This is a genomic window from Micromonospora sp. NPDC049044, from assembly GCF_040649215.1.
Classification (GTDB): Bacteria; Actinomycetota; Actinomycetes; order Mycobacteriales; family Micromonosporaceae; genus Micromonospora.
Map to the genome: position 1 here is coordinate 172,845 of NZ_JBEZFA010000002.1, position 56,694 is coordinate 229,538.

General features: G+C 71.8%; 52 protein-coding genes and 1 riboswitch (1 of these 53 cut by a window edge). Of the genes, 21 read left to right on the plus strand and 31 right to left on the minus strand.

Going from position 1 to position 56,694, the window contains the following annotated elements:
* The 3 genes in view from AB0B85_RS02345 to AB0B85_RS02355 are tightly spaced (at most 13 nt apart) and all read right to left on the minus strand, a layout consistent with a single transcriptional unit that may run on beyond the window.
* Positions 1-1,576 carry the 5' portion of a heavy metal translocating P-type ATPase gene (locus AB0B85_RS02345; protein WP_357402678.1) on the minus strand. The gene continues 668 nt to the left of window position 1, outside the view, so 1,576 of the gene's 2,244 nt are visible here — the first part of the coding sequence; its start codon is at positions 1,574-1,576; its stop codon lies off the left edge, out of view.
* A 12-nt stretch (positions 1,577-1,588) separates the two neighbouring features.
* Positions 1,589-2,530: a hypothetical protein gene (locus AB0B85_RS02350; RefSeq protein WP_357402680.1), complete on the minus strand. Its 942-nt coding sequence runs from the start codon at positions 2,528-2,530 to the stop codon at positions 1,589-1,591.
* Positions 2,531-2,543: 13 nt separating this feature from the next.
* The gene (locus AB0B85_RS02355; RefSeq protein WP_357402682.1) at positions 2,544-2,753 is read right to left on the minus strand and encodes a copper ion binding protein; all 210 of its coding nucleotides are present in this window, start codon (positions 2,751-2,753) and stop codon (positions 2,544-2,546) included.
* A gap of 95 nt (positions 2,754-2,848) precedes the next feature.
* Here AB0B85_RS02355 and AB0B85_RS02360 point away from each other — a divergent pair, with 95 nt between their 5' ends.
* Complete coding sequence (locus AB0B85_RS02360) at positions 2,849-3,145, plus strand: metal-sensitive transcriptional regulator (protein WP_354971810.1); 297 nt, start codon at positions 2,849-2,851, stop codon at positions 3,143-3,145.
* Positions 3,146-3,151: 6 nt separating this feature from the next.
* Here the strand turns inward: AB0B85_RS02360 and AB0B85_RS02365 are convergent, their stop codons facing one another.
* On the minus strand, positions 3,152-5,107 hold the full coding sequence (locus tag AB0B85_RS02365) for a copper-translocating P-type ATPase (RefSeq protein WP_357402684.1): 1,956 nt from the start codon (positions 5,105-5,107) through the stop codon (positions 3,152-3,154).
* 399 nt (positions 5,108-5,506) lie between these two features.
* Here AB0B85_RS02365 and AB0B85_RS02370 point away from each other — a divergent pair, with 399 nt between their 5' ends.
* Positions 5,507-6,877 (plus strand): YibE/F family protein, encoded by a 1,371-nt coding sequence (locus AB0B85_RS02370; RefSeq protein ID WP_357402686.1) that lies wholly within the window; start codon positions 5,507-5,509, stop codon positions 6,875-6,877.
* Positions 6,878-7,043: 166 nt separating this feature from the next.
* Positions 7,044-7,174: riboswitch (cyclic di-AMP (ydaO/yuaA leader) on the plus strand.
* Between the two features lie 4 nt (positions 7,175-7,178).
* On the plus strand, positions 7,179-8,198 hold the full coding sequence (locus AB0B85_RS02375) for a hypothetical protein (protein ID WP_357402688.1): 1,020 nt from the start codon (positions 7,179-7,181) through the stop codon (positions 8,196-8,198).
* Between the two features lie 57 nt (positions 8,199-8,255).
* Here AB0B85_RS02375 and AB0B85_RS02380 read toward each other — a convergent pair whose 3' ends face one another.
* A complete protein-coding gene (locus tag AB0B85_RS02380; RefSeq protein WP_357402690.1) occupies positions 8,256-8,978 on the minus strand; it encodes a carbonic anhydrase in 723 nt (240 codons plus the stop codon).
* Between the two features lie 226 nt (positions 8,979-9,204).
* Here AB0B85_RS02380 and AB0B85_RS02385 point away from each other — a divergent pair, with 226 nt between their 5' ends.
* Together AB0B85_RS02385 and mycP are read left to right on the plus strand one after the other, a co-directional pair.
* The gene (locus AB0B85_RS02385; protein WP_357402692.1) at positions 9,205-9,540 is read left to right on the plus strand and encodes a MarR family winged helix-turn-helix transcriptional regulator; all 336 of its coding nucleotides are present in this window, start codon (positions 9,205-9,207) and stop codon (positions 9,538-9,540) included.
* A gap of 50 nt (positions 9,541-9,590) precedes the next feature.
* The gene (mycP, locus tag AB0B85_RS02390; RefSeq protein WP_357402694.1) at positions 9,591-10,832 is read left to right on the plus strand and encodes a type VII secretion-associated serine protease mycosin; all 1,242 of its coding nucleotides are present in this window, start codon (positions 9,591-9,593) and stop codon (positions 10,830-10,832) included.
* 117 nt (positions 10,833-10,949) lie between these two features.
* On the opposite strand, the gene AB0B85_RS02395 is transcribed toward mycP, so the two are convergent.
* The 4 genes from AB0B85_RS02395 to eccCa form a co-directional block, all read right to left on the minus strand.
* Positions 10,950-12,419 (minus strand): S8 family serine peptidase, encoded by a 1,470-nt coding sequence (locus tag AB0B85_RS02395; protein ID WP_357402696.1) that lies wholly within the window; start codon positions 12,417-12,419, stop codon positions 10,950-10,952.
* An 81-nt stretch (positions 12,420-12,500) separates the two neighbouring features.
* Complete coding sequence (locus AB0B85_RS02400; RefSeq protein ID WP_357402698.1) at positions 12,501-12,779, minus strand: WXG100 family type VII secretion target; 279 nt, start codon at positions 12,777-12,779, stop codon at positions 12,501-12,503.
* A gap of 25 nt (positions 12,780-12,804) precedes the next feature.
* A complete protein-coding gene (locus AB0B85_RS02405) occupies positions 12,805-13,113 on the minus strand; it encodes a WXG100 family type VII secretion target (RefSeq protein WP_357402700.1) in 309 nt (102 codons plus the stop codon).
* Between the two features lie 181 nt (positions 13,114-13,294).
* The gene (eccCa, locus tag AB0B85_RS02410) at positions 13,295-17,260 is read right to left on the minus strand and encodes a type VII secretion protein EccCa (protein ID WP_357402701.1); all 3,966 of its coding nucleotides are present in this window, start codon (positions 17,258-17,260) and stop codon (positions 13,295-13,297) included.
* Positions 17,261-17,425: 165 nt separating this feature from the next.
* On the opposite strand from eccCa, the gene eccD reads away from it, so the two are divergent.
* The gene (gene eccD / locus AB0B85_RS02415) at positions 17,426-18,823 is read left to right on the plus strand and encodes a type VII secretion integral membrane protein EccD (protein ID WP_357402703.1); all 1,398 of its coding nucleotides are present in this window, start codon (positions 17,426-17,428) and stop codon (positions 18,821-18,823) included.
* A gap of 13 nt (positions 18,824-18,836) precedes the next feature.
* On the opposite strand, the gene AB0B85_RS02420 is transcribed toward eccD, so the two are convergent.
* Positions 18,837-20,021, minus strand: a complete 1,185-nt coding sequence (locus AB0B85_RS02420) for a type VII secretion protein EccE (protein ID WP_357402705.1) — start codon at positions 20,019-20,021, stop codon at positions 18,837-18,839.
* Between the two features lie 162 nt (positions 20,022-20,183).
* On the opposite strand from AB0B85_RS02420, the gene eccB reads away from it, so the two are divergent.
* From eccB to AB0B85_RS02460, 8 genes are all read left to right on the plus strand, one after another.
* Positions 20,184-21,683, plus strand: a complete 1,500-nt coding sequence (gene eccB / locus AB0B85_RS02425) for a type VII secretion protein EccB (protein WP_357402707.1) — start codon at positions 20,184-20,186, stop codon at positions 21,681-21,683.
* A 46-nt stretch (positions 21,684-21,729) separates the two neighbouring features.
* Positions 21,730-22,140 carry a hypothetical protein gene (locus AB0B85_RS02430; RefSeq protein WP_357402709.1) on the plus strand — a complete coding sequence of 137 codons (411 nt, stop codon included), beginning with the start codon at positions 21,730-21,732 and terminating at the stop codon, positions 22,138-22,140.
* A complete protein-coding gene (locus tag AB0B85_RS02435; protein WP_357402711.1) occupies positions 22,133-23,428 on the plus strand; it encodes a WXG100 family type VII secretion target in 1,296 nt (431 codons plus the stop codon). Before AB0B85_RS02430 ends, AB0B85_RS02435 begins: the two co-directional genes overlap by 8 nt.
* A gap of 173 nt (positions 23,429-23,601) precedes the next feature.
* Positions 23,602-23,961, plus strand: a complete 360-nt coding sequence (locus tag AB0B85_RS02440; protein ID WP_357402713.1) for a hypothetical protein — start codon at positions 23,602-23,604, stop codon at positions 23,959-23,961.
* Positions 23,962-24,115: 154 nt separating this feature from the next.
* Positions 24,116-24,913 carry a hypothetical protein gene (locus tag AB0B85_RS02445; protein WP_357402715.1) on the plus strand — a complete coding sequence of 266 codons (798 nt, stop codon included), beginning with the start codon at positions 24,116-24,118 and terminating at the stop codon, positions 24,911-24,913.
* A 33-nt stretch (positions 24,914-24,946) separates the two neighbouring features.
* Positions 24,947-25,288 (plus strand): YkvA family protein, encoded by a 342-nt coding sequence (locus AB0B85_RS02450; protein WP_357402717.1) that lies wholly within the window; start codon positions 24,947-24,949, stop codon positions 25,286-25,288.
* A gap of 31 nt (positions 25,289-25,319) precedes the next feature.
* Positions 25,320-25,727, plus strand: coding sequence for a TIGR03618 family F420-dependent PPOX class oxidoreductase (locus AB0B85_RS02455; RefSeq protein ID WP_357402719.1), 408 nt, complete (start codon positions 25,320-25,322; stop codon positions 25,725-25,727).
* A 322-nt stretch (positions 25,728-26,049) separates the two neighbouring features.
* Complete coding sequence (locus tag AB0B85_RS02460; RefSeq protein ID WP_357402721.1) at positions 26,050-26,694, plus strand: C39 family peptidase; 645 nt, start codon at positions 26,050-26,052, stop codon at positions 26,692-26,694.
* 13 nt (positions 26,695-26,707) lie between these two features.
* Here AB0B85_RS02460 and AB0B85_RS02465 read toward each other — a convergent pair whose 3' ends face one another.
* Positions 26,708-28,033: an FUSC family protein gene (locus tag AB0B85_RS02465; RefSeq protein WP_357402723.1), complete on the minus strand. Its 1,326-nt coding sequence runs from the start codon at positions 28,031-28,033 to the stop codon at positions 26,708-26,710.
* Positions 28,034-28,167: 134 nt separating this feature from the next.
* Between AB0B85_RS02465 and AB0B85_RS02470 the strand changes: the two genes are divergently transcribed.
* Positions 28,168-28,773, plus strand: a complete 606-nt coding sequence (locus AB0B85_RS02470; RefSeq protein WP_357402725.1) for a hemerythrin domain-containing protein — start codon at positions 28,168-28,170, stop codon at positions 28,771-28,773.
* A gap of 70 nt (positions 28,774-28,843) precedes the next feature.
* On the opposite strand, the gene AB0B85_RS02475 is transcribed toward AB0B85_RS02470, so the two are convergent.
* Complete coding sequence (locus AB0B85_RS02475) at positions 28,844-29,026, minus strand: antitoxin (RefSeq protein WP_357402727.1); 183 nt, start codon at positions 29,024-29,026, stop codon at positions 28,844-28,846.
* A gap of 187 nt (positions 29,027-29,213) precedes the next feature.
* On the opposite strand from AB0B85_RS02475, the gene AB0B85_RS02480 reads away from it, so the two are divergent.
* The gene (locus AB0B85_RS02480; protein WP_357402729.1) at positions 29,214-30,359 is read left to right on the plus strand and encodes an AI-2E family transporter; all 1,146 of its coding nucleotides are present in this window, start codon (positions 29,214-29,216) and stop codon (positions 30,357-30,359) included.
* A 9-nt stretch (positions 30,360-30,368) separates the two neighbouring features.
* Here AB0B85_RS02480 and AB0B85_RS02485 read toward each other — a convergent pair whose 3' ends face one another.
* Positions 30,369-30,956 carry a dienelactone hydrolase family protein gene (locus tag AB0B85_RS02485; protein WP_357402854.1) on the minus strand — a complete coding sequence of 196 codons (588 nt, stop codon included), beginning with the start codon at positions 30,954-30,956 and terminating at the stop codon, positions 30,369-30,371.
* A gap of 234 nt (positions 30,957-31,190) precedes the next feature.
* On the opposite strand from AB0B85_RS02485, the gene AB0B85_RS02490 reads away from it, so the two are divergent.
* Positions 31,191-31,370 (plus strand): hypothetical protein, encoded by a 180-nt coding sequence (locus AB0B85_RS02490; protein WP_357402731.1) that lies wholly within the window; start codon positions 31,191-31,193, stop codon positions 31,368-31,370.
* A 48-nt stretch (positions 31,371-31,418) separates the two neighbouring features.
* Here the strand turns inward: AB0B85_RS02490 and AB0B85_RS02495 are convergent, their stop codons facing one another.
* The 10 genes from AB0B85_RS02495 to AB0B85_RS02540 form a co-directional block, all read right to left on the minus strand.
* On the minus strand, positions 31,419-33,800 hold the full coding sequence (locus AB0B85_RS02495; RefSeq protein ID WP_357402733.1) for a glycosyl hydrolase family 65 protein: 2,382 nt from the start codon (positions 33,798-33,800) through the stop codon (positions 31,419-31,421).
* A complete protein-coding gene (locus AB0B85_RS02500; RefSeq protein ID WP_357402735.1) occupies positions 33,797-34,603 on the minus strand; it encodes a beta-phosphoglucomutase family hydrolase in 807 nt (268 codons plus the stop codon). Before AB0B85_RS02500 ends, AB0B85_RS02495 begins: the two co-directional genes overlap by 4 nt.
* 60 nt (positions 34,604-34,663) lie before the next feature.
* The gene (locus AB0B85_RS02505; protein WP_357402737.1) at positions 34,664-35,128 is read right to left on the minus strand and encodes a DUF4442 domain-containing protein; all 465 of its coding nucleotides are present in this window, start codon (positions 35,126-35,128) and stop codon (positions 34,664-34,666) included.
* Between the two features lie 62 nt (positions 35,129-35,190).
* Positions 35,191-36,303, minus strand: coding sequence for a hypothetical protein (locus AB0B85_RS02510; RefSeq protein WP_357402739.1), 1,113 nt, complete (start codon positions 36,301-36,303; stop codon positions 35,191-35,193).
* A gap of 94 nt (positions 36,304-36,397) precedes the next feature.
* Positions 36,398-37,696, minus strand: coding sequence for an ABC transporter ATP-binding protein (locus tag AB0B85_RS02515; RefSeq protein WP_357402741.1), 1,299 nt, complete (start codon positions 37,694-37,696; stop codon positions 36,398-36,400).
* 123 nt (positions 37,697-37,819) lie between these two features.
* Positions 37,820-40,030, minus strand: a complete 2,211-nt coding sequence (locus AB0B85_RS02520; RefSeq protein ID WP_357402743.1) for a bifunctional glycosyltransferase family 2 protein/CDP-glycerol:glycerophosphate glycerophosphotransferase — start codon at positions 40,028-40,030, stop codon at positions 37,820-37,822.
* 15 nt (positions 40,031-40,045) lie between these two features.
* Positions 40,046-42,106 carry a DUF5941 domain-containing protein gene (locus AB0B85_RS02525; RefSeq protein WP_357402745.1) on the minus strand — a complete coding sequence of 687 codons (2,061 nt, stop codon included), beginning with the start codon at positions 42,104-42,106 and terminating at the stop codon, positions 40,046-40,048.
* Entirely contained in the window at positions 42,103-42,849 is a 747-nt protein-coding gene (locus AB0B85_RS02530) for an ABC transporter ATP-binding protein (protein ID WP_357402747.1), read from the minus strand. Before AB0B85_RS02530 ends, AB0B85_RS02525 begins: the two co-directional genes overlap by 4 nt.
* Position 42,850: 1 nt before the next feature.
* Positions 42,851-43,678: an ABC transporter permease gene (locus tag AB0B85_RS02535; RefSeq protein WP_357402749.1), complete on the minus strand. Its 828-nt coding sequence runs from the start codon at positions 43,676-43,678 to the stop codon at positions 42,851-42,853.
* A 72-nt stretch (positions 43,679-43,750) separates the two neighbouring features.
* On the minus strand, positions 43,751-45,121 hold the full coding sequence (locus AB0B85_RS02540) for an L-serine ammonia-lyase (RefSeq protein ID WP_357402751.1): 1,371 nt from the start codon (positions 45,119-45,121) through the stop codon (positions 43,751-43,753).
* 355 nt (positions 45,122-45,476) lie between these two features.
* Here AB0B85_RS02540 and AB0B85_RS02545 point away from each other — a divergent pair, with 355 nt between their 5' ends.
* Positions 45,477-45,686, plus strand: coding sequence for a PspC domain-containing protein (locus AB0B85_RS02545; RefSeq protein WP_357072623.1), 210 nt, complete (start codon positions 45,477-45,479; stop codon positions 45,684-45,686).
* Positions 45,687-45,956: 270 nt separating this feature from the next.
* Here the strand turns inward: AB0B85_RS02545 and AB0B85_RS02550 are convergent, their stop codons facing one another.
* The 7 genes from AB0B85_RS02550 to pdxH form a co-directional block, all read right to left on the minus strand.
* Entirely contained in the window at positions 45,957-46,778 is an 822-nt protein-coding gene (locus tag AB0B85_RS02550) for a DUF4230 domain-containing protein (RefSeq protein WP_357402754.1), read from the minus strand.
* Positions 46,779-46,877: 99 nt separating this feature from the next.
* The gene (locus AB0B85_RS02555; protein WP_357402756.1) at positions 46,878-48,041 is read right to left on the minus strand and encodes an acyl-CoA dehydrogenase family protein; all 1,164 of its coding nucleotides are present in this window, start codon (positions 48,039-48,041) and stop codon (positions 46,878-46,880) included.
* A 44-nt stretch (positions 48,042-48,085) separates the two neighbouring features.
* Positions 48,086-48,391, minus strand: coding sequence for a type II toxin-antitoxin system VapB family antitoxin (locus tag AB0B85_RS02560; protein ID WP_030329612.1), 306 nt, complete (start codon positions 48,389-48,391; stop codon positions 48,086-48,088).
* A 187-nt stretch (positions 48,392-48,578) separates the two neighbouring features.
* Positions 48,579-49,181, minus strand: coding sequence for a nitroreductase family protein (locus tag AB0B85_RS02565; RefSeq protein ID WP_357402758.1), 603 nt, complete (start codon positions 49,179-49,181; stop codon positions 48,579-48,581).
* Complete coding sequence (locus tag AB0B85_RS02570) at positions 49,181-50,110, minus strand: aldose 1-epimerase family protein (protein WP_357402760.1); 930 nt, start codon at positions 50,108-50,110, stop codon at positions 49,181-49,183. The genes AB0B85_RS02565 and AB0B85_RS02570 overlap by 1 nt, the downstream gene beginning before the upstream one ends.
* 18 nt (positions 50,111-50,128) lie before the next feature.
* Positions 50,129-51,427 carry an MFS transporter gene (locus AB0B85_RS02575; RefSeq protein WP_357402762.1) on the minus strand — a complete coding sequence of 433 codons (1,299 nt, stop codon included), beginning with the start codon at positions 51,425-51,427 and terminating at the stop codon, positions 50,129-50,131.
* Positions 51,424-52,050 carry a pyridoxamine 5'-phosphate oxidase gene (pdxH, locus tag AB0B85_RS02580; protein WP_357402856.1) on the minus strand — a complete coding sequence of 209 codons (627 nt, stop codon included), beginning with the start codon at positions 52,048-52,050 and terminating at the stop codon, positions 51,424-51,426. The genes AB0B85_RS02575 and pdxH overlap by 4 nt, the downstream gene beginning before the upstream one ends.
* 280 nt (positions 52,051-52,330) lie before the next feature.
* Here pdxH and AB0B85_RS02585 point away from each other — a divergent pair, with 280 nt between their 5' ends.
* From AB0B85_RS02585 to sepH, 3 genes are all read left to right on the plus strand, one after another.
* Complete coding sequence (locus AB0B85_RS02585; protein WP_357402764.1) at positions 52,331-53,437, plus strand: citrate synthase 2; 1,107 nt, start codon at positions 52,331-52,333, stop codon at positions 53,435-53,437.
* A gap of 191 nt (positions 53,438-53,628) precedes the next feature.
* Complete coding sequence (serC, locus tag AB0B85_RS02590) at positions 53,629-54,756, plus strand: phosphoserine transaminase (RefSeq protein WP_357402766.1); 1,128 nt, start codon at positions 53,629-53,631, stop codon at positions 54,754-54,756.
* 185 nt (positions 54,757-54,941) lie between these two features.
* Complete coding sequence (gene sepH, locus AB0B85_RS02595; protein ID WP_357402768.1) at positions 54,942-56,021, plus strand: septation protein SepH; 1,080 nt, start codon at positions 54,942-54,944, stop codon at positions 56,019-56,021.
* Positions 56,022-56,100: 79 nt separating this feature from the next.
* On the opposite strand, the gene AB0B85_RS02600 is transcribed toward sepH, so the two are convergent.
* A complete protein-coding gene (locus tag AB0B85_RS02600) occupies positions 56,101-56,610 on the minus strand; it encodes a hypothetical protein (RefSeq protein ID WP_357402770.1) in 510 nt (169 codons plus the stop codon).
* Positions 56,611-56,694 lie beyond the last annotated feature (84 nt).

Below are 56,694 nucleotides of genomic sequence, written 5' to 3' on the forward strand. Positions count from 1 at the left end.
GCAGCCGGACCCGACCGACAAGCACTACCCTTCCGTCGACAGTGCCGGTCACGCCCAGCCCTTCGAGGTTGCCGAAACCGGTCACCGGGGGCAGCGACCCCGCCTCGGCGGCACCCGCCGCGACCGCCCGGGCGATCGGATGCTCGGAGGCGGCCTCCACCGCACCGGCGAGCCGCAGCAGCTCGCCACGATCGGTGCCGCTTGTTGGCAGCACATCCACCAGGGTCATCCGTCCGGTCGTCACGGTGCCGGTCTTGTCCAACACGACGGTGTCCACCCGGCGGGTCGACTCCAGCACCTCCGGCCCCTTGATCAGCACACCGAGTTGCGCGCCCCGGCCGGTGCCGACCAGCAGCGCGGTCGGGGTGGCCAGGCCGAGCGCGCAGGGGCAGGCGATGATCAGCACGGCGACGGCGGCGGTGAACGCGGCGGTCGGGCCGGCCCCGGTGCCGAGCCACCAGCCGAGCGTGCCGACGGCGAGCGTGATCACGATCGGCACGAAGACCCCGGAGATCCGGTCCGCGAGCCGCTGCACTGCGGCCTTACCGCTCTGCGCCTGCTCGACCAGGTCCGCCATCCGGGCGAGTTGGGTATCTGCGCCGACCCGGGTGGCGCTGACGATCAGGCGGCCACCCGCGTTGATGGTGGCGCCGACCACACCGTCGCCGGGACCGACCTCGACCGGCACCGACTCACCGGTGAGCATGCTGGCGTCCACGGCGGAGGTGCCCTCGTCGACCACCCCGTCGGTGGCGATCTTCTCCCCGGGACGCACCACGAACCGGTCACCGACGGCGAGCTGCTCCACCGGGATCAGGGTCTCCACCCCGCCGCGCAGCACCGCCACCTCCTTGGCGCCGAGCTCGAGCAGGGCACGCAGGGCCGCACCCGCGGTTTGCTTGGAGCGGGCCTCGAAGTAGCGGCCGGCCAGGATGAACACCGTCACCCCGGCGGCGGCCTCCAGGTAGATGTTGCCGGCACCGTCGGTGCGGGTGATGTCGAAGCGGAACGGGTGCGTCATGCCGGGCATGCCGGCGTCACCGAGGAAGAGCGCCCAGAGCGACCAGCCGAACGCGGCGAGGGTGCCGAGCGAGACAAGAGTGTCCATCGTCGCCGCGCCGTGCCGCAGGTTGGTCCAGGCGGCCCGGTGGAACGGCAGCCCACCCCAGACCACCACCGGGGCGGCCAGGGTCAGCGACAGCCACTGCCAGTAGTCGAACTGCCAGGCCGGCACCATGGCCAGCAGGACCACCGGCACGCTGAGCAGCACCGAGACCCAGAGCCGGGTACGCGGACCCTTCAGCGAGTCCACCGGCTCCTCGGTGGCGGTGGGCGGCGACGGCAGCGCCGCCGAGTACCCGGTCTTGCGCACGGTCTCGATCAGGTCGTCGGGTGTGACCCCGTCGTCGTACCGGACGGTGGCCTTCTCGGTCGCGTAGTTGACCGCGGCACTCACCCCGTCCATCCGGTTGAGCTTCTTCTCGATCCGGGCGGCGCAGGCGGCGCAGGTCATCCCGCCGATCGCCAACTCGATCCGGTTGGGTGCCTCGGGCAGCGGTCTACTGGTGGTGGTCATGGTCTGGTCCCGTCAGTTGTGCCCGTGCCCGGGGGTGCCGTGGTCGGCGCCGCCGCTCGGCGCGGGTCCGCTCGGGTCGTTCCCGGCCGGCGGGGTGCCGGCGACGACTGTGAACTCGGCGGTGTGCACGGTTCCGCCGTGCTGGAAGTCGAGGTAGAGCCGGTAGCTGCCGGCCGAGGGCACCTCGGCGAGGAAGCCGACCGTCGGACCGGGCCGGGTCCGGCCGTCGCCCGGCGTCCCGTCCGGATGCACGTGCAGGTACGCGAGGTCGCCCCGACGCAGTGCCACCAGGTGCCCGTACGCGCCCAGGTAGGGCTCCAGGTCGGTGACCGGCTGCCCGTCCCGGCTGACGGTGAAGGTGAGCGGGGCGGTGCGACCGGGCTGCGGCGAACCGGTGAGGGTGACCGTGTAGCCGTCGACGGTGGTGCTTGTCGCCGGTGCGGGCAGCGGTCGTTCGGTCAGCTCGCCGGGGACTGTCACGTCCACGCCGAGCGTCAGCGGCTCACCCCCGGTCGGGGTGAAGTCGGCGAACGCCCGCCACTGCCCGGGGCCGGTCAGCGGGGTGTCGACCCGCCAGGTGCCGTCCGGGGCCAGGTCGGGGTGCACGTGGCGGAAACCGGAGAGGTCCCGGCGGGCGACGATCAGGTGCATCGTCTTGTCGTGTGCCACCTCGTACCCGGTGACCGGGCGGCCGTCCGGGCCGGCGATCCGGAAGGCGAACTCGCCGACCGGGGCGTCGACCGGTTCGAGGGTGTAGCCGCTCTGGGAGACGAGCAGGCCGCCGGGGAACCGGTCGGCCGTTTCGGCGTGCTCGTCCGCCGCCGGGCTGGCCTCGCCGTCGTGCCGGCCCTCGACCACAGTGCTGCGATCGGCCACCCGGCCGACCCCGTACGTCGCGCCGAAGACCGCCGCCAGGCCGACGGCGAACCCGGCCAGTTTCGTCACGGTGCGCATGCCGGCCCGCCGATCACGCGTCGACGAGGTCGTAACCGGCCTCGTCGACGGCGGCCCGGACAACCGCGGTGTCCAGGGGCTCATCGCTGCTGACGGTGACCCGGCCGGCGGCGAGGTCGACCTGGACGTCACGTACGCCGGCGATGGCGCCGACCTCGGCGCTCACCGCGCTGACGCAGTGCCCACAGGTCATGCCCTGCACCTGGTACGTCGTGTTGACCATCGGATCGTCTCCTTCGCGGTACCGGTACCCGGTGGGGGTATCTCTACGAGATAGGACCGTACCATACCCCCTGGGGGTACGCTATCCTTGCCGACATGACCGCACCCACCCCGATCCGCGGATACACCGCCAGCAAGGACCAGCTGCTCGCGCGGCTCCGCCGCGTCGAGGGGCAGGTCCGGGGCATCGAGAAGATGGTCGACGACGACCGCTACTGCATCGACGTGCTCACCCAGATCTCCGCCATCCAGGCCGCCCTCGACAAGGTGGCCCTCGGGCTGCTCGACGGGCACGCCCGGCACTGCATGCACGAGGGCGCCGCCGAAGGCCGGGCCGACGAGATGGCCAACGAGATGATGGCGGCGGTCGGCCGGCTGATGAAGCGCGGCTGACCGCCCTCAGTCCGGGGCGGGCCCGAGCCGGACCCGGCGCAGCAACTGCGCGTTGAGCGCCACCACGATCGTGGACGCGGACATCAGCACCGCGGCCGCCGCCGGGCTCAACGCCACACCGGCCCCGGACAGCACCCCGGCGGCCAGCGGCAACGCCACCACGTTGTAGCCGGCCGCCCAGGCCAGGTTCTGCCGCATCTTCCGGTACGACGCCCGGGACAGCCGGACCACCGCGCCCACCCCGCGCGGGTCCGAGGACGCCAGCACCACCCCGGCGGACTCGATCGCCACATCGGTGCCCGCCCCGATCGCGATGCCCACGTCCGCCCGGGCCAGCGCCGGCGCGTCGTTCACCCCGTCGCCGACCATCGCCACCACCAGCCCCCGCCGCTGAAGCTCGGCCACCCGATCGTCCTTCTCGGCCGGCAACACCTCGGCGAAGACCTCGTCGACGCCGGGCCGGAAGCCGAGGTCGGCGGCGACCGCCTCGGCCACCGGCCGGGCGTCACCAGTGATCATGGCGATGGTCCGGATCCCCTCGGCACGCAGCTCGTCGACCGCGCGCCGGGCCTCCGGACGTACCTCGTCGGTAAGCGCGAACGCACCGAGCACCGCCGCCGGCAGCCGCACCAGGTGCAGCACCGCGGCACCCCGCGCCGACCACCGCCCGGTCGCCGCCGCCACGTCGGCGGGGAGCACGAGACCCAGCTCCCGCAGCAGAGCCGGCCCGCCCACCGCGTACTCCGTGCCGTCGACTGTCGCCTGCACACCGCGGCCCGGCAGGGACCGGAACCCGACGGCCCGGGCCGCGCCACCGGGCTCGGCCGCCGCCACGATCGCCCGGGCCAACGGATGTTCGCTGTCCGACTCGACGGCCGCCGCGATCCGCAGCACCTCGTCCCGTCCGACGCCCGCCGCCGTCACCAGGTCGGTCACCCCGTGCTCACCCCGGGTCAGCGTGCCGGTCTTGTCGAAGAGCACCGCGCCGACGGTGCGCATCCGTTCCAACGCCAACCGGTCCTTCACCAGGATCCCGGACCGCGCGGCGAGGCCGGTGGAGAGCGCGACGACAAGCGGGATGGCGAGACCAAGCGCGTGCGGACAGGCGATCACCAGGACGGTGACCGCACGGACCACCGCCTGGTCCGGCTGACCGAGCGCGGTCCAGACCAGCACGGTCAGCACGGCGGTGCCGGTTGCCAGGTAGAACAGCGCGGCGGCGAACCGGTCGGCAAGCAGTTGGGCCCGCCCGCCGGAGCCCTGGGCCTGCGCGACCATCCGCTGGATGCCGGCGAGGGCGGTCTGCTCACCCACCGCCTCCACCCGGACCCGGATCGCCGAGTCGGTGGCGACGGTGCCGGCCACCACCCGGTCACCTGTCGACCGCGCGACCGGTCGCGACTCGCCAGTGATCATCGACTCGTCCAGTTCGGCGCCACCGCCGACGACCCGGCCGTCCGCCGGCACCCGACCCCCCGGCCGGACCAGCACCACGTCGTCGAGCCGCAGCACGGTCACCGGCACCACCTCGATCCGGCCGTCCGCCGCCACCCGTTCCGCCTCGTCCGGCAGCAGCGCGGCCAGCGCCGCCAGCGCCCCCCGGGCCTGCCCGATGGCCTTCATCTCCTGCCAGTGCCCGAGCAGCATGATGGTGACCAGCGCTGCCAACTCCCACCAGAAGTCCAGGTCGAAGGCACCCAGGCTGGTGGCCAGGGACGCGGTGTAGGCGACGGTGATCGCCATCGCGACGAGCAGCATCATCCCGGGCGCCCGGTCGCGCACCTCCCGGATCGCACCGACCAGGAACGGCCAACCGCCCCACCAGAACACCACCGAGCCGAGCACCGGCCCCACCCAGGAGCCAGCGCCTCCGGCCAGGCCCAGCCGATCCGACACGAGGTGACTCGTCAGCACCACCGGGACGGTGAGCACCAGGCAGACCCAGAACCGGCGGCGGAACATGGCAGGATCGTGCCCGGCGTGCTTGTCGTGTCCGGCGTGCTTTTCGTGCGGCACGGGTGCAGCGCGCTGTGGGTGCTCGGGTGGGGTCGGAGCGGACATGCTTCCAACATGCCGGCCCGACGGCCACCACGCGGGCGGTTCGGCCGCTCGACGCTCCGGCGCGCCCGGCAACCTCCCGGTGGGCTGACTAGCATCTCCCATGATCGCCCTGCGCATGCCGCCGCACATCCGGACGCCGCGACGGCGTGGTGACGCGGCCGACCGGCCGCGCACTGACCGTCAGTGATCAGGCGGTCGGCAGGCAGCGAACCGCACCGCCGTCCGGCGCGTTCGCGTCGAAACGGTGAACCGCGCGGCCCGCTGACACGTATCCCGCACCGGATCGTTGGGAGTCTCGACTTGGGTTCCGACCACGCCCGTCCCGCGCCGTCCGCCCCGCCCCGGGTGCGACGGATCCTCGTCGTGACGGTGGTGCCCCTCTTCGTCGCCACAGTGCTCGCCGCGGCACTGCTCTGGCCGCGCGGAGGAGCGACGCAGACCGACGGAGGAGCGGACGTGCCGCGCTACGCCGGCACGGTGACCCGCGTGGTGACCGAGCCGTGCCCGCCGCTGCCGTCGAGCCCCGAGGACACACCCAGGACCGGCGCCGGGCCGTGCGGCACTGTCGACGTCCGGGTGGACGACGGCCCCGCCGCCGGCCAGCAGGTGCGGACACCGGTGCCCGACGGTCCGGGCGCACCACGGGTGGACGTCGGCGACGAGGTCATCCTGGTCCAGTTGACCGACCCTACCGATCCCGCCACCAGCAACTGGAACATCGCCGAGCACCAGCGCGGCACTCCCCTCGTGTGGCTGGCGGTGGTCTTCGCTGCCGCGATCGTCGCGTTCGGCCGGTGGCGGGGGCTGGCCGCGCTCGGCGGGTTGGCGGCCAGCTTCGCCATCCTGCTCACCTTCGTACTGCCGGGCATCGGTGCCGGCAGATCACCGCTGCTGGTGGCGGTGGTCGGCGCCGCCCTGATCATGTTCGTGGTGCTCTATCTGACCCACGGCGTCACCGCGCAGACCTCGGTCGCGGTGCTCGGCACCCTGGGCAGCCTGGTACTGACCGGCGCGCTCGCCACCATCGCCACCGCGGCGACCCACCTCACCGGCTTCGGCAGTGAGGAGGCGACGACACTGTCGATGTTCCAGGGTGACGTGGACCTGCACGGCCTGCTGCTCGCCGGGATCATCATCGGTTCGCTCGGGGTGCTCGACGACGTGACGGTCACCCAGGCCGCCACCGTCACCGAGTTGGCGAACGCCAATCCCGGGCTGACCCGGATACAGCTGTACCGGGCGGCGACCCGCGTCGGCCGCGCGCACATCGCCTCCACCGTCAACACCATCGTGTTGGCGTACGCGGGCGCGTCGCTGCCCCTCCTGCTCCTGCTCACCGCCGACTCGCGGCCGATCGGGCAGATTCTCACGAGCGAGTTCCTCGCGCAGGAAATCGTCCGCAGCGCGGTCGCCACACTCGGGCTGATCGCCGCCGTGCCACTGACCACCGGGCTGGCCGCGATCGTGACCACGGCCGGACGTGTCGACGCCACGCCGCCGGGCGACGCCCCCGGGCCGCGCCCCCAACCGGACCCGGCGGAGGCACTTGCCGCCCTCAACGCGCCGCGGACGGCGCGATCCGACGAGCCGGACGAGACGCGGACCCGGCCCGCATCCACCGCCACCGACGGGTGGCCGGAGTCGAACAGGAGCACGGATACGGCATGGTGACACTCCTCAGCGTGACCAGATCGGGTCTCCCCCCTGAGAACCGCGTCACTGGTTACCAAACGCTATGGCGAAATGACACTTTTGGTCGGCATCCAGGCGTAGCTCACCGAGTCGACTCTCGGGTAACCTCGCTGCCGGTTACCGATGAAGGCGCGAAGCGGCGCCTGCGGTGCCACCGCCCAATCGCCAACCGGCGAGCCGGGGACCCAGGTGTGTGGGGTGAATCCGCGTCAGCGGTAGGGGCCACTTCCGCCCCGAACCCGTCAGCTAACCCGGTCGGCGGTCGAGGGAAGGGAACATTGTGACGGCACCCCTACGCCGCTGGTTGACACCCGTGGTGGCCGTGATCGCCGCACTGACCGTGCTCGCCGGGCCTCTCCCGGCCCACGCCGCTCCGACGACCCCCACACCATCCGGGCACGAGGAGGACGACGAGCCCAAGCTCATCACCGACCTCATCGAGCAGGTCAACCGCGACTACTCCGCCGCCAAGTCCAAGCTGGACAAATCCAAGAAGCGGCAGTTGGAGTTGGCGCTGGAGGTGGACCGGGCCAAGGCCGACCTGGACGCACTGACACCACAGGTCGGGCAGATCGCCGCCCAGTCGTACCGGACCGGTCGGATCGGCGCGCTCGCGATGCTGCTGGAGAGCGACGCCCCGGACACGTTCGTCCAGCGCGCCGCGATGCTCGACGAGATCAACATGGTGAACGAGAACAAGCTCGCCGAGGTCAACGCGGCGAAGTCCCGCGCCGAGCAGGCCAAACTGCTCCTCGACACCGAGGTCCGGGAGCAGCAGAAGCAGACCGCCGTGATGGCCAAGCGCAAGAGCGAGGCCGACAAGGCGCTCGCCCTGGTCGGCGGCAAGGGCTTCACCGGCGGCCTGGTCGACGCCACCTCGAAGGTCGCCAAGATCGGCCCGGGTCGCACCGCCGACGGTGACTGGAAGCCGCAGTCCTGCAGCGAGAAGGACCCGACCACGTCCGGTTGCGTCACGCCGCGGACGCTGCACGCGTACAAGGAAGTCAAGGCCGCCGGATTCAACCGGTTCGTCGGCTGTCACCGCAACGGTGGACCGTACGAGCACCCGAAGGGCCGCGCCTGCGACTGGTCGTTGCAGAAGAGCGGCTTCAGCCCGTGGCACAACAACGACACCCGGATGTACGGCAACAACGTGGCCGCGTTCCTCATCCGCAACGCCGACCGGCTCGGCATCTACTACGTGATCTGGAACCGGCAGATCTGGTTCCCGGCGACCGGCTGGAAGTCCTACAGCGGACCGTCGAACCACACCGACCACGTACACATGTCGATGCTCTGACCCGCGCCACCTGTTGCCGAGGGCCGCTCCGCGTACTGCGGGGCGGCCCTCGGCAGGTCAGGCGGCAGCAGCCGGGTCAGCCGACCCGGCCGGCACGCCGAGCGTCGCGAAGCCGGCCGGCACGGCGGCCACCGGGCGCACCACTCCGGCGGCGAGCCGGTACGACACGCCCACCACAGCGCAGCGCCCCCGCTCCACCTCGGCGGCCAGCACCGGCGACTGCCGGAGCAACGTCTCGACGGTCTGCGCGATGTGGATGTCGACGATGCCGTCGATGTCGTCCACGCCCTCGGCCTCGGCCCGACGCAGACTGGGCAGCACTGCATCTACCACCGCCGGCAGGTGCCCGGCCGGTTGGGTGCCGGTCGCGACGGATTCCCGCGCCGCCTGCACCGCCCCGCACGAGTCGTGGCCGAGCACGACCACCAGGGGGGTGCCCAGGACGGCCACCGCGTACTCCACGCTGCCGAGCACCTCCGGGCCGGTGGTGTGCCCGGCCGTGCGGACCACGAACAGGTCACCCAGCCCTCGGTCAAAGATGATCTCGGCGGCCAGTCGGGAGTCGGAGCAGCCGACGATCACCGCGAACGGGTGCTGCCCGTCGGCCACGGCGGCCCGGTGCCCGGCGTCCTGGTTGGGGTGGCGTGGGGCGCCGCTGACGAAGCGCACGTTTCCGGCGGTCAGCTCGGCGTACGCCCGGACCGGCTCGCTGAGTGCGGGCGCCCGGTCGGCGCTCCGCTGCGGACCCGGCTGCCCGTCGGGAGTTCCAGCACGACTCATCCCCGCACCTCGTCTTCACGCGTCTGGCCTGGTCAGGTGGCTTGTCAGCCGGGCCGGCGGCGGCGCTGGCTCGGGCTCCACCGTCACACGCACCCTAAGATGCGTCAAGGGATGCGTGATTTAGATTTCATAGGTTGACGTCGGTTCGCACCCTGGGTAATCCACCTGACGCACGGGGGGCGAGACTCCCAGGGTCAGGGCGGACGCCCGGAGAGGCGGTCACACGATGGCGAGCACCCCGACGGGCGAGACCGGCGGCGGGCGGAACTGGACGTTCCTCACCAACCACGGGCACGTGCTGCTGGCCATCGGCCGCAACCCCACCGCCCGGCTCCGCGAGGTAGCGGCCGAGGTCGGGGTGACCGAACGGGCCGCGCAGGCGATCGTCGCCGACCTGGAAGCCGGCGGTTACCTGCACCGCACCCGGGTCGGACGGCGCAACGAATACACCCTCAACCCGGCCGGCCGGTTCCGACACCCCGCCGAAGCCGACCGCCAGGTCGGCGACCTGCTGGCCCTGTTCGCCGACGAGCCCGACACCGAGGTCGGTCCCGAGACGTGACCCCCGTCGCCGGGCCGCTACCGGACCGGGCGCAGCGGTAATCTCTGCGGGTGCGCGAATGCCCGCCGTTGAGCGCGACCAATCCGTTCCACCGCAGCGCCCGTGTCGCTCGCAGTGTCCTCAGTGGAGCCCTGGCGGCCCTGCTCGGCACCGCGCTGATCGCACCCGCACCGGCCCGGGCGGCACCGTCGGCCTGCGGCCCGGCCAGTGCGGAGAGCCTGACAGCGATGCCGTGGGCGCTGCGCCGGCTGGAGCCGTCCGCGGCGTGGCCGCTGTCCCGGGGTGCCGGAGTGACAGTCGCGGTCATCGACTCCGGGGTCTCCGCCGTCCACCCGCTGCTCGCGGGCCAGGTGCTCGAGGGTCGCGACTTCAGCAACCTGGCAGCCAGACAGGGCCAGTGCGATCTGGTCGGGCACGGCACGATGATCGCCGGCATCATCGCCGGCCGGGAGGGCACCGGCGCCCCGTTCAGCGGCGTCGCGCCGGCCGCCCGCATTCTGCCCCTCCGGGTCCTGCCGGACCTCAAGGACACCAGGGACCCCGACCTTCCCCTGCAGATCGCCGCAGCGATCGACTTTGCTGTCGAACAGGGCGCCGACGTGATCAACCTGTCCCTCACGACAGTGCCTGTTCCCGAGCTGACGGCGGCCGTCGACCGTGCGCTGGCCCAGCGGGTGGTGCTGGTCGCCGCCGCCGGCAACCGGAAGGAGGATCAGCAGGACCGTCCGGGCTACCCCGCCGCGCACCCCGGCGTGATCGCGGTCGGCGGAGTCGACGAGCAGGGCGGTCACGTGGGCAGCTCGACAAGCGGCGACTATGTCGACATCGCCGCACCAGGGCTGAACATCATCGGGCCGGCACCTCAGGGGTCCGGCTACCGCGCCGAGCCGGCCGGCGGCACCAGCTTTGCCGCCGCGTACGTCTCGGGAGTGGCCGCGCTGGTCCGGTCCGCCTACCCGGACCTCACCCCGGCACAGGTCGCCGAACGGCTGCAGCGCACGGCGGACAATCCGCCGGAGGGTCACAACAGTGACATCGGCTACGGCGTGGTCAACCCGTACCGGGCGGTGTCGGGCCTGCTGGGCACCCGGGCCAACCCGCCGGCCGCCGCGCTCCCGGCTCCGGTCGCGCCGCAGGACCCACTGGGCTGGCAGCGCACCGCCGCGATCTGGGCCGCGGCGGTCGGCGGGCTGCTGGCCCTGCTGCTGCTTGTCGCCCGGCCGATCGTGGCCCGGGGCCGCCAACGCGGCTGGCGCCCCGGCCGCCGCACCGACGAGCCCGTCACCGGCTGAGCCGACTCGTCGGCGCGCCGCCCACACCGGCACCGGCATCAAGGGGCCGTTTCTCGGTGGGTTGGTCCGGTCGACCGCCATCGGGCCGCTCCCTGAAACCCGGCTGACGGTGTGCGCTCACTGCTGCTGATACGGACCCGGCGGCGGGCCCAGACCTGGCCAGCCGGACGGGCCGGGCACCGGAGCGGTCGGCGAGGGCGGTTGACCCGCCGGTGGATAGCCGGACGGCGGGTACCCGGGCTGGCCCGGCGGGCCGTGCCCAGGGACGGGCGGCGGGCTGTGCCCAGGGACGGGCGGCGGGCTGTAGCCAGCCGCCGGCGGATGGCTGGCGGGCCAGCCGGGTGGCGGCATGCCGGGTGCGCCGGGGTACGGAGCGACCGTCGCCGGCGGGGTACGCCGCTTGCGGCGTCGCAGCACCACCAGCAGCACGACCAGCCCGATGATAGGCACGCCCAGGCAGAGTCCCACCTGGACGATCGCGCCGGCCTTGTTCGAGACGCCGAACTCGATCGCCGGGCCGGCATCGTCGCCGGGTGGGGTGGCGCGGCCGGGACGGGTCGGGCCGGGGGCCTCGCCCTTCAGCAGCGGGTTCGCCGTCACGGCGGGCACCGAGCGGGTCAGGGCGGCGATCGGGTCGACCCGCCCGAAGCCGAACTGGGGGTCCCGGCCGGCCGGCCCGGCGTCGCGGGCAGTTTCGATCAGGCGGTTGATGACGTTGGGCGCATCGAGCTTCGGGTACTCAGCGCGGATCAGCGCCACCACCCCGGAGATGATGGCCGCCGCCGAACTGGTGCCGCTGCCGAGCGAGTAACCGTTCGGCGAGACCACCTTGGGCGCCGGCCGGATAATGCTCTCCATCGGACTCGCGATGACGACCTCCGGGCCCTGCACGGAGCCGGCGAAGAAGCCACCCCGCTTGTCGAACCCGGAGACGGCGATGACGCCGGGGATGTTGGCCGGTGCGATGACCTGTCGGTCGCCCTGCTCGATGTTGCCCGCGGAGGCGACCACCACGGCGTCCTTGCTCAGCGCGTAGTTGATGGCGTCCACCAGTTCCGGCGGGGCCGTCCCCTCGTCGCCGAGCGAGAGGTTGATGACGTCAGCTCCGTTGTCCGCGGCCCACCGGACGCCCAGGAGCACGTCTTGGCTGTCGAAATTGGCGCCCGTGGAGACCGGGAGGATCTTCGCGGCCGGGGCGATGCCCAGCACGTGCATATTGCCACCGCCGCGCCCGGCGATGATGCCGGCCATCGAGGTGCCGTGCCCCTTTTCCTTGTCGTCGTCACGCCGGCCGTCCCTGGCGGCCATCGCGTTGGTGCCGTGCCCGGCGAGCACCTGGCCGCGCAGGTCGGGATGGTTGGCCTCGACCCCACTGTCGACGACTGCGACCACGACACCCGCGCCCTTGGTGATCTTGTGCGCGGCAGGGATTTTCAGATAGTCCAGGTACCACTGATAACCGCGGACCGTGTCCGCGGCCCGGGCTGGCGTCGGCATGACAGTCACGGCCGGGGCCAGCGCGGCGCACAGCGCCAGCGCGGCCGCGCCCACAGCCCGTGCCGATCGGAAGGGCTTCCCCGTACGCATCGATCCCCCGTACCTCGCCGACGCCGACACAATGCGGCTCCGGCCCGGGTGAACCGGACCGGAGCCGCACCGATCAGTGGCTCAGCCCCACACCTTGGAGTTGCTCATCTCGGTGGTGAGGTAGTTTTCCCGAGCGATGCCGACGGCACCGCCGATCTCGTTCAGGATCCGGTTGATGTCCCGGACCGCCGTGTCCCACTTCGCCTGGTGCTGCTCGTAGGCAACCCGGTCCTCGCCGTCCCAGTGGAGCTTGGTCAGCATGGACCGGAGCGTGTCGAGCTTTTCCTCGAGCGTCTTCGAGATGGCCTGCATCTGCTGATTGCTGCTCTCGAGGACCGCGTAGTCAACTTTGATCGTCACGATTTCCTCCTCTGCTGGCTGCGGATCACGGGTTGAGAGCAGAGTGGAACTTGTCCAACATCTGCTGCTGCTCTTCGTCGTTGACCTGATGCGTCGTACCCGACTTGTCGAGCAGGTCGGCGATGTTGTCCATCGCCGTCAGCAGCTTGACCGTGTCTTCGTTCCAGCGCGTCATCAGCGACTGGAAACCCGTGGACGCCTGACCCTTCCACGCCATGGCCAGGTCGTCGACGACGTTCCACAGCTTCTTCAGCTCGCCGTCGACCTCACTGCGCGTGGACCGCACGTCACTCGCGGCGGTATGCAGAGTCGAAGCTTCGACCTCGAACGCCATGCTTCACACCCTTCCGTCATGTTGTGGTGGCGGCTTCGCCGCACCCCTCCCCCGCGGCAAGGCAGCAACACCCCACCGACGGACACTCCAGTGAAGACCGTAGCGGAACCAGTCGAGCATCCGCAGCCCTGCTCGGCACCGTGCGATGGACGGCGGTGGATCGGCCCGACAGTCACACCACTCAGGACGGTTCGGACCACGCCGTCTGAATCAGTTGCTGGCCATCACGACGACGGATGAGGGTGCCCCGACCCGGCGGTTGCGGACTCGGGCGCAGAGTGCCGAACACGGCGCCCTCCTCCCGGTTGCCGGACATCAGCAGGCCCGGCGAGTCAAGCTCGCGCAACCGCTGTAGCACCGGCTCGTAGAGCGCCCTCGACACCCCGCCGACGCGACGCGTGACGATCAGGTGCAGACCGATGTCCCGGGCCTGCGGCAACAACTCCTGCAGCGAACTGAGCGGGTTGCTCCCGCCGGAGGCCACCAGGTCGTAGTCGTCCACCAGGATGTACAGGTCGGGACCCTTCCACCAGCTGCGGTCGCGCAACTGCGCGGTGGTCACGTCCGGGCCGGGCAACCGGTTGGACAGCGCGCTGCGGATCGACGCCAGCCCCTGGGCGAACGCCTGGTTGGACGGGGCGTAGTCGAGCAGATGGTCGCCCTCCACCGCGCCCAGCAGGCCACGCCGGTAGTCGGCGATGACCAGCCGCGCCTGGGCGGGCGTGTACCGCTCGGTGATGCCCCGGGCGATCAGCCGCAGCAGGTTGGTCTTGCCGCACTCGGCGTCGCCGAAGACCGTCAGGTGCGGCTCGTTCGCCAGATCCAGGTAGACCGGCGCGAGCGCCGACTCGTTGACACCGATCGGCAGACCTGGCGCCGACCGGTCGATGATCCGGGCCAGCTCGGCCACCGGCAACCGGCGGGGCAGCAGCCGCACCTTCGGAGCCGGACGACCCGGCCAGTTCGTGGCCACATGCCCGGCCAGGGCCAGCGACGCCTCGCTCAGGTCGTCGATGTCCCGACGACCGTCGAGCCGGGAGACGGCGGTGAGGAAATGCAGCTTGTCCCGGGTCAGGCCACGACCCGGCGACTTCTCCGGCACGTTCATCGCCGCGCGGCGGTCGATCTCGGACTCGGACGGGTCACCGAGCCGCAGCTCCAACTTGGTACCGAGCAGATCGCGCATGTTGATCCGGATCTCCGCCCACCGCACCGCGGTCAGCACCACGTGCACGCCGAAGCCGAGACCCCGGTTGGCGAGCGTGGTGATGGTCTGCTCCAGCTCCTCGTAGTCCTGGCGCAGCGTGTTCCACCCATCCACCACCAGGAACACGTCACCGAACGGATCGTCGGCGAACTCACCGGCCGCCCGACGACGGCGGTAACTGGCCACCGAGTCGATGCCGTGCTGGGCGAAGCGCGTCTCCCGGTCGTCGAGCACGGCGACCACCTCGGCCACCGTCCGGCGTACCGCCTCGACGTCCCGCCGACCGGCCACCCCGGCCATGTGCGGCAGGCGCTCCAGGCTGCGCAGCGCGCCGCCGCCGAAGTCCAGGCAGAAGAACTGCGCCTCCCGTGGGGTGTGGGTGAGCGCCAGCGAGGCGAGCAGCGTACGCAGCATGGTGCTCTTGCCACTGAGCGACCGGCCGACGATGACCACGTTGCCGCCGGCCCCGGCCAGCTCGACCATCATCGGGTCACGGCGCTGCTCGTACGGGCGGTCCACCACCCCGACCGGCACTGTCAGCCGCCCGCGCCCCGGCCAGGAGGCGGTGCACAGCCCGTAGGTCGGGTCGACGGCCAGCGGGCCGAGCAGCTCACCCAGACCAGGCGGGTCGGCCAACGGCGGGAGCCACACCTGGTGGGCCGGGCGGCCCCGCCCCTTGAGCTGACCGATGAGCACGTCGAGCATCGCCACGGCCTTGCCGTCGGCCGGCTGCTCGGGCTCCGGCGCGCTGTTCACCGGCATCTGCGGCGTCTGTGCCGCGATGAAGTCCAGGCCGTACGGCACGATCCGGCGCTGCACCAGCGCCTGCGACGCGGCGGCCTGTTGCCCCGGCGCCCGGTACGCCCCGGACACGTACGCGGCCCGGAACCGCAGCATGGTGCTGGTGTCCGTTTTCAGGTAGCCGTGGCCGGGCGCGTTCGGCAGCTCGTACGCGTCCGGCACCCCGAGCACGATCCGGCTCTCCACCGCCGAGAACGTCCGCAGACCGATCCGGTACGACAGGTGGGTGTCCAGACCCCGCAGCTTGCCCTCTTCGAGCCGCTGGCTGGCCAGCAGCAGGTGCACGCCCAGCGACCGGCCCAGCCGGCCGATCATCACGAACAGGTCGATGAAGTCGGGCTTGGCGGCGAGCAACTCGCTGAACTCGTCACAGATGATCAACAAGCTCGGCATCGGGGCCAGCGGCTCACCGGCCGCCCGCGCCTTCTCGTACTCGAAGCGGGACACGTAGTTGCCCGCCGCCCGCAGCAACTCCTGCCGGCGCACCATCTCACCGGCGAGCGCATCGCGCATCCGGTCGACGAGCGGCAACTCGTCGGCCAGGTTGGTGATCACCGCGCTGGTGTGCGGCAGCGCCTCCAGCGAGGCGAACGTCGCGCCGCCCTTGAAGTCCACCAGGACGAAGTTCAGCTCCTCCGAGGAGTGGGTCACCGCCAGGGCGGCCACCACCGTACGGAGCAGCTCGCTCTTGCCGGAGCCGGTGGCACCGATCACCAGGCCGTGGGGGCCCATGCCCTCGTGCGCGGACTCCTTGAAGTCGAGTTCGACCACGTTGCCGTCCGGGCCGACGCCGAGCGGGATCCGCAGCCGGTCCCGGTGACCGCGCGGTCGCCAGGTGTGCTGCACGTCCACAGTCGCCGCGTCGCCCACCCCGAGCAGGTCCGGCAGCTCCATGCTGCGCGCCAGCGGCTCATCGCTGCTGGTCTGCTGCTGGGAGAGGCGATAGGGGGCGATCTGCCGGGCCAGCCCCTCGGCCGCCTCGGCGCTGAGCCGGTCGGGGCGACCCAGCGGCGACGACGAGCTGCCCCGGACCAGGTCGAGTGAGTTTCCGTCGGCCACGTCCAGGCAGAGCAGCCAGCGACCGGCGTCGCGGGGCACCGTCCCGGACAGGTCGATCACCGTGGTGCCGAGCAGCCCCGGGCCCACCAGTTGGCAGGTCGGGGAGATCTCGCCACCGTCGATCACCACGACCAGGTGCGGTGCTGTGGTCAACGGCTTGGCCTCGGGCGCGAACCGGGGCCGCCCGGCCAGCTCGGCGGTGAGCGACTCCTCGGCCTCGGCCAGACTGGCGAAGACCAGCCGGCGGGCACCCGCGGCGTCCGTACGCCCGCGGTGGTGGGCGTGCGGCAGCCACTTCACCCAGTCCCAGGACGGCTGCCGGTCCGGCGCGGCGACCACCGCGATCACCAGGTCGTCCGGGGCGTGGAAGGTGGCCAGCTGCCCGAGCGCCGCCCGGGTCAGGTCGAGCACGGGCGTGCGGTCACCGCGCAACGCCACCCGACTGAACGCGCGCACCGACAACGCGGTCGGCAGCTCGGGAACTGTGGAGTGGGCGCGGACGAACCGGCGCAGCGCGATGGCGCTCATCGGCTCCAGGTCCTCCACCGGCTTCGTCTCCGGTGGGACGATCTCCACTGCCAGTCGCTGCGGGCCGAGCGCGATCCGGGTCTCGCCGAAGTCGTCCTCGGTGGTCCGTCGCTCCCACAGCCGCCGCGACGCGGCGATCGACCAGAGCGCGTCGGGCTCCGGGTGCCGCCAGGTCATCGCCGCCCGCTGCTGCTCCGCGGCCCGCCGGGTGCGCTTGCGCATCTGGGCCAGGTAGCGCATGTAGTCGCGCCGGTCGGCGTTCAGCTCGGCCTTGTCCTTGCCGCCGTTGTTGGCGAGCGAACCGATCGCCATGCCGAGCATCGAGACGCCGAAGAGGCCACCGGCGACGTACGTCATCATGCCGCCGCCCTTGCCGGCGTAGAGGAACGCCATCGCGCCGACCCCGCAGAACATCGGCAGGATCATGAGCAGCTGCCCCATCCCGCGGGGCGTCGGCTCGGGCAGCTCGGGAGGGGACTCCAGCAGCACCTCGCCGCGTGGTAGAGCCGGTCCCGGCTGACGCGAGAGCCGACGGAACACCACAGTGCTCACGGCTGTTTCCTCCCCAGAAGCGGCCTGCTGACGTGCCGCCGCGGACCGTAGCCCGCGGGTGGGCATCGTACGTGCCCGCCATCGTAGGTAATCTGCCGTGGGCGCGGTGGACCCGGAGCGCGGCATCGCGGCCAGCCGAGCACCGACGCACACCTGGAGGCCACTGTGGCGACGAAGACGGCGACCGGTGGGCTGAGCCGGATCACCATCGTGGCTCCGCGTACCCGGATGGATCTGGCACTGCCGTCGGACGTGCCGATGGCCGACCTGCTCCCCACCCTGCTGCGCTATGCCGGCGAGGACCTGGCCGACGAGGGTGCGCGGCACGGCGGCTGGGCACTGTCCAGATTGGGCGGTGCGCCGCTCGACGGTGGCCGTACCGCCGCGCAGCTCAGCGTCCGTGACGGTGAGGTGCTCTACTTCAACCCCCGGTCCGCGGCCGCGCCGGAGATCGTCTTCGACGACGTGGTGGATGCCGTCGCCACCGCTACCAACAACCGCCCCGGCGCCTGGCAGGTCGGTGCGACCCGCTCCTTCGCCGTGGTCTTCGCGGCGTCGGCGCTCGGTGCCGGTGCGCTCGCCGCCCTCTTCGCCGGCCCGCCGCACCTGCCCGGCGCACTGGCCGCCGTGCTGGTGGCGGTGGCCTTGCTCGTCGGCGCGGCGGTGCTGTCCCGGGCCGCCGCCGACAGCCGCACCGGCGCGGTGCTGGCCGTGGTCGCCCTCGGGTACGCCGCCGTCGGCGGACTGCTGCTGCTCGCCGGTGACCGGCCCCTCACCGAGTTGGCCAGCCCGCATGTGCTGCTCGCGGCGACCGCCGCGGTGGTTGCCGGCGCGGTCGCCGTGTTGGCGGTCGGCGACCGCTATCCGCTCTTCTTCGCCGCGATCGGGGTGGGCGCCGCCACCGGGATGGGCGCGCTGCTCTGCCTGGCGTTCGGCCTCGACGCGCCGGCCGCCGCGGCGGTGGTGGCGACTGTCGCCTTCGGCGTGGTGCCGGCCCTGCCGATGGTGGCCTACCGACTGGCGCGACTGCCGGTGCCCTCGATCCCGACCGGTCCGGAGGACCTGAAGACCGACAGCGAGTCGGTCGACGGCCGGCAGGTGCTCCAGCGCAGCGAGCGCGCCGACCAGTTCATCACCGGATTGTTGTGGACGGTCGCGGTGCTGGTGCTGGGTGCGCAGTTCGTGCTCGCCCTGGACGGCCGTGGGTCGGCGGTGCTGTTGTGCCTGGTGCTGGCCCTGCTGTCGATGCTCCGGGGCCGGCCGTTGCTGGGCCGCGCCCAGCGCACCCCAGTGCTGCTCGCCGGCACCGTGGGGCTGGGCCTGGCCGCCGCCGCCACGTTCGCCGGCGGGTCGCTGTCGGTGCGGCTCGGGCTGATCCTGGGCGGGCTGGTGCTGGCCGCCGTGGTCAGCCTGATCTACGGGTTGACCGTCGCCGGCAAGCGCATCTCGCCGGTCTGGGGTCGGCTGCTCGACATCGCCGAGATCCTGCTGATCATCGCGCTGGTCCCGCTCGCCTTCTGGGTCTGCGGCCTCTACGGCTGGATCGTCAACCTCCGGCCCTGACCGGCCGCGCCGGTCACTGCGGCTGCGGACGGGCGGAGACGCCGAGCGCCGACGCGACCGGAGCGGTGGCGTAGACGCCCGGCCCGTGCCGACCGTCCATGGGCCGGGTGGACGTGCCGGCTCGCTGGGCGATGTCGCGGACCACCTTGACCAGCGCCTCGACGTGGTTGTCCATCGCCGCGACCCGCAACAGCGGCGACGCCACCCGACCGTCCGCCGAGACCGTCACGGCCACCGTGTGCGACGGCGCGGAGGTCGCGGTGATCGCGTCCACGAGCGGGCCGAGCGGTACCTCCGCCCGACCGCGCAACACCAGGCAACGATGGGTCCAGCCACCGCCGCGCAGCCCGTGCCAGGTCTCCGTCGGCGCCTCCGGTCCCAGGTCCAGCCCGGCGGCCGAGACGATGGCGGCCCGCAACTCGTCCCGGTTGAGTGGCCGGTGGGCCAGCCCCGCCGAGGTCAGCGCCTTGCCCAGTCGACCGATTCCGGCGGCCATCGTGCGGTGCACCCCGGCGAGTCCACCGCCCCGGCTCACCGCCTCCGCGCGGGCATCGCCGACGGTAAGCCGTAGCGCCACCCAGACGGTCCGGTGCGCCGCCGGTGGCGCACCGGGCGCCGGGTACCACACCAGGGTGTGCGCGACCACCTGGCTACGGGAGACCGGGGCGCTGAAGTCCGCGAGCACCCGCACCACCCTGTCGACTGTGGACGCGGTCACCGAACCGACTGCCGCACCGCTAGCGGGCTGCACCGCGACGGCCGCGAACCAACCCCCGTCGTCGCGCCCGATACCGAGTCGCGTGCCGCGGTCGGTCAGCTCGATCACGCTCAGCTCGGGGGCGAGTGCCGCCAACCGCGGGTCGCCCGCCAGGCCGCCCCCCAGCGCCCCCGACGCCCGCTCGGCGCGCCGCCGCAGACGCCCACGCAACAGCAGGTCCTCGAACCACCAGAGGCCCCCACGACGGGCGAAGGTGGCCGCGACGACGAGCGCCGCCACGCCAGCCGCCACGCCGAGCAGCCAACTGGGCCCGGCCGACGCGGCCCAGACGCCGAGCACGCACAACTCAAGCACGACGAGCTGACCGACAAGCACCGGACCGAGCCGACCACGACCGGGTCGGCCGGTCGGCGCCGAACGCGCCACCACCTCGGTCTGGTCGGTGGCCGCTCGGGCGGGTCGCGCCTGAACCTGCGTCATCGCTGACTGTCCCTCCTGCACGGTACGGCTCTGCACCGGGGTCGGTCCGGTGCCGACCACGAACGGTGGTCCCGAGGAACCTCCGTCGGCCCCTTATCGTAGGGAAGCCCGCGACGGCACCCCGACCTGATCGTCGCGGAAACACCCCGCCGGAGGTAAGTCATGCGGACCCGCCGCGATCAGGTGCAGGCGTACCGCTTCGTCACCCGCCGGATCGTCTCCGCGCTGCTGTCGGGCGACCCGGAGACCACCAACCTCCCGATGCGACGGCTCGGCATGGCCGTCTTCGGCAGCGTCATCACCGCGGCCATCGTGCTCGGTGGGGTTGGTGCCTACGGCCAGTTGACAGGTAACACCGTGCCGCTGAAGGACCAGACCCTGGTCATCGAACGGGAGACCGGTGCGACGTACGTCTTCATGAACGGGCAGCTGCACCCGACCCTCAACTACACCTCGGCCCGCCTGGTGCTGAACCAGCCGGACGCCACGGCGCGGACGATGTCCCAGGCGGCACTGCGGGACCAGCCGCGCGGGCTCACCCTCGGCATCGTCGGGGCACCGGACGCCCTGCCGGACCGCAAGTCGCTCACCGGCCTGCCCTGGTCGGTCTGCGACGTGCCCGACCCGGTCGATCCCGCGCGATCAAGCACCCGTTTGGTGATCGACCGGGCGCTGCCCGGCGGCGTGCCGCTCGGTGACCGCGCGGTGCTCGTCGTGATGGACGATCAGCGGTACCTGCTCGCCAACAACTCCCGACTCCAGGTGCTCGACGGAGATCCGACGATCACCGCGCTGAAGATGTCCCGCGCCACTCCGCTCCGGGTCGGTCAGCAGCTGCTCAACGCCGTGCCGGCCGGGCCACCGCTGCGCAAACCGACGCTGCCCGGCGAGGGCGAGAGCAGCGTACGGAGGGTGGCCGGCCGGCCCGCCGTCATCGGTCAGGTGTTCAGCGCCGCCGGGCAGCACTACGTACTGACCCGCGAAGGTCTCGCCCCGATCAGTGAGATCACCGCGCTGTTGATGGTCCGCGGCGGTGGCCAGATCACCGACATCACCCCGGATCAGGCCGGCGAACTCTACGTCGAGCAGCGCGTCGACGAGGAGGGGCTGCCGACGGCGTTGCCCGCCGTCTACCAGGCCAGGCCCGGCCAGACCACGATCTGCGCGACGTACCGGGCGGGCAGCGCGGGCGGCCAGCCGACCACCACCCTCGAGGTCTTCGACCGGGCGCCGGCCGAGCTGACCGGGAGCGGTCCAGGCCCGGTGCCGGTGCCCCAGACCAGGCGGGACGCCGTCCGCACCGCCGAGGCGGTGCTGCTGCCCGGCGGCAAGGGCGTCGTCGCGCAGGCCTCGCCCGGTGCCGGGACCAGTGGAGCCGGCGCCGCCGGGTCGACGATCTACCTGATCACCCCGCAGGGCATCCGGTATCCGCTCGGCTCGGCGGCGACGCTTGACGTGCTCGGCTATGCCGGGATCACCCCGCTGGCGGTGCCCGGCTCGCTGCTCGCACTGATCCCGACCGGGCCCACCCTCACCCAGGAGAACGCTATGGCGGTCTTCGCACCCGACGCCCCGGCCCCGGCCGCACCGCCGGTAGCCGCGCCGCCGGCCGGTGGCGCGGGTGGCGGGACGCCGGCGGGATCGACCGGGGGCAACGGCTGAGCAGCCGTGACGGGTCGCACCGAAGAGCGGCGGTGGACTAACCTGAATGTCGCTGACGGTTGTCAACCAGAACGACGGGGATGTTGCCATGACCGGGCGTACGGAAGTTGACCTGCTGTCCCTTGAGGACTTTCACCATAACCTTGCTTCGCGGTTGAGCCAGGTCGAGTCGGTGCTGCGCAAACTCAACAGCGAGATGCAGTGCCGTCCACCGGCGTTGGGGTCGTTCTTCGACGCCACCGACAAGGCGCGTCGCTACACCGAAGTGCACCAGTCCTATGTGAACGAAGCCGAACGGATCCGGCAGGCGGTGCTGGCGGCGCAGCAGGCCACCAGCACGATTCTGACCAACTACCGCACCGCCGAGGCGCGTAACGCCGCCAACGCCACAGATGTGTCCGGGGCGCTGACCGGAGTCGATCGGGCGTTGCAGCCGAAGGAGAACGGCCGTGTCTGAGTACACCGCGCGCTACCAGGGCAGCAGCCATCAGCAGCTGTACGACGGCGTGATGGCCGGTAAGCCGGAGCAGATCGAGGGCGTCGCCGCCCAGTGGGCCGAGCTCAAGGGAATCCTCGACGGGCTCGGCCGGGAGTTGAGCGGCGACCTGGAGAAGCTCGGCAACACCTGGACGGGTTCCGCGGGTCGGGAGTTCCATCGGCGACTCAGCCTGATCGTGGCCCACTCCGACGCCCTGAGTGAGGGGATGGCGGGCATCAAGCAGGGGCTCACGATGATGGCCGACCATCTGCGCACCGCGCACAAGCAGGCCGAGAGCCCAGAGGAGACCGACGACAACGACAAGGCGATCTCCGGCACGATCAAGGGTGCCACCACCTTCGGTCTGCCCGGTGCGGTGGTCATGGGCTTCGTGGGCCACCAGCAGGACAAGCAGGAGCAGGAGAAGGCCCACCAGCGGATGGTCAACCTGGTGGCCGAGTTGGCCGACGGCTACGAGATGTCCGCGTACGACCGGGTGGTCGATCCGCCGCCGCCGGACCCGGACATCCCGAACCGGCTCAACACGGAGCCGACGACTCCGCAGAGCGTCGGGGCCGTCGCCAGGGCGAGCGCCGGGCCGGGCAGCAGTGGCGTCAGCGCGTACACCGGCGACGCGACAATCACGAAACTCGAACGCGCCGCCGCACCGCCGGTCGCCGGTGACGGCTCGGTCTCCGACCGGGGTGGCTCGGTCACCGCTGGCACGCCTGCCGTGGCCGCCGGTCCGCACGGCGCTGTCGGCGGCTCCGACCCGCGCGGCACCGTGCTCGCCGGTGCGGATCCGCTCGCCAGCACCGCACTGCTCACCGGTGGTGCCGCCGCCGGGCTGGCCGGCCTGTCCGGGGCGGCCCCGCTGACCACCGCCGTGAGCACCGGCCCCGGGCTGCTCTACGCGGCGCCAGGTGGATCACCCGCCGGCGGGGTCCTGCGCACCGCGGCGCTCGCCGGTTCGAGCAACAGCACCCCCACCCCCTCGGGCCGGCCGACCGGTGGGGCGCCCCCGGCCGAAGGGCGGTCCGCCAGCGGCATCGGCCGCAGCGTGGACGGCCAGCGTGGCGGCAGCGGTGGCCGGTCGGCGGCGACCGGTGGTTCGGGCTCCGGCCGCAACGGTGCCGGCGTGCTCGGCGGGCGAGGTCGCCCGGAGGACGACGACTCCGACGAGCGGCTGACCTGGTTGACCGAGGACGAGATGGTGTGGCACGACGGCAGGAACGCCGCGCCGCCGGTGCTCGGCACCGGCAACTGACCAATACCGCACAGGCGCACACGCGGTGCCCCCGGCCGGACCGATCCGGCCCGGGGGCACCGCCTTTTCCAGGTGTCGATCCCACCCTCCATAGTGCACAGGGTGGTGGCGGTCACGCCGGCCCGGGCCATCGTCGTGCTGCGGCCCGGCAGGGCAGGCGTTAGGTTGGTCGGGTGTCGTCCGCAGTGTTTGTCCGCCCGGCCCGTTGGGCTGTGCTGCGGTCACTGCGTGAGCTGACCCGTCTGGCGATCACCGCGCTGGTGCTCGCGGTCGGCCTGGGCGGCGTCCTCGCCGCGACCCCACCGCCCACCCCGACGCAGCTCCGGCCCAGTGCCGTGAGCAGCCGGGTGGCAAGTGTCCGTCCCGATGCCACGCCGTCCACCGAGCAGGCGGGCCCGCCCGCTGCCGTCCGCCCGGCTGGCCTGGCGGACACCACCGCGGCGACCGGGCTGGTCGCGGCGGGCATGGTTCCGGCCCCGGCCATCGATCCCGGCCGTGGCACCCCCGCGCGACGCGGCCCACCCGTCCGCTGATCCTGGCCCGGTGATCCCCGGGCCCCGGTCCCGGGCAATCCGTGGCAGCAGCTGAGTCGCCCCCGGCGGGATGCTCCCGTCACCCGGCTGACAGTTGCCGTCGGGCCCCTCCTACCACCCGTCGATACCCGCCTTCGACCGCGAGGTGCTGATCATGCAATCCCTCCTCTCCGCCGCCCTGCCCGATCTGTCCCGGGCTGCCGTCATCTGGCTGAGCCTGCTCGGGCTCGTCGGCGTCACCGTCGCCGCCCTGCTGCTCCGGCCCGGCCGGCTCCGCCTCGATCCGGTTGCCCGGATCCGCCGCGCGGCCATGCCGAGCCAACTCGAACAGGTGCAGGAGGAGCGTGAGCAGAGCCGGTACGCGCAGGAGGTCGCCGTGGCCGCGGCGCGGGCGACCACCACCGCTCAGCGCCGCCGAACGGAGTGGGTGGCCGCGCAGGAGGCGGTCGAGGCAGCCTGGCAGAGGTACGAGGAGGCCGAGGCGGCCGTCCGGCGACTCGACGCGGCAGCCGCCATGCCACTGCCGCAGACCGCCCGCACTCCCGCCGAGTACGCGGACCGCGAGCGCTACCTGCACCGGGCCGCGCTCGACGCGTACTGGCGGCGGGAGTTGTCGGTGGAGCAGCTCAGCGACGTCTTCGCGCACCGGGACGGCTGGGACCCTCGGCTGCACCCGGTCGCGCAGGAACTGGTGCTGCGGCGGGCGATCCGGGACAACCTGGCGGCCCGGCACGCCACGGCCCGCGAGCAGGAGCAGGTTGCCTGGCGGGCGGCCGAGCTGGCCGTGGCGGCGGCCCGCAGTCTGCGCGAGGAGGCCCACGCCGCCACCGGGCGACGGGTGGCGGAGTCGGCGTCGGTGCTGCCGCTGAGCGAGGTGGCCAAGCCGTCGGTCGAGCAGACCCGGGAGAACAAGGTCGCCGCCCGTGGCCGCGCGGCGGTGCCCGCGTTCTGAGCCGCGCGACTCCCGGTGGGTTAACGTGACGGCATGTCCCGACAGGCGTGGGTCCTCGTGGTGATCGCCGGCATCCTGGCGCTCGCCACGCTTGTCGGTGCCGTGGTGCTGGCGGTGCGGGTGGTGCGTACGCGCCGGCTGCTGACCGGGCTCGGCGCGGGCGGCAAGGTCGCCTTCTACGGCGCGCTGATCTACACGATCTTCCCGGTGGACGTGCTGCCGGATCCGATCTACCTGGACGACATGGGGGTCCTGGCCGCCGCGCTGATCTACCTCACCCGGCTGGTACACAAGCGCCGGGCAGCCGGCCGCCAACTACCCGGCCAACCGGATTCGGCGGTCGATCGGGAGCGGGCACGCCGTCAGGTGCCATGATCGGGGTCGGTTCGGTGAACAGGGGACGGGCATGGCGGGCGATCATCGGTTGGACGTGCACGACGAGCGGGTTGTCGCCTTCTGCGCGGAACGGCACCTCGCGACCCTGACCACGATTCGTGCGGACGGGACCCCGCACGTCGTACCGGTCGGGGTGACCCTCGACCCAGCGGCCGGGTTGGCCCGGGTCATCACCTCTGGCGGCTCCCGTAAGGCCCGCCAGGTGGCCGCTGCCGGCGCGGCCGGCGCGGCGGTGGCGGTCTGCCAGGTGGACGGCCGCCGCTGGCTGACGATCGAGGGCCGCGCGGTGCTGCGGTCGGATCGGGCCGCCGTGGCCGACGCGGAGCGCCGCTACGCCGAGAGGTATCGGACCCCCCGCCCGAATCCGGAACGGGTCGTCATCGAGATCACCGTCAACGGGCTGCTGGGCAGTTTGTGATTCCAGGCGGGCGACGCCCGTTTTGTCCGACTGTTTGGACCGGATGACCTTCCGCTTGTCGCCTGACCTCGGCTGACCACCCCGTAGCCGGGCCCGGCAGCGCGCCCGGAATCCGCGCCCACCGGCAGTCGTTGCACCTGGTCCGCGGCGCCCGCACCCCCGGACCGGCGGAATGCCCGCCATCGCAGAGCCGTTACCTACCCGGGACACCCAGGGCCGAGACCGGCCGCTGGTCGTCGCCGCGTGCTGAGCCGAGCGCCATTCCCGGTGCTGCTGCCCTCCGACGGTCGGAGGCGCACAACCCCCGAACGGAGACTCGACAATGAACCCGATCATCCAGAAGAGCGGACTGTCCGTCGTCGGCATGCTTGTCGCCGGGGGTTGCGCCCTCGGCCCGGCGGTAGCCGCCCAGGCCGCACCGGCACCGGCCGCACCGGCACCGTCGAGCCAGACCGATCGGTCCGCCGAGCGAGTCCTGAGCATCGACTACCAGGCTCAGCCCAACTTCTTCTACTGCGGCCCGGCCGCGACGCGGATCGCGTTGTCCGCCCAGGGCAAGACATTCACCCAGGACGCGGTGGCCAGGCTGCTGGGCACCACCGAGGCGGGCACCCCCTCGGCGCTGGACACCACCCGGGTGCTCAACGAACTGACCGGCGGCAAGTACCGGACCACTGAGATTCGTGACTCGGTGGCCCGCCCGGACCAGGTCGAGCAGTTGCGCCACAACGTGCTGGCCGCGGTGGACGCCGGCCGACCGGTGGTGGCGAACATCAAGGGCACAACAGTGGACGTCGACGGCAACCCGCACTCGTACGAGGGCGGCCACTACGTGGCGCTCGTCGGCTACCGCGACGGTGGCGACGCCATCCGGGTCGCCGACCCGGCCGACCCGGCCCTCGGCGAGTACTGGGTAAGCCTGCCCAAGGTCGCCAACTGGATCGCCGAGCGCGGCTACTCCGCCTGACAACCCGAACCGGTCACCGGGCCGGTCGCTCCCTCGCGGGGCGGCCGGCCCGGCTGTCGTCGCGCATCCGGGCGGCCAGGTGCGTACGACGACGAAACCGGGCGGCCCGGGTCGGACGGACCCGCCGCAGATGTCGTCGGACCGGTGGGTGGACTTCGGCCACGCCGACGCCGGCCGCCCGCCGCACGATCCGATTGGCGTCGTCGGGTTCGCAACCGGACGCCCGGAGCAGGTCACTGGCCGACGTCCGCAACCCGGTGACGAGCGACTCGCCGAACGACTTGAGCCCGCTCGCGGAGGCCCGCCCGGCCAGTTCGGCGCACTCCTCGACCAACCGGCGGGTGCACTTCGGGTCATCCCCCACCCGGCACTCCGTCCGCATTTTTTCCACCGCCTGACCCAACCGGCTCATCGCGTCCGGCAACTCGTGCGGGATGGGTTCGTCGTACTGCAGCGCGGTCGTCGCCCAGCGGGCCAGGGCGCGGGTGTCCAGCAGCAGCCGCTCCAGGTGGTCCGCGCTGCGGGCGTACCTGTGGTACTGCTCGCGGCGGTGCCAGCGGACCGGCGCGATGGTCACCACCTCCTCCGCGCCGCTGAGCGCGTCGTGCAGCCGACCCAGGTCGTCGTCGGTGTCACGCAGCCGCTCCAGGACGCGCAACGTCCCCTCCTCGTCGCGTTTCCGCAGCGCGCCGGCCAGGGCGTCGAGCTGCGCGCAGAGGGTCGCGTAGATCGGCGCCGCGGCCCGGTCCAGCACACGCATCGGGTTGATCGGCAGCAGCAGTGCTACCACCACCAGGCCGACCGCCCCGCCGACGAGCGCGTCGAAGATCCGGGGCAGTTCCAGGCCTCGTTCCATCGGCGCCAGCGTGGCGATCAGCACGGCGGTACCGCCGGCCTGGCCGACCAGCGGGCCGCCCTTGCCGGCCACCAGCAACGCGGCGGCGATGGCCAGCGCGACCACCACACCGGTCTGCCACGGGCCGGAGCCGAGCAGGAAACGCAGCGTGTCGCCGATGATGATGCCCAGGGCCACTCCGGCCAGCAGAGCGAAGGTACGCCGGGCCCGCTGTCCGATGGCGGTGGCGATCGTACCGACGGCGGCGGCGGGCGCGAAGACGTGCGATCCGGTGCCGAGCAGACTCTTGGCGAGCAGCGCGGCGATCGCGGCGGCCAGTCCGGCCTGGAGGGAGATCACCAGAGTGACCTCCCACTGTCGGGCCCGGATCCGGCCGGCCTGCCCGCTGCGGTGCCGCGCCCGTCGGACCGCCCGGCCGCTGCGCTGGGCGGCGTCGTCGAGCCGCGACTGCTCGCGGTCGGCGGGTGGACGGTCGTCGGCCATGGCGGCGGTTACCCCGACGGTGGCCGCCTGAACAGCGGGTCGCCGACGAATCCATCGGCGTCCGTAGGTTTGCCCGATCGCTGCGGGGTACCAGGGGCCACACACCCACCGTCCGCAACCGGTAAGGGGCCCAGATGAGCAATACACAGACCACTGGTGAGCAGGATGTCGTCGACATCCTGGTCGCCGATCACCGCGAGGTCGAGACCCTCTTCGTCGAGTTGGAGACGCGGCAGGGCACGCCCGAGTACCGCCGCCAACTCGCCGACGTGGTGATCGCCGAGCTGGTCCGGCACGCCGTGGCCGAGGAGGCGTACGTCTATCCGACGGCGCGCAAGACACTTCCCGACGGCGACCAGATCGCCGAGCACGAGATCGACGAGCACGCCGACGCCGAACGGACCATGAAGGACCTGGAGTCGACCGACCCGTCCGACCCCCGCTTCGACGAGTTGCTGGCCCACCTGACCAGCACCATCCGCCACCACGTGCGGGACGAGGAGAACGACCTCTTCCCCCGCCTGCGCGCCGCCACCGCCCGCGAGGAGCTGGTCGAGCTGGCCGGCAAGGTAACGGCGTTCAAGAAGATCGCGCCGACCCGCCCGCACCCGAGCGCACCGGACCACCCGCCGGCGAACAAGCTGCTCGCCCCCGGCACGGGGATGATCGACCGGCTACGCGACGCGTTGAGCGACCGGCCGACCTCGATCGCCGAGCTACGCGAGCAACGGCAACGCTGACCCACGCCCGGTCCGTACCGGACGATCCCGGGCCGCCGAGTCCTCGACGGCCCGGGAGACGTCCGGTACGTCAGCGGACCTGATCGCCCGCACCGGTGCGCGCCTGGGCCTGGTCGACGCCCTTGTCGATCTGGTCGCCGTGCTTGCCGCCGGTGCGCTTGTCGGCCATGTCGCCGGCCTTCTCCATGCCCTGGTCGACCTGCTTGTCGTGCTTGTCAGCGAAGTCCTTTGCCTTGTCCATGAAGTCACTCACGGCGTTCCTCCTTCTCGGGTAGTCCCTTCGCGTTCCCTTGGCCGGACAGCGCAAACACCGGCGATTAGGGCGTACACCGCGAAGGTCCGACCGGTGGATCCGGGCCGGCGTACGATCCGCGCGGGCGGTCGGGTGTCGGCGCACGACCGGCCGGGTACCGATCTCGCCGAGATCGAGGAGGGCCGACATGAGGGCAGACCAACCCGGGGCGGACGCCGCGCCGACAACCGGCGGTACGGCGACAACCGGCAGTACGCCGACGGCCGGTGACACCGGAGGGCGGCACGCGTGGGCGGCGCTGCCCTGGCTGGTCCGGACGGCGGTGCTGTGGAGCGCCTGCCTGGTGGTGATCGTCACCGGTCTCTACCTGCTGGGTCGGATCGCCGTCCTGCTGGCGCCGCTGGCCATCGCCCTGGCCGCCACCATCTTCCTCACCGCGCTGCTCGACCCGGTGCTGATCCGGCTGCGCCGGCTGCGACTGCCCGCCGCGCTTGCCGCGCTGCTCACCGTCCTGCTGCTGCTCGGCATCCTGGTCGGTGTCGGCGCGCTTGTGTGGAATCTGACCGCCAGCCAGTTCGACCAGCTCAGCCAGGAGCTGACGCAGGGGGTAGAGCGCAGTCGGGACTTCGTGACGTCCACCCTCCCGGTCAGCGACGCCCAACTCGACAAGCTGATCGACCAGGCCCGGCAGGGGCTCAGCAGCGGCTCCCCGGACCCGGTGTCGGGCGCCCGGACGGCGAGCGAGGTGGTCGGTTCCGCACTGCTCGCCCTGGTGCTGCTCTTCTTCCTGCTCAAGGACGGCCGATCGATGTGGCAGTGGGTGCTGTCACGGGTGTCCGGCCCGAACCAGCCGGTGCTGGCCGAGGCCGGCCGGGCCGGTTGGCAGACGTTGGGCGCGTACAGCCGGGGCACCATGTTCATCGCCGCCATCGACGCGCTGGGCATCGGGTTGGCGCTTGTGGTGCTGCGGGTGCCGCTCGCCCTGCCGCTGGCGCTGATCACCTTTCTCGGCGGCTTCGTGCCGATCATCGGGGCAACGGTGGCCGGCGCGGTCGCCGTTCTGGTGGCGCTTGCCGCGAACGGCCCCACCACCGCCCTGTTGACCCTGGCCGCCGTGATCGCCGTGCAGCAGATCGAGGGCAACCTGCTGGAGCCGCTGATCATGAAGCGGCAGGTCCGGCTGCATCCGGCGGTGATCCTGGTGGCGGTCACCGCCGGCACACTCATCGCGGGGATCGCCGGCGCATTCGTCAGCGTTCCGATCACCGCAGTCCTGTGGCGCGTCATCGACACCGTCCAACAGCGTCGCTCCGCCTCGGCCCTCACCTCCTGAGGTCGATCGTCAGCGCAGCCGGGTGGTGAACCACGCGGCGGCCTGGTCGGCGACCTGCTCCAGCGTGCCGGGCTCCTCGAAGAGGTGGGTAGCACCCGGGATCACCCGCAGCTCACCGACCTCCCCCAGCTGCGCCAACGCCCGCTCGTTAAGCGTGATCACTTCCTCATCCAGGCCGCCCACCAGCAGCAACGTCGGGGTGCTGACCTGGGCCAGCGCGGCACCGGCCAGGTCCGGCCGGCCGCCCCGGCTGACCACGGCGCCCACCCGATCCGCCCGGGACGCCGCCGCGACAAGCGCGCCGGCGGCTCCGGTGCTGGCCCCGAACAGGCCGATCGGTACGTCACCGGCGGGACGCTCGACCGCCAACCAGTCGATGATCCCGGCCAGCCGGCTGGCCAGCAGCCCGATGTCGAAGCGCAGCTCGGCGGTCCGGGCGTCCACCTCGTCCTCGGCGGGGCTGAGCAGGTCCACCAGCACCGTCGCGAGCCCACTGCCGTGCAACGTCCGGGCCACCGCCACGTTGCGCGGGCTGTGCCGGGAGCTGCCGCTGCCGTGCGCGAAGAGCACCACTCCGACCGGCTCGGCGGGGAGCATCAGGTCGGCGGGGAGCTGAACGTCCCCGACCGGAATGGTCACCGTGCCGCGCTGCTCGTCCAAAGCCCACCTCCGGGGTGCTCGTCGGCCGCCCGGATACCCCACCCACCGCGCCGCACGCACTCGAGTGGCCCTCGCCGCTCCCCGCGTTTGCCAGCAGCGCCATCGGGTAGGCGACGAGGGACCGCAGACCGTGTCGGCGCAACCGCGCCCCGACGGATCGCGAGGATCGCCATGGCCAAGCAGCAGACGTCCCGGCAGCAGCAGATGGACGAGCGGGACCAACGCGCACAGGACGCCGAGCGCAACAAGGACTTCGGGGACCGGGCCGTCGAGGCTCGCCTGCCCGACGATCCCCGGGCGATGGCGCCCCGGGACGCGATCGGTAGGCCGTCGACCGGCGAGCCCGTCTGACCTGACGTAGCGCTGACGGTCGGGGCGGGAACACTCCCGCCCCGACCGTCACTGTTCCACGTTCGCGCGCTCCGGCAACCGCAGTAGCGGTGACCGGCCCGGTGGCTGCTCGGGCGGCGGGCCGGACGACTCGGCCTGCGGCACCGGCACCGTCACCGGTTCGTCGCAGGTCACCCGCAGCACCTGGTCGTGGTGGCGCAGCTGCACCACGTCGTCGGGACCGCCGTGGCGCAGCGAGTACGTCGTCTGGTGCGGGCGGACATCCACCCGCAGCGCCAGCCCTCGCCACTGCAGGGAGAACTCCAGTCGGTTGAGTCGGCTGGACAGCCGGGGCGCGAAGGACAACTCGCCGTCGTGGTCCCGGAGCCCGCCGAGCCCACCGACCAGGGCGAGCCAGGCGCCGGCCAACGACGCCATGTGTACGCCGTCCCGGGTGTTCTCGTTGAGGTCGTGCAGGTCCATCAGGGCGGCCTCACGCAGGTAGGTGTGCGCGAGTTCCGGGTGGCCCACCTCGGCGGCGAGTACCGCCTGGGTGCAGGCCGACAACGACGAGTCGCGCACGGTGCGCCGCTCGTAGTAGAGGAAGTTGCGGACCTTCTGCTCGGGGGTGAACGCGTCCCCCCGCCAGTGCATGGCGAGGACCAGATCGGCCTGCTTGACCACCTGCTTGCGGTACAGCTCGAAGTACGGGTAGTGCAGCAGCAGCGGGTACTTCTCCACCGGGGTGTGCGGGAAGTCCCACTCCTGCAGCCGGGTGAAGCCCTCCACCTGCTGGTGCACGTCGAGTTCCTCGTCGTACGGAACGTGCATGGCGGTGGCGGCGTCCCGCCAGGCCGCCGCCTCCTCGTCGCTCACCCCGAGGTGGAACGCCTCGTCCCGGTGGCGCATCACCACGTCGGCCGCCGCGAGCAGGTTCCGCTGTGCCATCAGGTTGGTGTAGATGTTGTCGTTCTTCACAGCGGTGTACTCGTCCGGGCCGGTGACACCGTCGATGTGGAACTGGCCGTGCCGGTCGTGGTGGCCGATCGAGCGCCACAGCCGGGCGGTCTCCACAAGCAGTTCCAGCCCGACCTCCCGCTCGAACTGGGTGTCCCCGGTGACCATCACGTAGCGGCGCACGGCGTCGGCGATGTCGGCGGCGATGTGGAAGGCCGCGGTGCCGGCCGGCCAGTAGCCGGAGGACTCCGGCCCCTCGATGGTCCGCCAGGGGAACGCGGCACCCCTGAGGTTGAGCGTCTCGGCCCGCTCCCGCGCCGAGTCAAGGGTGCTGTGCCGCCACTGCAACGCGCTACGCACCGCGCTCGGCTGGGTGTACGTGAGCACCGGCAGCACGAACATCTCGGTGTCCCAGAAGGCGTGCCCGTCGTACCCGGGGCCGGTCAGCCCCTTCGCCGAGATCGGCCGCTGCTCGGCCCGCGCGCCGGCCTGAAGCACGTGGAACAGACCGAACCGGACCGCCTGCTGCACCTCCGGGTCACCCTCGACCAGCACGTCGGACGCGTCCCAGAACGCGTCGAGGTAGTTGCGCTGCTCCCGGTGCAGCCCGTCCCAGCCGTCCAGCCGGGCACCGGCGAGTGCCGCGCCCACCTGGTCGCGCAGGGCGGGCAGCGAGCGCCGGCTCGACCAGCTGTACGTCAGGTACTTGATCACCCGCAGCTTCTCGCCGGGCTTGAGCACGCAGGCGATAGTGGTGCGCACCCAGTCCTGGTAACCCTCGGACTCGATGGTGGTGTGGTCCGGGCCGTGCACCTCGTGCTCCATGGCGGCGGCGACCCGTAGACCGGAGACTTTGGTGCGGTGGATCAGCTGCCCACCGTCCGGGGTGGTCAGCTCCTCCTCGGCCTGCAGCGGTGACTCCAGCACCGCGGCGACCCGGGGGTCCTTGCTCTGCGCGGGCAGCGACTCGTTTGCCACCAGCTCGGACTGCACGATCAGCCGTAGCGGGCCGTCGACGGCCTCCACCTCGTAGCTGATCGCGGCGACCGACCGCTGCGTGAACGAGACCAGGCGGGTGCTGCGAACCTTCACCTCCCGGCCGGCCGGCGAGCGCCAGTGCAGCTCCCGGTGCAGGGTGCCGGCCCGCATGTCGAGGATCCGCTCGTGGGCCAGCAGCTCCCCGTACCGCACGTCGAGTGGTTCGTCGTCGACGAGCAGCCGTATCAGCTTGCCGTTCGTGACGTTGACGATCGTCTGCCCGGACTCGGGGAAGCCGTAGCCGGCCTCCGCGTACGGCAGCGGGCGCAGCTCGTAGAACGAGTTGAGGTACGTGCCGGGCAGGCCGTGCGGCTCGCCCTCGTCGAGGTTGCCGCGCAGCCCGACGTGCCCGTTGGAGAGCGCGAAGACCGACTCGGACTGGGCCAGCACGTCCATGTCCAGCCGGGTCTCGCGGACATGCCACGGCTCGACCGGATAGGCCCGTTCCCGGATCACGTGAGGTCCGGTCGGGTGTTCGGCTGCTGGGTGGCAGCGGTCTGGGCCGGCACCGCCGGGTCGGCGGTGCCGAGCAGGTCGGCCAGGTCCCGCACCACGATGTCGGCGCCGTGCGCGCGCAACTCGTCGGCCTGCCCGACCCGGTCGACACCGACCACGTAACCGAAGCCGCCGGCACGGCCGGCGGCCACCCCGGAGAGGGCGTCCTCGAAGACGGCGGCCTGTGTCGGGTCCACGCCGAGCAGCCGGGCCCCGGCGAGGAACGTGTCGGGTTCCGGCTTTCCGCGCAGCCCCTCGCCCCGTGCCACCAGCCCGTCGACCCGGGCCTCCAGCAGCGTTGCCAGCCCGGCCGCGGCGACCACCTCGGCACCGTTGGCACTCGCGGTCACCACTGCCCGGCGCAGCCCGGCGTCGGCGGCCGCCTGCAAATAGCGCACCGATCCGGGGTAGACCTCGACACCGGATTCGCGTAGCTGCTTGAGCAGCAGCACGTTCTTGCGGTTGCCCACCCCGTTGACGGTGTCAGCGTCCGGTGGGTCGTCCGGGCTGCCCTCGGGCAGCACGATGCCGCGGGAGGCGAGGAACGACCGGACGCCGTCGGCGCGGGGTCGGCCGTCGACGTAGCGGTTGTAGTCGGGCCCGGGATCGAACGGGTGGAACGGCTCACCGGTGGCGGCGGCGCGCTGCCGGAGAAACTCGTCGAACGTCTGCGTCCAGGCGGCGTTGTGCACACGGGCGGTCTGCGTCAGCACACCGTCCAGATCGAAGAGACAGGCGGTCACGTGAGCAGGTAGGCCCAGCACGGTACGAATCTATCCACCCCGCTGGGTCCGCAAACCCGTTTCGGCCTCCTCGGCACGGTTTCAGTTGGGTCGCAGCGTCCAGATCACGGTCAGGGCCGAGGTCGGCCTGCCGTCTTCGGTAGCGATCTCCACCTCGACCCCGAACTCCGGCCGCCGACCGGACTCGAACTCCTCGATCACGTCGAGGGCCGATCGGCCGAGCCGGGCGGTGGCCCGCACCGGGCCCATGGCGAGCTTGCGGTAGGCGATCTCGGCCCGGACGGCGAGCGGGACGGCCCGGTCGAGCAGGTGCCCGAAGGCCGCCAGCACTACCGCGCCGGAGGCCGTCTCGCCGAGGGCGAAGATGGCGCCCGCGTGGGGGCCGCCGACGTGGTTGTGGGTGGCCGTCGAGTCGGGCAGCCGGACGACTGCCCGGACCCCGCCCGCCGCCTCGGGTGCCACCTCGACGAATTCGAGGCCGAGCGTACGGGCGAAGGGCACCGCTTCGAGCATGCCGGCCGCGACCTGACGGGAGTCGATTGTCATGCACTAACGTTACTAGCCGGTAATAAGGCCGGCAACCAGGAGTTTCGTCGTCGCCGGAAGGGTCAGAGGTTGGCGATCGTCCGCAGGATCTCGGCGTAGAAGTTGCCGTCGATGCTGCGGAAGAAGGCGAAGTCCTGGCCCGGGTCACCGAAGAACGGACGCAGCGTCCACGCCAGTTGGGTGCCGACGAAGCCGAAGAGCAGGATCCAGATGTAGAGCAGGGTCATGCTCGCCGGCCGCTGCGTCGGCTCGCCACGCCGCACCGGCGGGCGCTGCACCGGCCCGTAGCCCGGCGCCATGCCGGGCGGGAAGGCGGCGACGGCCGGCTGGCCGCTCGGCTGGGCCGGCACGTGCGCCGGAGCCGGCGGGGTCGCCGCGGCACCATTCGAGGTCGACCCGGCCGGCACGGCTCCAGCCGGCACGGCTCCAGCCGGCACGGCTCCAGCCGGCACGGCTCCAGCCGGCACGGCTCCAGCCGGCACGGCTCCAGCCACGGCGGCTCCGGCCGGCACGGCCACCGGCTCGGCAGCCGGCACGGCCACCGGCTCGGCAGCCGGAGCGGCGACCGGGGCGGCAGCCGGGGCCGCCGGTTGTGCTATGGGGACCGCCTGGGCTGGCGCGTTGACCTGCGCCGGGGCGTACCCGTCGGCCTGGGTCCTGGTGACCGGCGGCGCGAGCAGGCCGTGGTCGTTGAGCACCTGCATGCCGCCGGTCAGGAAGCGCAGCCCGACAAGCGCCGAGAGCGCCAGGATCGCCACGTTCAGCAGCTTGAAGAACCCGTAGTCGGGCGCGGTGATCAGGAAGAAGAGACTGATCGGCGCGAACGCCACAGCGAGCATCGAGGTGACAGTGATCGCCACCATCACCAGGGCCACCGACTGACGCACCGAGAGCCGGGCGCCGAAGACCAGGTTGAACAGGTAGAGCGTGGGCAGGCAGATGGCCAACGTGACAAGGAACAGCAGGGGCAGCTTCAGCGCGGAGGTCAGCGCCATCAGCGGACTGTGGAACGCCCCGAGCACCGCCCCGTAGCAGGCGAGCGCGACGGCGGAGCTGGCGAGCATCCGACCGGTCAACGCGTTGAGGTCACGCCCGGCCACGACCTGCTGCCAGATGCCCTCGCGATCGCGCAGGATGCGCTCGATGACGAGCGGGCTCGGCTGGTCACCCGACACGGGCACACCCCTTTTCGGTGGTCTTTCACTGTGGACCGGGTGGACAGACGGTAGGGCAGTCGCGGCCCGGCCGCCACCCCGCTGCGGCGAGTCGTCAGCGCCAACCCACGTCGATCCGGGCACCCCGCTCGTCGAAGAAGTGCAGGGCGTCCATCCGCACCGAGACGGCAAGCGGGTGACCGGCGCTGACCGCCGGGTACGGTGCCAACCGCACCGCCAGCTCCGCCGGGCGGCGGTGGTGCCGGCCCGGATCGGGGAGCACGCTGGTCTGGGTGCCACTGCTCGGCGGCTCCTGCGGCTCCACCGGCTTACCGGTGAGCCGCTGCATCACCGAGCCGAACCGCCGCAGGCCACGCTGGCCCACCGGCGGCGGGTCGAGCGGCGCACCCATCTCGTCGACCATGATCGCGGTCGCGCCGATGTCGAGGAACGCCAGCGACTCGTGCCCGTGGTGCTCCAGGTAGCGGATCCGCCCGCGCAGCACGTCGCCCGGGCTGTCCGGAGCGACAGGGGTGAGCGCCTCGGCCCGCATGCCGACCACGATCCGCTCACCGTGGTAGTGCGCGACCGCCCGGCTGCGGATGTCGTTCCAGGGCAGGTAGAGCGACTGCTCACCGAGGTTGAGGGTGACGTACCGGTCGAGGTGGACGTAGACCGACGCCTCCAGCAGGTTCATCCGCGGGCTGCCCAGGAACGCGGCCACGTAGAGCGTGGCCGGCCGGCCGTACACCTGGGTGGGGGTGCCCACGTCCTGGAGCACGCCCTTACGCATGATGGCCACCCGGTCCGCCATGGTGAGCGCCTCGGCCTGGTCGTGGGTCACGTAGACGGTGGTGACGCCCAACTCCCGGGTCAGGCCCGAGATCTCCGCGCGCAACTCGGCCCGCAGACCGCTGTCCAGGTTCGACAGGGGCTCGTCCATCAGGAACAGGCCGGGCCGGCGGACGATCGCCCGACCCATGGCCACCCGCTGCCGCTGCCCACCGGAGAGCTGGCCGGGCTTGCGGGCCAGCACGTCACCGATGCCCAGCGCGCTGGCCACGTCACTCACCCGCTCGCCGCGCGGTTCCGGTTCCACGCCGGCCAGCCGCAACGGAAAGGCGATGTTGTCGCCGACGCTCATGTGCGGGTAGAGCGCGAAGTCCTGGAAGACCATGGCGATCTTGCGATCCCGGGGCGGCAGGTCGTTCGCCAACTCTCCGTCGAGCACGACAGCGCCGCTGGTCGGCTCCTCCAACCCGGCGATCATCCGCAGCACAGTGGACTTGCCGCACCCGGACGGCCCGAGGAGCACCATGAACTCGCCGTCGTTGACATCGAGGTTGATGCTGTCGACGGCCATGGTGCCATCTCTGAACACCTTGGTCACATCCTTGAGCGTGACGGTACTCACCGTCGTTCCCCCCAGTCGGTCGGCCGAACCCCTGAAGACTGTGACCAGCATCATGGGTTTAGGACATCGGGTAAACGTCCTATGTTCAGACGGTGACGGTGCTATTAAGCGACATACGTCCGCTCAGCAGCGTCCGGGCCGCTCACCCGGCTCGCCGAGGAACACCTGACGGACCACCCGCTCCGCCGCGTGCCCGTCGTCCAATGTGCAGAACCGCCCCCGGAACCGCGCCCGGGCCTCGGCCGCCGCCTCCGACCGCACCACGTCGGACCGGAACAGGTCAAGCAGATCATCGAAGGTGGTGGCCACCGCGCCCGGCGGCTCAGCAGTCACGTCGAAGTAGACACCCCGGGCCAGCCGGTACGCCTCCCAGTCCGGGGCGTACAGCACGATCGGCCGATCCAGCACCGCGTAGTCGAACATCGCCGACGAATAGTCGGTGACCAGCACATCCGCCACCAGGTAGAGATCCTCCACCCGCTGGTGGCCGCTGACGTCGCGGACCCGCTCCCAGTCCGCCGGCCGACCGGGACGCCGATCACGGTCGTGGAAGTAGTGACTACGCATCAGCAGCCGGCCCGAGTCACCGAGCGCCCGCACGAACCGGTCCGGGTCGAACGGCGGCCGGTAGCCGGGCAGGTGCTCGCGGTGCGTCGGGGCGTACAGCACCACCTGCTCGTCGGGGCCGAGGTCGAACTCCGCGCGCAGTCGACGCACCTCGTCCGGGCCGGCGTTGACCAGGCGGTCGTTGCGCGGGTAGCCCACCTCAAGTGTCGTGTACGTGGCCGGGTACGCCCGGTCCCACATCTGGGTGGAGAAACTGTTGGCGCTGACGCTGTAGTCCCAGCGGTCCACCCGGTGCAGCAGCCCGGCGAAGTCCATCCGGCCCGCGCCGATCGGGTAGCGCTGCTGGTCCAGACCCATCACCTTCACCGGGGTGCCGTGGTGGGTCTGGAGGTGCACCTGCTCGGGCCGCTTCCGGACGAAGTCCGGGAAGTTGACGTTGTTGACCAACCACCGGGCGCGGGCGAGCACCCGGTAGTACGCCGGGGTGCCGGCGACCACGTACTCCACCCCGGCGGGCACGCTGTCCACCCGGTCCCGGCGCACGATCCACACCCCGCGCACCCCCGGCGCCAACCGGCGGGCCACCTCGTAGATCGCCGCCGGGTTGCAGGAGTAACCCCGGTACCAGTAGGCGGCGTACACGGCGAGCGTCGGATCGATCGGCCGTCGTAGCTCGGCCCGGTAGTACTCGCGCAGCAGGCCGTCGCGGGTCAGCCGGGCGCCGCGCCGAGCGACCGGGCCGACCCGACGCCGGGCGGTGCGGACCTTCCGACGGGCGGTGTCGCGGGCCCGGCTGGCGGTCCGCAACGCGCTGAAGGTGTGCCAACGGCCGGCGGCGACCAGCCGGTGCTTGATCCCCTCCACCCCGTCCGGCACCGGATAGCCGCCGGGCGGCAGCCAGCGTTCGTAGTCGGCGGTGATCTGCGCGAAGAACGCCGGCCGCAGCTCCGGGGCGATCCGCTGACCGTTACCGAGCACTGTGAGGTAGTGCCAGATCATCCGTTCGAAGACCGCCGGCCGCAGCGCGTCCACCGCCGGTGACCAGGCGTCCATCAAGTGGAAGACCCGGTGCCACTGGGGGAAGACCTCGAAATGCCGGTCCCCCCGGGTGCGGGTGATCGCGCCGGCACGGCGTTGCCGGTAGTTGACGCAGACCCGGTCCAGTACGCCGATCCGCTGCGCCGCCATCAGCACCGGGTAGCTGAACGAGACGTCCTCGTACCAGCCGGGCGCGAACCGCAGCCCCAGGTCGGTCAGGAACTCCCGGCGGACCAGCCGGTTCCACGCGGTGTGCAGCAGGCGCATCGCCGCCGGCCGGTCCTTCAGCCGGAAGGTGCGCGTGCCGGGCGACTCGGGGAACACCTCGGCCATCGCGCTGCGGGTGGCGGTGTTGTTCCAGTGGGTCCGGACGTGGTCGACGAGCAGCACGTCCGGGCGGGTCACCCGCAACCGCTGGGCGACGTCCGACAGGCACTCCGGTGCCAGCCAGTCGTCGCCGTCGAGGAACCACACGTACTCGCCGACGGCCCGGTCCAGCCCGATGTTGCGGGCCGGACCGAGGCCGACGTTCTCCGGCAGCCGGACCGAGCGGACCCGCCGGTCGCGGGCCGCGTACTCGTCGATGATGTCGCCGCTGGCATCCGGCGAGCAGTCGTCGACGGCGATCACCTCGATGTCGGTCTCCGGCTGACCGAGGATGGAGTCCAGGCATTCGCGCAGGTATCCCTGCACCCGGAAGGCCGGCACCACGAAGCTGATCAGGGTCATCCGGCCGTCCCTCCGTCAGCGTGGCGCGGCACCTCCGGCGCCCACCGGCGCGACAGACGCCCGCGCGCTACGGGCCGGTCGGACGAACCAGGCCAGGACGACGCTCACCACGAAAACCACGAGAAGGTACGCACCGAGTGTAGCCAGCCCGATACCCGCCACGCCGACAATCGCCGCGAGGGCCAGCAGCACCGACCGTCCGTCCCAGCCCAGCGTGGCCGCGTGCAGCGGCGGTGCCGCCTGCCGTTTCTCCAGCCGGGCGGTCAGGTCGTAGTGGTGCACGGTGAGCACGAAGACGTACCCGAAGATCAACCAACCCGGCGCGCCACCGACAACGCCGACCGCGATGGCGAACAGGTACTCTGCCGCCCGCAACGCCGCCGGCACCAGCCAGTCCAGCGGACCGTTGTGTGCGGCCCCGGCACCCAGCCCACCGGCCAGCAGCACCAGCAGCGCCACCGGCACCGCCCAGCGCAGACCGTCCGGCGCATCGCCGAGCAGGGCCACGACGAGCAGCACCGCCGGCCCCAGCGCGGCGATCACCGCCAGGGTGAGCGGCCCCATCAGGCGGACCACCGGCAGCCGCCGGGCCAACGGCCCGTCGTCGCGGTGCAGTGTGGCATCCACCGTGTCCAGCACCGGCACCCACATCCAGCGGGCCCGCAGCGTCCGCAGGGCACCGGTGTACGCGAACGCCAGCACCCCCCAGACCAGCACCGCGATCAGGCTGACAAGCGGGTTGAACAGCGCGACGGTCAGTGCGATCAACGCCCAGCGCTCACCGATCGGGAAGACCACTGTGCGCTTGAGCCAGTACGACAGCGAGCCGGTGTCGGCCTGCACCCGGGTGGACGCCGCGTTGAGCCGGTCGCCGATACCGCCGCTGCTGCCCGTCGCCGCCCGGGGTCGGCGGGCCGCCTCGTCGTGCAGCACCCCGTACCAGGTGTCGGTCATGTGCCGGACGGTCTGCAACGTCATCGCGGCGATGGCGAGGGCCCAACCGTTGCCCAGCCCGGCGTGACTCACCCCGAAGCCCAGGCCGGCGTAGACCAGGTATTCCTTGGCCCGGTCCGCCATGGTGTCCAGCCAGCCGCCCCACGCGCTGAAGTGCCGGGTGTAGCGGGCCAACTGGCCGTCCACGCAGTCGAGCACGAAGCCGAGGTAGAGCAGCACCGCGCCGCCGACCAGCGCGGGCCGCCCGCCGACTCCGAACAGCACCGCCGCGGCCAGCGCGAACAGCACCGAGATCGCCGTCACCCCGGACGGGGTGAGCCGGAGCCGGGCGGACAACCGGACCAGGTACGGCGACCAGGTGCTGACGAAGTAGGTGGAGAAGAAGTCGTCCTTCTCCTTCACCGACAGCCGCAACTCGGCCCGGTCCTCGTCGACAGCGGTGACCGCCGCTTCGGCAGCCACCAGGCCGGGCGCGTCGGCGACCCGGTGCGCGACGAGCAGGCGTACCCGCTGGGCGAAGATCAGGGTGCCGAGCGCCGCTAGACCCGCGACGAGCCGGTCGACGGCGGACCCGGGACCGCCGGCGGCGACCGACCCGCCGGAGCTGGTCCCGTCGGTCGCCGGCAGCGCCGCCACGTCGCCGACCGGACCGATCGGGGCGGCGACCGGAAGCATCCCGGACGTGGCGGCCCGGGCCGCGGCGGCGAGCGTGGGCAGGTCGTCCACGCCGACCCGCAGCGCGCCGCCGAACACGCCGGTGGCCGCGCCGTCGAGGGCGTCCAGCGGGCCGGCGTCGACCACCTGGCCGCGTTCCTCGCGCACGGCCGTCCGTCCGGGCACCGGCGGGTCGGTGAGCACCAGCGCCACCGTCGGCCCGACCGGGCTGGTGGCCAGGTGCCGCAGCACCGCCGTGTGGGCCACCAGGTCGGTGCCCGCGATCAGCAGCGGGCCGTCGGCGGCGTCGGCGAACGCGGCCAACTCGTCGAGGTCGGCGGCGAACCGCACCTCGGCCGCCCCGGCCCGGCGCAGCTGGGCGGCCAGCCGCTCGGTCAATGGCTCGCCGGTCGAGGTGGTCAGGCCCGCCGCGGGCGTCCCGGCGGCGAGCACTATCGCGAGCGTCATCGCGGGACCGCGGCGTGGTACGCGTCGAGCGCCTCGGCGATGGTGCCGTCGAGCGTCAACCGGCCCGCGTCGAGGTACAACCCCCGACGGCAGAACCGGGTCAGGTCCTTTTCGTTGTGTGACACCAACACGAGCGTGCGCCCCTCCCCGAGCAGACGATCAATCGTCGCGTAGCACTTCTTGCGGAACTCCGCGTCGCCCACCGCGGTGACCTCGTCCATCAGCAGGATCGGGTGCGGCAGGTGCGAGATGATCGCGAAGCCGAGCCGCACCTTCATCCCCGACGAGTAGTGCCGCACCGACGTGTCGATGGCACCCTGCACCTGCTCACCGGCGAACTCGACGATCTCGTCGAAGTGTCGCTTCAGATAGCCGGTCGACAGTCCGTGCAGCCCACCGACCAGGTGCAGGTTCTCCCGCCCGGTCAGGTCGTTGGAGAAACCCGCCGACAACTCCAGCAACGGCGCCACAGCGCCGTGCACCCGGATGCTGCCCTCGTCCGGGATCAGCACCCCGGCGATCAGCCGCAGCAGCGTGCTCTTGCCGGTGCCGTTGCGGCCGATCACCCCGACCGTCTCGCCCGGCTCGACGGTGAACGACACGTCCCGCAACGGCCAGAACTGCCCGGGCAGCGCGCCACGCTTCCCCCGGTGGATGAACAGCTCCCGCAACCGCAGTTGGCGGCGACGGTTACGGACGAACCGGATGCCCAGCCCGTCGGCCTCGATGATCGGCGCGGCCATGTCAGAGTTCCTTGAGCACTGCGGGTTCCAGCCGACGGAACGACCACCAGCCGGCGGCCAGCACCAGCAGGCTGCCGACGACGGTGGTGGCGAGCAGCCGGGTGTCCGGGAACTCGTCCGGGTACCAGATCGCGTGGTGCAGCTGGAAGATCCCGACCAGCGGGTTCAGCTCGTACGCCACCTTCAACCAGCCGGGCAGCTCGGACTCCCGGACCAGGCTGAGCGGATAAATGATCGGCGTGGCGTAGAAGAGCACCCGGATGATCAGCCGCATCAACCGTTCCACGTCGCGCATCAGCACGTTCCACGCGGACAGCAACAGCGCCAGCCCGATCAGCAGGACGGCCTGGACGGCGACCGCGAGCGGCAGGGCGAGCAGCGACCAGCCGGGGTGGATCCGACCGTGCGCCGCGTAGATCACCGCGATGGCGATCAGGATCGGCAGGCCGGCCGCGTACTCGGCGAACCGGCCGGTGACCCGGCCGATCGGGAAGACCTGACGCGGCACGTTCATCGTGGTGATCAACCGGGACTGGCCGGTGAGCGCGTTGGTCGCCTCGCTCAGCGCCGAACTGGTCCACATCCAGGCGAAGATCCCGGTGATCAGGAACAGCGGGTACGATCCGGCCGCCTCGCCCAGATGCCGGCCGGTGTCCCGGGAGTAGAGCACCCCGAACACGAACCAGTAGATGGCGCCCATGCCGAGCGGCTCGATCAACGACCAGAAGTAGCCGAGCACCGACTGCTGGTACTTGACCGCCAGATCCCGTCGGACCAAGATGCGCAGCGAGTTGCGGTGCGACCACAACGCCGCGACGCCAGAGGTCACCGCGAGCCTCCCGCCTCCTGAAACGGACGACAGGTTAGCAGTCGGTGAACGAATGCCCCGAATCGGCCGTACTCAGCACTCGATCACATTGACGGCCAGACCGCCGCGCGCCGTCTCCTTGTATTTGACCTTCATGTCGGCGCCCGTCTCCCGCATGGTCTTGATGACCTTGTCCAGCGACACCTTGTGCACACCGTCGCCGCGCAGCGCCAGCCGGGCGGCCGTGATCGCCTTGATGCTAGCCACCGCGTTCCGCTCGATGCAGGGGATCTGCACCAGGCCACCCACCGGGTCACAGGTCAACCCGAGGTTGTGCTCCATCCCGATCTCGGCCGCGTTCTCCACCTGCTCCGGGGTGCCGCCGAGCGCCTCGGCCAAGCCGGCCGCCGCCATCGAGCACGCCGAACCCACCTCACCCTGACAGCCGACCTCCGCGCCGGAGATCGACGCGTTCTCCTTGAACAGCACCCCGATCGCGCCGGCCGTCAGCAGGAACCGCACCACACCGTCGTCGTCGGCGCCCGGCACGAACCGGGTGTAGTAGTGCAGCACCGCCGGAATGATCCCGGCCGCACCGTTCGTCGGCGCGGTGACCACCCGGCCGCCTGCCGCGTTCTCCTCGTTCACCGCGAGAGCGAACAGCGTCACCCAGTCCATCGCGTGCAGCGGGTCGGGCGTCCCGGCGTCCGCCTCCAGGCCCCGCCGCAGCTCCGCCGCCCGCCGCCGAACCTTCAACCCCCCAGGGAGTACGCCGTCCCGCTCGCAACCGCGCTGCACGCACTCCCGCATCACCCGCCAGATCTCCAGCAGGCCGGCCCGGATGTCCGCCTCACTGCGCCAGGAGCGCTCGTTGGCCAGCATCACCTCGCTTATCGACAGGCCGGTGGAGGTGGTGACGTCGAGCAGCTGCGCCCCGGTCAGGAAGGGGTACCGCACCCGCGTGCTGTCCGGCTTGATCCGGTCCGCGCCGGCTGCGGCCTCGTCCACCACGAACCCGCCACCCACCGAGTAGTAGGTGCGGCTGCGCAGCTCGACGCCGGCCCGGTCGTACGCCGCGAAGGTCATCCCGTTCGGGTGGTACGGCAGCGAACGCCGCCGGTGCAACGTCAGGTCCCGATCCGGGTCGAAGTCGATCTCGTGCGCGGCCAGGATGCTGATCCGCCGCTCGGCCCGGATCCGCTCGACCCGAGGTCCGATGCTGTCCGTGTCGACGGTCTCCGGCGACTCGCCCGCCAAGCCGAGCAGCACCGCCGGACCGCTGCCGTGACCGTGCCCGGTGGCACCCAACGAGCCGAACAGCTCGGCCTGCACCCGCGCCACGTCGGTGAGCAGACCGTCGGCCTTGAGCCCGGCGACGAACGTCCGCGCGGCCCGCATCGGCCCCACCGTGTGCGAGCTGGACGGCCCGATACCGACACTGAAGAGGTCGAAAACACTGATCATGGCTGCGCTTCCTCGCCGTCGTCCCGGCGTACGGGACCCGGCCGCGCCAGGACCGTCGATCTGACGGCCCCGCTCGTGATCGACCGGGGTATGGGTTCCGGCCGCCCGGGGTGTGGGTGGCCGATCTGCCAGCGTACCCGCCCAGCTCACCGCACCCCCGCCACCCGCCACCGCACCCCCCGCTGTCGCCGCGCCCCGACCCCGTCGGGGCGGAGGCGTCAGCCGGGGTCTCCCCGGGTAATGCACCTACGGGTCCACGTGCTGCCGTTCATCCTCGCGACCGAGGGCGAAGTGGCTGCCCCCTTCTACCGTGGATTGCAGACGCGGCGCACCGCCGCAGAGTGGGAGTACGACGATGAGTCGCAAACTGGTCCGGCCCCGCGAGGGGCGCATGCTCGCCGGTGTCTGCGCCGGCCTCGGTCGGCGGTTCGGGATGTCCGCCGGCATGGTCCGGCTGCTGTTCCTGCTGTCCCTGCTGCTGCCCGGCACGCAGGTGATCGTCTACCTGATCCTCTGGGTGCTCATGCCGAACGAGGACCGCTACCTGGCCTCCACCCAGCACTGATCCCTACCCCTCACGCGCGCCGCGTCACCGGCGCCGACGTCGAGGCGACATCGCGTCCGGGAGGCCACTACAACGCTGTTGTAGTGGCCTCCCGCACGTCCAAGGCCCCTGTTTCCAGGAAGTTGCTGCCCACCTCGACGTTGATCGACAGCGGCCACAGGCGACGACCGCCGACCGTGACCGCCACCGGCGCTGCCGACGGCCCCGATGGAGAAGCGCCCGCTCCGACGGACGTCGGGGCGGGCGCTTCCGCGTACGGGGTGTGGACGGTCAGGGGGCCGTGTAGGTGACTGTGATCTGCTGGTAGCCGAGGGAGCGCAGCAGCCCTTCAAGCATCTTGCGGGTGTTCTCCTCGGCTCGGGCGGAGAGACCGCTGTCGCGGGCGGCGGCGGTGATCCGATCCTCGGCGAGCTGGTAGATCTGCTGCTGCCGGTTGGGGTCGTTGCCGACCAGGTCGCCGAGCCGGTTGAGCAGGCCACGCTGCTCCGCGAAGACGTAGCTCTTCTCCATGTCGAGGTTGGTCTCGCCGAGCTGCGGCGCGGGCAGCTTGATCTCGACGGACTTGCCGTCGGCGGACTGCACGATGGCACCGTCACCGATCTTGGTGAAGTCGACGTACGCCTCGACGCTGCCGGCTCCGACGAACAGGGTGCGTTCGTTGAGCAGGAAGTCCGGCACGTTGCGCCTGTCGTTCTGGGTGTCGACGACCACCTGGAAGTTGCCCTCGGCGGCCACGTAACGGCTGAGGTCCTGGATCGACTTCAGCAGTGGTGGCTGGCTGCGGTCGGTCTGCTCCTTGCCGAACGGGTTGCGGAAATCGGGCAGGAAACCGGTCGCCTGGATGCCGAGCAGCACCACCACCGCCACCGCGGCGGCGCCGAGCAGCAGGAGCAGGCCGCGAGCGGCCCCACCCCCACCGCCGTCGCCACCGGCGGTCGGGCCGCCGGGAGGGCCGGCCGGCGGGCCACCGGGGCCACCGGGACTATCAGTGGTCGGCTCTGGTGTAGTGGCCGACCGCTCCCGGAGATCGTCGCCGGTCGGGTAACCGGGGAACTCTCTCGTGGGCTCGTTGCTGCCAGCGTCGCGGGCCATCACGCTCACCGTCCTCGTCAGACACGTCGTCTGCTGATGACGGTACGGCCCTCCTGCGACAGTCGCGCGTCGAGCGCCGGGAAGGCGTAAACAGGCAGGTCAGGCGAACGCGGAGAGCCCGGTGAGGCGCTGCCCGACGACCAACTGGTGGATCTCGGAGGTGCCCTCGTAGGTCAGCACGCTCTCCAGGTTGTTGGCGTGCCGCATCACCGGGTAGTCGCCGGAGACACCGTTGGCGCCGAGGATGGTCCGGCACTGCCGGGCGATGGCGAGGGCCTCCCGCACGTTGTTCAGCTTGCCCACGCTCACCTGCTCGGGCCGCAACCTGTGGGTGTCGGCAAGCCGACCCAGGTGCAGCGCGAGCAGTTGCCCCTTCGCCAGCTCGACGGCCATGTCGGCGAGCTTCGCCTGGGTGAGCTGGAAACCGGCCAGCGGGCGACCGAACTGGGTGCGGGTGCCGGCGTACGCCAGTGTGGTTTCCAGGCAGTCCCGGGCGGCGCCGATCGCCCCCCAGACGATGCCGTAGCGGGCTTCGGTGAGGCAGCTCAGCGGCGCCTTGAGCCCGACCGCCTCGGGCAGTTGGGCGTCCGCCGGGAGCCGGACGTCGTCGAGCACGATCTCGCCGGTGACTGACGCGCGCAGCGACATCTTGCGGCGGATCTCCCGGGCCGTGACACCCGGGGTGTCCATGGGTACGACGAAGCCGCGCACGCCCTCGTCGGTGCGTGCCCAGATCACCGCGACGTCGGCGATCGGCGCGTTGGTGATCCACATTTTTCCGCCGGTGAGTAGCCAGTCGTCGCCGTCGCGGCGGGCCCGGGTGGTCATCGAGGCGGGGTCGGAGCCGTGGTCCGGTTCGGTAAGGCCGAAGCAGCCGATCGCCTCGCCGGTGGCCATCGACGGCAGCCAACGGCGTTTCTGCTCCTCGCTGCCGTAGCGCCAGATGGCGAACATGGCGAGCGAGCCCTGCACCGACACCAGTGAGCGGAGGCCGGAGTCGGCGGCCTCCAACTCCTGGCAGGCAAGCCCGTAGGCGACCGCTGACGCACCGGCGCAGCCGTAGCCGCTCAGGTGCATGCCGAGCAGCCCGAGCTTGCCGAACTCGCGGGCCAGGTCCCGGGCCGGCACCTGGCCGTCCTCGTACCAGTCGGCGACGTGCGGGCGCACCCGGTCGTCGACGAGCTGGCGGACGACGTCGCGGATCTGCCGCTCCTCCTCGGTGAGTGACAGGTCCAGGTCGAGCAGGTCGAGCGGAGCGGTCATGGACGCCACCTTAACGAAGGTTCAGCGCGCGGGAGAAGGGCTCGTCACTCGATCGGCTCCGAGAGCACCAGCACCCGCGCGTGGATCTGGTTGCGCTGCTGCAGGGCGGCGCGCAACGCGCGGTGCAGCCCGTCTTCCAGGTACAGCCCGCCGTTCCACTGCACCACGTGCGGGAAGAGGTCGCCGTAGAAGGTGGAATCCTCGGCGAGGAGCTTGTCGAGCGCCAACTCGCGCTTGGTGGTGATCATCTGATCCAGGCGCAGTGGACGGGGCGGGATCTCCGCCCACTGCTTGAGGGTCAGGTTGTGCTCCGGGTAGGGACGCCCGTCCCGGACCGCTCTGAAGATCACGACGGCACGCTCCCCTCCCCGTGGCCGGGCCGACCGACGGCGCCGAGCCGGGCCGCGGCGGGCACCGCGCGGCGCGGCACCGATGACCGTGCCAGCCTAGCCGCCCAGTGCTCGTTACGTTCTGCTCCCTGATGTCAGTTTCGCTATCGCTCGTCCGATCCTCAATCGGACGAACGGGACGTCGCGCTCAGCTCCACCGGCCGCGCCGGACAACCTCGTCCAATCCCCGACGCCCACGGCGCAGCGACGGTGACCGATGGTCGGGTGCTCGGTAACCGATTGTGATGGCACCGATGGGTTGGTACTCGTCCGGCACGCCGAAGGCATCCCGGTAGCTGCCCAGCCGCTGCGGCGGAATGCCGAAGAAACAGGCCCCCAGCCCCTCGTCCACAGCGGTGAGCAGCATCAGCAACGCCGCGAAGCCGGTGTCCACATGCCAGTACGGCACCGGCCACCGATCAGTGGACCGGTCCGTCCAGCCCTTGTCCGGCTCGGCGTAGCGCCGCAGGTAGGCCGACTCGTTGGCGTGCGGCACCACGATGAGCGGCGCCCGACGCATTCCGGCCAGCCAGCGCTCCCGGCCACCGCCGTCCGGGGTGGTGGCCGTCCAGAACCGCTCCCGGTCGGCCGGCTCGTCGAGCACCAGGAAGCCCCAGCCCTGGGCGAACCCGGCCGACGGGGCACGGATCGCGTGGTCGAGCAGCCGTTCCACCACGTCGGGCGGGACCTGACGGTCCGGGTCGTAGTTGCGCACCATCCGCCGACGCCGGACCACCTCGGCGAACTCCATCAGGCCCCGGGCCGGATGCCCCAGGCACCCCGCCAGGTCGTCCCGGGCTTGAGGGTGAGCAGGTCCCGCCCCGACCGGAACGCGTCCGGAGGGCAGGTCATCGGCTCGATCGCCACCGAGCGGCGGTGCCGCACACCGGTGAGCGCATCCCCGGTGAACACCTGCCACCAGCCGAACTCCGCGTCCGCCCAGATCTGCACCCCGGTCGAACCGTCCGGGGCGGACAGGCCCACCGACGAGCCGCCGTCGGCGTCGCGGATCACGTCGCCGAAACACAGGTCCAGCTCGGCGGCGCCGATCCGGCGCGGGCTGGTCCAGTCGTACTCGGTGCCGGCCACCGGGGTGGCGCCGATCGGCAGCAACCGACTGTCGACAAGCAGTCGGGTCCGGGTCGGCAGCCGCATGACCAGGTCGTCGACCGCGACGCCCGGCAGTTGCAGGTACGGGTGCACGGAGAAGCCGAACGGCGCCACCTCGGCACCGACGTTCGTCACCTCGTGCTCGGCGCGCAGCCCCTCCGCGCCGACGCTCCACCGGCTGAGCAGCCGCAGCGGCCACGGGTAGCCAGGCTGCGGCGGCAGGTCGTAGCCGAGGGTCACGGCGGTCTCCGACTGCTCCACCAGACGCCACGGCACCCAGTTGACCAGCCCGTGGATCGCCACGTGCCGCTCCGGCTCGGTCAGCGGGAGCTGGTGCGTCCGCTCACCGAACGGGTAGCGGCCATCGCGGATCCGGTTCGGCCAGGGTGCCAACACCTGCCCGGCGCAGCCGGGGCATACCTCGTCGGTCTGGTAACCGTCGACCAGGTCGACACCGTCGTGCCGGTACGTCCGCAGCCCACCACCCACCTCCACGATGACGGCCTCGTGGCCGGCGGCGGAGATGGTCCACTGGGCGCCGGAGAACGCGCGCTGCTCGGGGCTTTCCATGTCGGCGACCCTAACCGGTCACGTCCGGTCGCCGCTCGACGCCGCCGCCGCCCGGTAGCGCAGCAGAGCCGGGAACGCGACAGCGAGCACCACGACGAGCACCGCCGAGGCGAGCCCGCCGGCCACCCAGGCCACCCCGCCGCCGAACCCGGCGGCCATCGTGCCGGCCCGCAGATCGCCGAGCCGCGGACCACCGGCCACCACCACCGTGTTGACGCCCTGCAGCCGGCCACGCATCCGGTCCGGTGCGTAGACCAGCAGCATCGACTGACGCAGCACCGCGCTCACCAGGTCGGCGGCCCCGGCCACGGCCAACAGGAGGACCATCAGCCAGAGTCGGTGGGCGAGCCCGGCAGCGGCGATCGCGACTCCCCAGGCGACCACCGCTACCACCAGGCCGAGCCCCTGCCGACGGAGCCGGCCGATCCAGCCGGAGGTCAGCCCGCCGATCATCGAACCGATCGCGATGGCGCTGTAGAGCAGGCCGACCGACCCACCACCGCCGAACCGCTCCTGGGCGATCTCCGGAAAGAGCGCCCGCGGCATGGCGAGGATCATCGCGATCAGGTCCACCCCGAAGGACAGCAGCAGCACCGGTGTGGTGGCCAGGTAGCGGAATCCGTCCACCACACTGGCCAGGCCGGCGCGGCGGGGCTCACCGTCGGCGGTCGGCTCGGGCGGCAACGCGGGCAGTCGCAGCGCCGCCCAGAGCATCGCGGTGAACAGCACCGCGTCCACCCCGTACGCGATGGGCAGGACCACAGCGGTGTCCGGTGAGGCGGCCAGGATCAGGCCGGCGGCGAGCGGGCCGGCGACCGAGGCCGCGGTGAAGGTCGTGTAGTTCAGGGTGCTGGCGGCCGGCACCAGGTCGTCCGGCACCAGCCGGGGCAGCATGGCACTGCGGGCCGGCGAGCTGATCGCGAACGCCACCGACTGCAACGCCATGAGCACCAGCAGCAGCACCGGACTGCCCACATCCAGCAGCGCCTGGACCAGCAATCCCAGGGTGGATGCCCAAAGCAACAATGACCCACCGAGCAATACCGCACGACGGTCGCGGGCGTCGGCGACCGCGCCACCCCAGAGCCCGAAGATCAGCAGCGGTACGAAGGCCGCCACGCCCAGCAGGCCCACCCAGAACGAATCCCTGGTCAGGGCGTACATCTCCACCGGAACGGCTACCGCCGTGAATTGGAACCCGAACATCGCCACGGTGTTGCCGAGCCACAGCCGCCGGTACGCGGGCACCCGCAGCGGGCGTACGTCGATCGCCCAGCGCCGCGCTCCGCGCGACCGGGCCTCCTGCACACCCGTCACGGCGCCAACCGCTCGACGGTCCAGCCACCCTCGTCGCGGCGGAAACGGAGCCGGTCGTGCAACCGGCCGGCCCGACCCTGCCAGAACTCCACAGACTCGGGCCGAACCCGCAACCCGCCCCAGTGCGGCGGGATCGGGATCTCCGCCTCGTCGGCGAACCGCTCGGCCACCTCCCGGTAGCGCCCTTCCAGCGCCGCCCGGTCCGGCACCACCTGGGACTGTGGGCTGGCCCAGGCACCCAGTTGGGAGCCGCGCGGCCGGCTGGCGAAGTACGCCGCGCTCGTCGCGCGGTCCACCGGCACGACCTGCCCGGCGACCACCACCTGCCGCTGCATGGGAAACCACGGAAAGACCAGGCTGGCGTACGGGTTGTCGGCCGCCTCGACACCCTTGCGGGACAGGTGGTTGGTGAAGAAGACAAAGCCGTCGGGGTCGTACCCCTTGAGCAGCACGGTCCGGCCGCTCGGCCGGCCGGCCGCGTCCGCGGTGCCCACCACCATCGCGTTCACCTCGGGCAGCCCGAAGGCCACCGCGTCGGCGAACCAGCTGTCGAACTGGGTGTGCCAGTCGGGGGCCAGGTCAGCCTCGGTCAGGCCCAGGTCCGCGGCGTACTCGTTACGCATCGCGGCCGGGGCAGGTGTGTCGCCCGTCACGTACCCACTCCTTCTCGGCAGGTCCGCCGGCGCCCTCCCGCGCTGGCCAGACCGCGCTGCCCAGTCTCACCGAGTCCGGCGGAGAATGCGCGTTTGGGGGTGTCGCGTGCAGCACAGTCTGGGTGGCTCGCGTATCCGGTTACCCAGCAGGCAAGATGTTCCGAACACATCCCTGAGGGTCGCCTGAGGCGCTCGGCCGACCGGGCCGGATGAGCCGACCGGGCGCACCGACCAGATCCAGGAGAGCGACATGGCCGATTTCAAACCCGGGCTGGAGGGCGTCGTCGCCTTCGAGACCGAGATCGCCGAACCTGACCGCGAGGGTGGCGCGCTGCGCTACCGCGGGGTCGACATCGAGGATCTGATCGGTCAGGTGTCATTCGGCAACGTCTGGGCGCTGCTTGTCGACGGCCGGTTCGGGCCGGGTCTGCCGCCGGCGGAGCCGTTCCCGGTGCCTGTGCACTCCGGTGACATCCGGGTCGACGTGCAGTCCGCGGTCGCCATGCTCGCCCCGTACTGGGGGCTCAGCCAACTGCTCGACATCTCCGACGAGCAGGCCCGCGAGGACCTCGCCCGGGTTTCGGTGACCGCGCTCTCCTTCGTCGCCCAGTCGGCCCGGGGCCTCGGCCTGCCGGCGGTGCCGCAGAAGGAGATCGACAAGGCGCAGACCATCGTCGAGCGGTTCATGAAGCGGTGGCGCGGCGAGCCCGACCCCCGGCATGTCAAGGCCGTCGACGCGTACTTCATCTCGGCCGCTGAGCACGGCCTGAACGCCTCCACCTTCACCGCCCGCATCGTGGCCTCCACCGGCGCGGACGCGGCGGCCTGCATCTCGTCGGGCATCGGCGCCCTCTCCGGCCCGCTGCACGGTGGCGCGCCGTCCCGGGTGCTCAGCATGCTCGAGGCGGTGGAGCGCAGCGGCGACGCGGAGGGCTACGTCAAGGGCGTACTCGATCGCGGCGAGCGGCTGATGGGCTTCGGCCACCGCGTCTACCGGGCCGAGGACCCGCGCGCCCGGGTGCTCCGACGCACGGCAAAGGAACTGGGCGCGCCGCGCTTCGAGATCGCCGAGGCACTGGAGAAGGCGGCCCTCGCCGAGTTGCAGGCCCGCCGCCCGGACCGGGTGCTGGCCACCAACGTCGAGTTCTGGTCGGCAGTGGTGCTTGACTTCGCCGAGGTGCCGGCGCACATGTTCACCTCGATGTTCACCTGCGCCCGGATGGGCGGCTGGAGCGCGCACATCCTGGAGCAGAAGCGCCTCCAGCGGCTGGTCCGCCCGTCCGCCCGCTACGTCGGCCCGGAGTCCCGCAAGCCGTCCGGCGTCGAGGGCTGGGCCGCCATCCCACACGGCGTCTGATCTGAACGGAAGGGGCCCCTCGTCGACGCACCTGGCGTCGACGAGGGGCCCCTTCCGTTCGCCCTGAGTGTGGTGAAGGCCTCAGAGCTGCCCGCAGGGGCCCGGCTTCCACCGATGGGTCCGAGTGCGAGGATGAGGGCCGGCAGTGTCGCCGGGCCCGCCCTCGCCTTTGCGGAAGGATCTTCAAGACCGTGGCTGACGCACCGATCATCCGGATTCCCGATGACCTCAAGCCCGCCGACGGACGCTTCGGCTGCGGCCCGTCCAAGGTCCGCCCCGCGGCGGTGTCCGCACTTGCCGAGGTCGCCACCAGCTACCTGGGCACCTCACACCGGCAGAAGACGGTTCGCGACCAGGTGGCCCGGCTGCGTTCCGGCATCGCCGAGTTCTTCTCGCTGCCCGAGGGTTACGAGGTCGTGATCGGCAACGGCGGCACCACCGCCTTCTGGGAGGTCGCCACCTTCGGGCTGGTCCGCGACCGGGCCCAGTTCGCCAGCTTCGGCGAGTTCGGCGCCAAGTTCGCCAAGTCGGTGAAGGACGCGCCGTTCCTGGGCGAGCCGACCGTCCGCAAGGCCGACGCGGGCAGCGCCCCGACGCTGGTCGCCGAGTCCGGCGTGGACGCGTACGCGACTCCGCAGAACGAGACGTCGACCGGCGTGGCCGTCCCGATCAGCCGGGTGGCCGGGGCCGACGAGGGCGCACTGCTGCTCGTCGACGCCACGTCCGGCGCGGGTGGCCTGGAGGTGAACGTCGGCGAGACCGATGTCTACTACTTCGCGCCGCAGAAGTGCTTCGGCTCCGACGGTGGCCTCTGGCTGGCCCTGATGTCACCGGCCGCGCTTGATCGCGCCGCCGAGATCAAGGCCTCCGGGCGTTACATCCCCGCCTTCCTCGACCTGGTCACCGCGATCGACAACTCGCGGCTGGAGCAGACCTACAACACCCCGGCGCTGGCCACCATCTTCCTGGCCGCCGAGCAGACCGACTGGATGAACGCGCAGGGTGGCCTGTCCTGGGCGGCCAAGCGCACCGCCGAGAGCGCCGCCACGGTGTACGGCTGGGCGGAGCGGTCCAGCGTGGCCACCCCGTTCGTGACCGACCCGGCGCTGCGCTCCAACGTGGTCGCCACAATCGACTTCGCCGACGGGGTGGACGCCACCGCCATCGCGAAGGCGCTGCGGGCCAACGGCATCGTGGACACCGAGCCGTACCGCAAGCTCGGTCGCAACCAGCTGCGGGTGGCGCTGTTCCCGGCCGTCGAGCCGACCGATGTCGAGGCGTTGACCGCGTCCATCGACTACGTCATCGAGCGACTCTGACCTTCGTCACGGTCGGTGTTCGTGGAGGCCTCCACGGACACCGACCGTGATCATCGTTGCAGCTCAGTCGCGACATGCGGGGTGTCGCTTCCCCCACCCCGAGACAGATGCGCGTACGGTGGTCCGAGACGCCTGGGTGGCCGACTCGTGGCGTGCGGCCAGCGAAGCGGGACGGAGGCAACGCTATGCGCCCAGTACGCTTCGTCGCCCTCTCCGAGGACGGCCATGCCCTGGTTCTCGCCGACGAGGTCGGGCGGTTGCTCGCCCTGCCGATCGACGACCGGATCTCGGGTGCGCTGCACGCCGAGCCCGGCGCGCCGCCGCTGCCGGCGGCACCGACCGCCGCCGATCCGATTCCCTCACTGTCCCCCCGGGACATTCAGGCCCGCATCCGCTCGGGTGAGTCCGCCGAGGATGTCGCCCGGATCGCCGGCGTGCCCGTCGACCGTGTGCTGCGCTATGCCGGCCCGGTGCTCCAGGAGCGGGCGATGCTCGCCCAGCACGCCCGCCGCACCCGGCTCAAGGGCGCGGAGAAGCCGACCCCGTTGGCCGAGGTGGTCAACGGTCGGTTGAGCCAGCACGGCATCGACACCGAGAAGATCTCCTGGGACGCGTACCGGCGGGACGACGGCACCTGGCGGATCATCGCGACCTGGCCGTCCGGCAAGGCCACCGCGCAGGCCATCTGGGATCTCGACAAAACCCGGCAGTCGGTTGCACCGCACGACGACATGGCGCAATATCTGTGCGCCGAGCGGCCCACGCCGATTCTCGGCCAGGAGCCGGCGCCGGAGCGGGGCGGGCACGGCCTGCCCGGTCCCTCGCGTGGCGAGCCGAGCCGTGGTGGGCACGGCTTGCCGGCGGCGTCCGAGCACCCGCGCCCTGGCCGGGACCCGATCCGGGCCGGCCGGGACGCGCTGCTCGCCTCCCTGGACCGCCCGCTCGGTGCTTCGTCTGGCCGTGGCCTCGAACCGCGTACCCCGGCTGCTCTCGCCGGCTCGGACGCGCCTCGGCAGCGGCCGGTCGGCGGAGGTGCCGCCGCGCTGCTCGGCGGTGGCCAGGGGTCGGCGTTCGACGACGACTCGGACGCGCCCAAGGAGGTGCCGGCCGTGCCGTCGCTGGCGGTGCTGCGGCCCCGCCGCACCGGCGCTGCGGCAGCCGCCGGTGGTGAGTCCACCGACGCCAACGGCAAGCCGCGCAAGCGCCTGCCGAGCTGGGACGACGTGCTCTTCGGCAGCGGGCCGGCCGCGCGCGAGTCGTCCTGACGCTAAGCGTCGACGGGTGGCGAACGGCCACCCGTCGACGCAGGGCACGCGGTGTCGGGTCACCTCACCTGCCACCCATTCACACCGCAAGCAGGCTGCCGAGGCGGTAACGCAGCGCTCGCGCCTGGCCGACGGACAACAACACCCGCTTAGCCGTCGTCCGGTCAGTAACGGACAACGCCACGATCGTTTCGGCCGTCGGAGCGAGTGTCTGTACCAGCCACACTGCGACGATCGACGGTTGCTGCCGATCGTCGTCGAGCGCGGCGACCTGTGACCAGTGTTCGCCGCGCCGGCCGCATCCGTTCCGATCACACCACCGGGGATGACCGCTGTCGTTCGCCAGGGCACCCGTGGGGTAGGCGTGCACGTATCCGCATGGCCGTTGCAGGTCGGTGCTCATCGGACCCGCCGCGGAGGTAAATCCAGCCGCAGCGATGGCAACGGCGGCCGCATCCGGGTGCGCGGGGCAGACGTAGACCGCGCCGTCCAGGGATCCAGCGCCCGATTTCTCGATGGCGCTGTACACCTCGATTCGGATGGTTGCTGGTGCTCCGCAGTCGGCCAACTGAAAGGGTAGATCGTCCACAGATTGCACCTCCGATGTGCGATCACGTCCGCGAGAGGCGTCCGCCCGACGATGAATGTCGCCAAATACGCACAATACTGCAGT

Excerpts from the sequence above, each read along its gene's own strand:
- AB0B85_RS02350 (WP_357402680.1), bottom strand. The coding sequence starts at position 2,530 with ATGCGCACCGTGACGAAACTGGCCGGGTTCGCCGTCGGCCTGGCGGCG.
- AB0B85_RS02355 (WP_357402682.1), bottom strand. The coding sequence starts at position 2,753 with ATGGTCAACACGACGTACCAGGTGCAGGGCATGACCTGTGGGCACTGC.
- AB0B85_RS02360 (WP_354971810.1), top strand. The coding sequence starts at position 2,849 with ATGACCGCACCCACCCCGATCCGCGGATACACCGCCAGCAAGGACCAG.
- AB0B85_RS02365 (WP_357402684.1), bottom strand. The coding sequence starts at position 5,107 with ATGTTCCGCCGCCGGTTCTGGGTCTGCCTGGTGCTCACCGTCCCGGTG.
- AB0B85_RS02380 (WP_357402690.1), bottom strand. The coding sequence starts at position 8,978 with ATGAGTCGTGCTGGAACTCCCGACGGGCAGCCGGGTCCGCAGCGGAGC.
- AB0B85_RS02385 (WP_357402692.1), top strand. The coding sequence starts at position 9,205 with ATGGCGAGCACCCCGACGGGCGAGACCGGCGGCGGGCGGAACTGGACG.
- AB0B85_RS02395 (WP_357402696.1), bottom strand. The coding sequence starts at position 12,419 with ATGCGTACGGGGAAGCCCTTCCGATCGGCACGGGCTGTGGGCGCGGCC.
- AB0B85_RS02405 (WP_357402700.1), bottom strand. The coding sequence starts at position 13,113 with ATGGCGTTCGAGGTCGAAGCTTCGACTCTGCATACCGCCGCGAGTGAC.
- AB0B85_RS02420 (WP_357402705.1), bottom strand. The coding sequence starts at position 20,021 with ATGACGCAGGTTCAGGCGCGACCCGCCCGAGCGGCCACCGACCAGACC.
- eccB (WP_357402707.1), top strand. The coding sequence starts at position 20,184 with ATGCGGACCCGCCGCGATCAGGTGCAGGCGTACCGCTTCGTCACCCGC.
- AB0B85_RS02430 (WP_357402709.1), top strand. The coding sequence starts at position 21,730 with ATGTCGCTGACGGTTGTCAACCAGAACGACGGGGATGTTGCCATGACC.
- AB0B85_RS02445 (WP_357402715.1), top strand. The coding sequence starts at position 24,116 with ATGCAATCCCTCCTCTCCGCCGCCCTGCCCGATCTGTCCCGGGCTGCC.
- AB0B85_RS02450 (WP_357402717.1), top strand. The coding sequence starts at position 24,947 with ATGTCCCGACAGGCGTGGGTCCTCGTGGTGATCGCCGGCATCCTGGCG.
- AB0B85_RS02455 (WP_357402719.1), top strand. The coding sequence starts at position 25,320 with ATGGCGGGCGATCATCGGTTGGACGTGCACGACGAGCGGGTTGTCGCC.
- AB0B85_RS02460 (WP_357402721.1), top strand. The coding sequence starts at position 26,050 with ATGAACCCGATCATCCAGAAGAGCGGACTGTCCGTCGTCGGCATGCTT.
- AB0B85_RS02465 (WP_357402723.1), bottom strand. The coding sequence starts at position 28,033 with ATGGCCGACGACCGTCCACCCGCCGACCGCGAGCAGTCGCGGCTCGAC.
- AB0B85_RS02470 (WP_357402725.1), top strand. The coding sequence starts at position 28,168 with ATGAGCAATACACAGACCACTGGTGAGCAGGATGTCGTCGACATCCTG.
- AB0B85_RS02480 (WP_357402729.1), top strand. The coding sequence starts at position 29,214 with ATGAGGGCAGACCAACCCGGGGCGGACGCCGCGCCGACAACCGGCGGT.
- AB0B85_RS02485 (WP_357402854.1), bottom strand. The coding sequence starts at position 30,956 with ATGCTCCCCGCCGAGCCGGTCGGAGTGGTGCTCTTCGCGCACGGCAGC.
- AB0B85_RS02490 (WP_357402731.1), top strand. The coding sequence starts at position 31,191 with ATGGCCAAGCAGCAGACGTCCCGGCAGCAGCAGATGGACGAGCGGGAC.
- AB0B85_RS02505 (WP_357402737.1), bottom strand. The coding sequence starts at position 35,128 with ATGACAATCGACTCCCGTCAGGTCGCGGCCGGCATGCTCGAAGCGGTG.
- AB0B85_RS02520 (WP_357402743.1), bottom strand. The coding sequence starts at position 40,030 with ATGACCCTGATCAGCTTCGTGGTGCCGGCCTTCCGGGTGCAGGGATAC.
- AB0B85_RS02525 (WP_357402745.1), bottom strand. The coding sequence starts at position 42,106 with ATGACGCTCGCGATAGTGCTCGCCGCCGGGACGCCCGCGGCGGGCCTG.
- AB0B85_RS02530 (WP_357402747.1), bottom strand. The coding sequence starts at position 42,849 with ATGGCCGCGCCGATCATCGAGGCCGACGGGCTGGGCATCCGGTTCGTC.
- AB0B85_RS02540 (WP_357402751.1), bottom strand. The coding sequence starts at position 45,121 with ATGATCAGTGTTTTCGACCTCTTCAGTGTCGGTATCGGGCCGTCCAGC.
- AB0B85_RS02545 (WP_357072623.1), top strand. The coding sequence starts at position 45,477 with ATGAGTCGCAAACTGGTCCGGCCCCGCGAGGGGCGCATGCTCGCCGGT.
- AB0B85_RS02550 (WP_357402754.1), bottom strand. The coding sequence starts at position 46,778 with ATGGCCCGCGACGCTGGCAGCAACGAGCCCACGAGAGAGTTCCCCGGT.
- AB0B85_RS02555 (WP_357402756.1), bottom strand. The coding sequence starts at position 48,041 with ATGACCGCTCCGCTCGACCTGCTCGACCTGGACCTGTCACTCACCGAG.
- AB0B85_RS02565 (WP_357402758.1), bottom strand. The coding sequence starts at position 49,181 with ATGGAGTTCGCCGAGGTGGTCCGGCGTCGGCGGATGGTGCGCAACTAC.
- AB0B85_RS02570 (WP_357402760.1), bottom strand. The coding sequence starts at position 50,110 with ATGGAAAGCCCCGAGCAGCGCGCGTTCTCCGGCGCCCAGTGGACCATC.
- pdxH (WP_357402856.1), bottom strand. The coding sequence starts at position 52,050 with ATGCGTAACGAGTACGCCGCGGACCTGGGCCTGACCGAGGCTGACCTG.
- AB0B85_RS02585 (WP_357402764.1), top strand. The coding sequence starts at position 52,331 with ATGGCCGATTTCAAACCCGGGCTGGAGGGCGTCGTCGCCTTCGAGACC.
- sepH (WP_357402768.1), top strand. The coding sequence starts at position 54,942 with ATGCGCCCAGTACGCTTCGTCGCCCTCTCCGAGGACGGCCATGCCCTG.